This is a genomic window from Amycolatopsis sp. NPDC051128 (assembly GCF_040682715.1).
Lineage (GTDB): Bacteria > Actinomycetota > Actinomycetes > Mycobacteriales > Pseudonocardiaceae > Amycolatopsis.
The window spans coordinates 55,628-112,955 of the sequence record NZ_JBFBBN010000029.1; the positions used below are offsets into that span (position 1 = coordinate 55,628).

A 57,328-nucleotide genomic window follows, 5' to 3' on the forward strand; every position below is an offset into this window, starting at 1 on the left:
CAGGGCTGGAACGGCACCTGGACCGACACGGGTGACACCGTGCAGGTCACGGACGCGTCCTGGAACGGGAAGATCGGGACCGGCGGCTCGGTCACCATCGGCTACAACGCGAACTTCACCGGCGGCACCCCGCCGTTCAGCTCGCCCACCCTGAACGGGATTTCCTGCTCCTGAACGAAAACTCCCCGGATGATCGCCAGGGGCCCGGCAAAGGGTTCCTTGGTCGCGAATGACTCATTCGCGTGATCCGGCCCGGATCTCGCGTGATCAGAGCCGTAACTCGCGTGATTGAAGCCGTAACTCGCGAGTTACGTGCTCAATCACGCGAGTTACGTGCTCAATCACGCGAGATCCGGGTTACTGGCGGTAGGACTCGACTTCGGAGATCGGGCGGGCTTCGCGACACCAAGCCGAGCGGGGAAGCCGCCCGCGGCGGAAAGCGACTTTGCCGGAAACTCCGGATGATCGCGGGTCGCCGAACCACGCGACCCGCGATCATCCGGTCAGGCGGTTTCCCGCAGGACGAGCTGGGTGTCCAGCACCGCGCAGCGAGGTGCGGCCGAGCCACTGACCATCGCCAGCAACTCGGCGGTCATCCGGACACCCATCTCCTCGATCGGCTGGCGGACGGTGGTGAGAGGCGGATCCGTCCGGCGGCCGATCGGCAGGTCGTCGAACCCGATGACGGCCACGTCGCCGGGCACTCGCCTGCCCGCACGGTGCAGCGCGCGCATCGCACCGACCGCCATCATGTCGGAGGCGGCGAAGATGGCGTCGACCTGCGGTCGCCGGTCCAGCAGACGGGCGGTGGCGTGCTCGCCGGAGGCCTGGCCGAAGTCGCCGAACACCACCAGGCCGCGGTCGGCGCGGCCGGCACCCGCCACCGCCTGGCGGTAGCCGAGCAACCGGTCCAGGCCGGCGGTCATGTCCTGGGGTCCGGCGATGGTCGCCACGGTGCGCCGGCCCGCGTCGATCAGGCGCTGGGTGGCGCGCTGCGCGCCGCCGCGGTTGTCGACGTCGACGTACGAAACCCGGCCGGCTCCCCCTTCCTGGACCGGGCGCCCGCCGAACACCACCGGAATGCCCACCCAGTCCAGGTCGAGCGGGCGACGGCCGTGCATGCCGACGACCAGCGCGCCGTCGACGTGCCCGCCGTCGAGGTACCGCACCACCGGCGTCTGGTAGTTCTCCGTCGCGGGCACCGTGAGCAGGACGAGCTGCATGCCCGCCGCGGTCAGTTCCCGGCCGGCTACGGCGGCGATCCGCGCGAAGTAGGGATCGGCGAACAACCGCGGCACTTCTTCGCACACCACCAGCGCGATCGACCCGGTGCGCCCGCCGGACGTCGCCCTCGCCGCTCGTTGCCGGGCATAGCCCAGCGAGAGCATCGCGGACTCGACCTGCTTGCGCGTTTCCGGGCTCACTCCGGGGAAACCGTTGAGCACGCGCGACGCCGTGGCGATCGACACGCCGGCCGCCCGCGCCACGTCGGCCAGCGTGGGCCGGAGATCAGAGGACTCGACGGCGGACACGTTCGCTCTCCCAAGACGACTCTGTCCGGTGGGCTTGGTCCAGGATATCCCGGTGCCGCGCCGGGCGGGGGCGCCCGCCGGAAGATTTCCGACGGACACCCCCGATCCGCACGCGTCCGGCACCGGAACCACACGCGCGCCCGGACCAGGCTCCGGAAGACCGATCACGACGTCACGCACGCTGGACCCGGAACCGCTGGTTGGCGTTCCCGCTGACAGTCCACTGCGAGACGCGCGTGCCGTCAGCGGTGGACGCTCCCCAGACGTCCATCGCCAAGCTGCTCAGCCGGCTGATGAGGCTCACCACACCGTTGCCCTGGTCGACCACCCGCCACTGCTGGTTGGTGGCGTTGGTATCCGGCTGCTGGGTGATGTCCGCGCCGGTGCCGGAACCCGCCACCTGGAGCACCATCCCGCTGTGGCGGGCCCTGATCCGGTAGTAGCCGTCCCCGGAGTCGACGAAGTCGAACTGCTGGTTCTGCCCACCGGTCGCCGACCACTGCCGCAGGAGGGCGCCGGCCGCGGTGGAGGCGCCGCTGATTTCGATGAGCTTGCCGCTGTGGTCGGCCACCAGCGTGTAGTTCACGCCGGTCTGCACCGGGGGTTTCGGGGGCTCGGTGTTGGAGTCGAACTGGGTGAAGAACTTCCACACCTCACCCGACGTCCAGGTCTGCCAGCCGCCGCAGGTGCACCCATCCCGCGGACCGGGGTCGTGGCCCCCGTCGAACGCCGCCCAGACCACCGGATAGCCCGCCCGGCACCCGGAATACGCGGTCACGACGTGGCTCAGGCTGCCCTGCGCCGGCTCCGGCGGGTTCTGCGCCGTACAGCCGTTGTTCCGGACGAACCTGTCACGCAGCGACCGGCCCTGCGAAATGTTCAGGACGTTGTCCCGCAGGCCGTGCAAACCCATGTACGCGATCGGCTGCGTGCCACCGTTGCAGCCACTGAGCGTCGCCCCCGAATACACCGCCACCGCACGGAAGACCGACGCCCGCGCACAGGCGATCGCGTAACTCATCCCCCCGCCGTAGCTGAACCCCCCGGCGAACAGCTGCGAGGTGTCCACGCACAGACCCGCCTCCAGCTGCCGCACCATGTCGTCGACAAACGTCAGGTCCTGACCATTCGGGTTGGCCCAGCCGTTGCCGTTGCCCTGCGGCGCCACGAAGATCGTGCCGTTGTTCGCCTGGTCCGCCAACCGCCGCAACCCGTAGTAGGACCAGTTGTACCCATCGGTCCCACCCGAATCGACGTCGTTCGCGGTGCCGCCGTTCCAGTGGAACCCGAAGATCAACCGGTACTGCCGGTTGTTGTCGTAACCGGCCGGCACCCGCAGGATGTAGCTGCGGTTCTGCCCGCCACTGGAAATCGTGTGGTTACCACTCGCCAACGTCGGCGCCTTGCCACAACCGGCACTCGCCGCGGCGGCTCTCGCCGGCGCGGGGGCGCCGAGGTCAGCGGCTTGCGCCGGGCCCGCCGTGGCCGCGGCGAGCAGCGCCCCGACCGCGAACGACCCGAGCAGGGTTCTATACCTCACCATCACGCGACTCCCTCTGGTATTCGAACATCGTTGTTCTCCAGGGTTGTGGTCGGACCCGCGCTCAGCTCCGGGTCCATTGCTGGTTGGTGCCGTGGTTGCAGGTCCAGAGGATCACTCTGGTGCCGTTGGCCGTGCCGGCGCCGGAAGCGTCCAAACACAGTCCTGATTGGACGTTCGTGATCGTGCCGCCGTCGAGGTTCCACTGTTGCGCCGCTCCGCCGCCGCAGTCCCCGATGACCGCCTTCGCTCCCGCCGAGGTCCCGTCGGCGCCGAGGCACTTGGTGCCGTACACCTGCAGCTGCTTGCCCGACGTGGTCGTCCACTGCTGGTTGGCGCCACTGTTGCAGTCCCAGAGCGCCACCTGGGTGCCGTTGGCCTGGGACTGGCTCGGGACGTCCAGGCACCGGCCGGCGTTGGTGTTGACCAGCCGGGACGTGTCCGTGGGCGGCACCGGTCCGCCGGGCGGTCCGAGCGGGCAGCTCGCCTGGTACTTCGAAATCCCGCTCGTGTTCGACAGCGACGGGCACAGGAACGACGAATAGCGGGCGTCGGCGTCCATGAACACCTTCAGCCAGATCATCATCACCCGGGCGAAGGCCCCCGAGTTCCCGCCGCCGCCACCGGCGGGGAACCCGTGGCCCTCCCCCGCGATCTCGGGGTAGGCGCGCTGGGTGGTGGCCGGGATCGTGGCGTACGCGCTCGCCAGGTACGACGGGGTCACCGTGGTGTCGGCCTGGCCGCCGAACAGGACCGTCGGGATCTTGATGCCGGACAGGTTCCCGTTGGGCACGTACGGCGCCATGCCGACGGCGGTCATCAGGGACGGCCGCCGAGTGCCCGCGACCAGCGCGCCGCCGCCACCCATCGAGTGGCCGCCCACCGCGAGCCGGTTCCGGTCGACCCGGTCCCGCACCGGGCTGCTCGCGACCAGCCAGTCCAGCCCGGCGAGCAGCTGGTCCGCGCGGGCGTCGGCGTAGTCGCTGAGGCTGTTGGTATCGATGCCGAGCACCACGAACCCGAAGGAGGCCAGCCGCGGGCCCAGCCACCCGTACGGCCGCCACGCGGTGTTGTAGCCGGGAGCGATCGCGATGGCGCCGAAGGTCCCTTGGCTGGTGTCCGTCGGGTAGTAGACGATCCCGCCGCCGAATCCGTTGCCCTTGGGCACGGTCGCCTGCGCGGTCGCGAACGGGCCGGTGGCGGCCGCGATGCCGGCCGGGGTGGGATCCGGACCCCGCTGGTACGGGTTGTCGGCGGCCGACGCCCGCGGAACGGTCAGCAGCCCGAGCACGACCCCGAGCACGGCCAGGACCAGCGTGCCGCGGTGCCGGAAATGTCGCCACATCTTGCTGTTCTCCTCGTTCTCGCTGGATCGGCGCGGGAGGCCTGCTGTCGTGGTCGCCTAGGTCGGGGTGGGGCCGCTCCACTTCTGGTTCTGCCCGCCGGTGCAGGTTCCGAGACGGACCGCCGTGCCGTTGGCGGTCGAGCCCGCCGCGACCTCCAGGCAGAGCCCCGACTGCGTCCCGGTGATGGTGCCGTCGGCGTTGATGCGCCACTTCTGGTTGGTCCCGCCGTGGCACGCCCAGATGATCGTGGCCGTGCCCGCGCCGGTCCCGCCGCCCTCGGCGTCCAGGCAACGCAGCGTGTCACCGGAGTAGACGGTCAGCTCCCCCGCCGCGGTGGCGGTCCACGCCTGGTTGGTCCCGCCGTGGCAGTCCCAGATCTGGGTCCGCGTGCCCTGCGTCGTCGACTGGCCCGGTATGTCGAGGCACCGCCCCGCGGCCACCGAGCGCACCGGAGCGCTCGCGGGCGCCGGTCCGCCGCCGTTGTCGAGGCCGAGGAACGAAATCGCGTAGGCGAGCATCCCCGCCTGCGGCAGGGTGTGGCCGGTGCCCGCGATGGTGATGCCTTCCACCGTGGCCAGGGTTCCGATGATGCCGTAGCGGGTGCGCGTCCAGGACGACTGCGGGTGGTCGGTGAAGGACGGCGGCTGGGTCAGCTGGTGGAGGGCGGTCCACTGCTTGATCTCTTCGCCGTAGTTGGGGTAGGCCAGGGTGGTGTCCTGGTTCCCGTGCCACAGCTGCATCCTCGGATAGGCGCCCGCGTAACCGGGGTACATGGCGTGCGCCTGATCGGCCCACTGCTGCGCGGTCTTGATGACGTTCCCGCCGGCACACTGGCTGTTCCACAGCGAACCGTCGGTGGTCGCGAAGCACCCGGCGGGCACGCCGGAGAACGCGGAGCCGGCGGCGAACACGTCCGGGTACTCGGCGGCCAGGACGTTCGTCATCATGGCCCCCGAAGAGAACCCGCTGACCACGATGCGGCCCGGGTCCACGTTGTAGCGCTGGCGGGCCCAGGCGACCATCGACAGGACGCCGGTGGAGTCGCTGCCGCCGTTGCGGGTCAGGCCCGCCTTCGTGGACACGTCGAAGCAGTGCCCCTCCCGGGTGGCCTCCGGCACGACGATGACGTAGCCGTACCGGTCGGCCGCCGTCACGTAGTCGTGCCCGTTGCCGTTGAAGATCCCGCCCGCCGAGCCACCGCAGTAGTGCACGAGCACGAGCAGCGCCGGCTTCGGTGCGACCTTGTCCGGCACGTACAGGTACATGCCGAGGTTGGTCGGGTTGGGGCCGAAGTCGTTGACCTTGGTCAAGGTGGCGGCCGCTGCCGGGCCTGCGGTGAGGAACGCCGCGAGCGGCAGCAGCAGCACCATCGCCAGCAGACCGCGGAAGAGCCGGTTCATCGCAGCGTCCACTGCTGGTTGGCCTGGCCGCCGCAGGACCACAGGATGACCTTCGTCCCGTTGGCCGTGCCCTGTCCGTTCGCGTCGACGCACAGGCCCGACTGCACGCCGGAGATCGTGCCGTTGGCGTTGACGTTCCACTGCTGGTTGGTCTGGTTGTGGCAGTCCCAGATGATCACCTGCGTGCCGTTGGCCGTGCCGGAGCCGGACGCGTCGAGGCACTTGTTCCCGTAGACCATCAGCTGCTTGCCGCTGGTGTAGGTCCACCGCTGGTTGGCGGCCTGGCTGCCGCAGTCCTGCAGCTGCACCTGGGTCCCGTTCGTCGTCGACGAGTTCGGCACCTCGACGCAGCGGCCCGACTGCGTGCCCACGAGCTGCTTCCCCACCGGTGGCGGGGTGCCCGGCAGGCCGACCCCGGCGCCGGCGAAGTGCAGCCAGTTGACGTTGAACAGGTACGCGGCTCCGGTCTGGCCGGCGGGGTTGCGGGCCACGAAGTAGAGCTTGCCGGTCCCGGCGGGCGGGTTGGCCATGGTGGCCGTGAAGTTCTGCCAGTTCTGCCAGCCGCCCGTTCCGGCGATCGGAACCGAGGCGACCAGTGTGCCGTCGGGGGCGTTCCGGCGCACCTCGAGGGTTCCGCCGGAGCCGCCCGCCGAAGCCCGGACCTCGAGGCCGGTGATGTTGTTCAGCGCGACCGGGTCGAAGGACCACCAGTCACCGTCCTGGATGAACGCCGCGCTGCTGCCGCCGCCCATGGGATCGGTGGTGGCTTCCACCGCGACGCCCGCGGTGTCGGTGCCCTTCCCGTCCGCGGTGCGGCCGGTGGCGGCGAAGAACTCGGCCTGCTTGTGCTTGGGCTGCAGGATCACCTGGGAGCGGCCGGTGATCGGGTTGGCGCCGCCGGGCCCGCCCTTGTCCGTGTAAGACGCTTCGAGGACGTAGAAGATGTTGTCGCCCTCGCTGTGGCCCGAGGAAAGCGTGGTCTGCACCTGGACGGAGCAGCCGTGGTACTGGTCGAGCGGGTGACCGTGCTCGTCGTGGCCGAGGATGGCCTGGACGGTCACCTGCGAGCAGTCGATCGTCCCGTCCTCCGGATCGCTGACGGTGACGGCGAAGTTCACCTTGTCACCCCACTCGAACATCCCGCCCGCCGGTGGATTCGTGATGGTCAGCGTCGGTGCGTTGTTGCCGGCGGTGATGGTGATGCTCGCGGTCCCGGTGGCGCCGGCCGCGTTGGTCACGGTGAGCAGGGCGGTGTAGTTGCCCGCGGCGTAGGTGTGGCTGGGGTTCGCCTCGGTGGACGTGGTGCCGTCCCCGAAGTTCCACGAGTACCGCAACGCGGAGCCGCCCGGATCCGTCGAGCCGGCGCTGGAGAAGTTCACCGTGAGCGGGGCGGGCCCGCTGGTGCGGTCCGCGGCGGCCTTCGCGACCGGCGAGGCCGAACCGCCGCCGAGGTAGTCGACCCGGTCGATGGACGCGTCGGCGTTGCCGCCGCCGTAGCCGCTGCCCCACTCGATGACGTAGAGCGCGCCGTCCGGGCCGAAGTCGAAGTCCATCGGGCGGTTGAACTTGACCGACGGGAGCAGCCGGTCGATCGAGGTGACGTTCGTGCCACCGCTGTCCAGCTGGAAGGTGTACATCGAGCTGGTGTTCCACTCGGCGAACACCGCGCGGCCGTCGAAGTCGACCGGCCACTTGCGCGCCGAGTTGAGGTTCGGGTCGTACCGGTAGACCGGCCCGGCCATCGGCGCGCCGCCGGACAGCTGCGGGAAGTGCGCCGGGTCGGCGTTGTAGTGGTAGTACACCTGGGCCGGGATGGCCGGCGGCAGCTTGGTCAGGCCGGTGTTGTTCGGCGAGCTGTTGGTGGGGCCGCCGGCGCAGTCGAACTTCGGTCCCGAAGTGTTCGTGGCGAAGTTGTACTGGTTGTAGGCCTGGTTCGGGCCCATGCAGTAGGGCCAGCCGGCGTTGCCGGGCTTGCTGACCACGTCCCATTCCACGGTGTTCCGCGGGCCGCGGTTCGGGTTGTCGCTGCCCGCGTCCGGGCCGTAGTTGGCCACGAGCGGATACCCGGTCTTCGGGTCGAGGCCGATCCGGAACGGGTTGCGCTCGCCCATCATGTAGATCTCGGGACGGGTGTTGGCCGTCCCGGGCGCGAACAGGTTCCCCGCCGGGTTGGTGTAGGTGCCGTTGGCTTCCGGGTGGATCCGCAGGAGCTTCCCGGACAGGCTGTTGGTGTTGCCCGCGGTGCGCTGGGAGTCCCAGTACGCGCGGCCGGGCCGTTGGTCGAGCGGGCTGTAGCCGTCCGAAGCGAAGGGGTTGGTGTTGTCGCCGACGGCCAGCCAGAGGTTCCCGTTCGTCTTGTCGAAGGCCAGGCCGGCGCCGTGGTGGCAGCATTCGGCCCGCTGCACCGGGACGTTCAGCACCTGCTTCTCGGTCGACTGGTCGATCGTGTCGCCGTTGACGGTGAACCGGCTCAGCCGGTCGACGTCGGCGCCGTTGGGCGACCAGTAGACGTACACCCATTGGTTCGTCGCGAAACCGGGGTCCAGCGCGATGTTGAGCCCGCCGGACTCGTTGGCGGTGAACACGTTCAGGTGCGTCGACAGGACCGTGGTGCCGTTGGGTTTCACGACCTTCACGTCACCGAGCCGGTCGATGTAGAACACCCGGCCGTCCGGCGCCACGTCCAGCGCCATCGGGTTGGAGGTCTCGGTGTGCAGCGTCACCTTCTGGAACTTCGAGTCGGGCGGCAACGCCGCCTCGGCCGGGCTCGCGGGTGTCGTGAGCACCGGAACCACGGCGGCGACCAGGAACGCGGCCACCGCGAGCGCGCCGCGGCGCAGTGCGGATCTTCCGGACATGGCGAACTCTCCTCCAGGCGTAAAGGAACGGGCGTACGCGAAGACGGCTCAGCGCAGGGTCCACTGCTGGTTGGTCTGCCCACCGCAGGACCACAGGATGATCTTCGTGCCGTTGGCCGTGCCCTGGCCGTTCGCGTCGACGCACAGGTTCGACTGCGCACCGGTGATCGTGTTGTTCGCGTTAACATTCCACTGCTGATTGGGCTGTCCGGAGCAGTCCCAGATGATCACCGCCGTGCCGTTGGCCGTGCCACGGCCCGACGCGTCCAGGCACTTGTTCCCGTACACCATCAGCTGCTTGCCCGCGGTGTAGGTCCACGTCTGGTTCGGCTGAGCGGCGACGCAGTCGCGCAGCTGCACCTGCGTCCCGTTCGCCGTCGACGCGTTCGGCACCTCCACGCACCGGCCCGACTGCGTGCCGACGATCTGCTTCCCGACCGGCGGCGGTGTCGTGGTGACCGAGCAGTCGGCGGGGACCGCCCCGGCCGCGGTCTGGATCCCGCCCAGCAGCAGGCGCAGGAAGTTCGGCTCGCTGTAGCTGGCGATCGTGTGGCCCATCCCCGTGTACCAGGACCGGCCACCGTCGAAGTTCCGGCACCAGGTGGTCGGGTGATCGGCTCCCATCGTGGCGCCCGAATAACTGGATTCGTCCACAGTGGTCAGAACGTGGACGGACGGCCGCGGGCTGGCGCGGAAGTCGTACCACTCGTCGTAACGAGTGAACTGGGCGGGCAGGCCCTGCGTGGACGGGTGGTTCCGGTCCTCGACCTTGACCACCGCGTTCTGCTGCGCGGGGTGCTGCTTGAAGTAGGCACCGACCAATTGGCCGTACCAGGCCCAGTTGTACCCGCCATCGGACGCGGCGTGGACGCCGGCGAACCCGCCGCCGTGCTGGATGTAGCGCTGGAACGCGTCCTTCCCGGCCTGGGTGCCGACCGGATCACCGGTCGTGTTGAGGAACACCACGGCGGCGTACTGGGTGAGGTTGGCGTCGGTGAACTGCGAGTCGTCCTCGGTCGCGTCCACCGTGAAGTTGTTCTGCTGGCCCAGTTGCCGGATCGCGGCGATGCCGGCCGGGATGGAGTCGTGCCGGAAGCCGGTCGTCTTCGAAAAGACCAGGACCTTGAAGGCCGCCGCGGGCGAAGCGGACACGGGTGCCGGCGTGAAGAGCGCCAGCAGCGACGCGGCGAAGAGAGCGGTTGCACGGAGAGGACGAGACAACATTGTCACGAGTACTCCTCGGAGGAGTGCGGGGCGGCGGCGGGGTGCGCCGTGAAACTGTCGAAAGCTAGCAGCCATGAGGCCGGACTCAGATTAGGAGCGAACGGCGACCCGGGTCAATGAGCAGTTCCGTAACACTGAAACTTACGTGCTCACAACGGGTTCCGCCGCCACACACGCCGACACCGTTCGACGACGCCGTCGGCGGTGCCGCACCAGGAAACGGCGGAACCGGCCGCCCGGTAAACGCGCGCGCCACAATTCCCGGAGACCGGCTCCGGGTTTTCCTCGGCGATTACCCGCCGAAGACACGACGCTTGATCTCGCGACGGTAATCCTCCAGGGTGTTGTCGATGTGAATGGTGGCCGCCCGCGCCGCCGCCTCCGGGTCGCCATCGCGGATCGCCCGGTAGATCGCGGCGTGCTCGTCAATCGCGCCCGACGCGTGCCCGCCGATCCCGCCGCACATCCCGATGATGTTCGACTGGCGCTGCAGACGGCGGGCTCCACGCACCGCCGCGACCAGGAACTGGTTGTGCGACGCGGCGGCGATGCCGAGGTGGAAGTCGTCGTCGCCCCGGTCGAACAGCGCGGTCTGCCCGGTCAGGTGGCCCTGCCGGCAGGTTTCGGCGGCGGCTTCGATCGTGCGGAGCTCCGCCGGGGTGGCGATGGCCGCCGCCAGCCGGCTGGCGGCGGTCTCCTGGAGCCGGCGGTACTCGAAAAGCATGTAGACGTGATCGAGATCGGTCGGCAGGAAGAACTCTCCCCAGCGGGACGAGCCGAGCATGCCCTCGTCGTCGGCCACGTACAGCCCACGGCCCTTGTGCGCCCGGACCCGGCCGATCGCCGAAAGGATCTTGACGGCCTCCCGCACCAGGGTCCGGCTCGTCCCCATCCGGGCCGCCAGCTCGATCTCGGTCGGCATCCGGTCGCCGGGCCGCAACTCCCGCTCGGCGATGAGGTGCAGGATCTGCTCGGCCGCCACCTCGTAACCCGGCCGGTACGGGCCGGGCGGCGCGGCGTCGGTCGTGACCGCCGGCAGGGGCACACCATCCACCGGCAGACTCCTTCGTCGCGGGCCACACTCGGATGAGTGCGACTTACCGACACTCAAGTGTCGTACTCCCCCGCCCCAATCACGCAGGTTAAGCGGATGTAGTGATCAGGTCAACACTTTCGGCGACGGCATGAAACTTACATGCTTCCGCCGAACCGAAGTCGGCGATGAGCACGCTCTTTGCTTGACGTCGGCAGACCCTGCTGCTCTCATGGATTCCCGGCGTGCCCACGAACTTCGCGAACCCCAGCGGTCGACGGCTGAGACACGGCACGTCGTCCGATACCTCGCGCGGTTCACGGCCTCCGATGAGTCCGACACATCCTTCAGTCCACCTGTCCGCTTCGACGGGTGAGTACCACAACGAAGTGGAGTGCCTGATGAGGGACACCAGCCGCGCCGCCAGATCCGTGGTCGCCGCGGTCGCCGCGGTGGGCATCGCCGTCGCCGGGACCGCGGTCGCCGCCGCGCCCGCCGAAGCCGCGACCGTCACCATCGCCGTCGACCCGGCCGGGAACGACGCGAACCCCGGCACCCCCGAACAACCCGTCGCCACCCCGGCCAAGGCCCAGCAGCTGGCCCGGGCCCGGGCGGGAAGCGACGACGTCGTCGTGCAGCTCGCCGGCGGCACCTACCGGCTCACCGCCCCGCTGTCGTTCACCAGCGCCGACTCCGGGCAGAACGGCCACACCGTCACCTGGCAGGCGGCACCCGGGCAGACGCCGGTCCTGTCCGGCGGGACGCAGGTCGGCGGCTGGACGGTCCAGGACTCCGGCCAGAACATCTGGGTGGCGTCCGTGCCGCCGGGCGCCGACTCCCGGCAGCTGTTCGTGGACGGCGCACTGGCGCCGCGCGCGTCGATCCCGCTGTCCCGCAACGACGTGCGGATGACCACGACCGGCATGACCATCACCAACTCCGCGCTGAACTACCTGGCGACGCTGCCGCAGCAGAACCGGATCGAGGTGGAGAGCCAGAACTCGTTCACCGACCGGTACGCCCCGGTCGACCGCATCAGCGGCTCCACGATCACCATGCAGCAACCCGCCTGGAACAACAACAACTGGGGCTACGACACCCTCGCCAAGCCCTTCGGCGGCGGTCAGCTGTTCCTCGAGAACTCTTACTCGTTCCTCAAGAACACGGGCCAGTGGTACCTGGACCCGCAGGCCGGGAAGCTCTACTACAAGGCACCATCGGGCTGGGTGCCCGGCAGCCACGACGTCGAGCTGCCGCGGCTGACCTCGCTGCTGCAGATCAGCGGCAGCTACGACAACCCGGTGCGCAACATCGCCTTCAAGGACCTGCACTTCGAGCACACCACCTGGCTCACGCCGAGCACGTCGGTCGGGTACGCCAACCAGCAGACCGGCACGTTCCTCCCGGCCGCGGCGCCCATGCCGGCCGACTTCCTGACCTCCTGCCAGTCGGGCTGCCAGCAGTTCGAAGGCGCCCGCAACGGCTGGGCACAGGCACCCGCCGCCGTGCAGGTCTCGGCCGCCACCGCGATCACCTTCAGCGGCAACACCTTCACCCACCTCGGCCAGGTGGCGCTCGGCATCGGCAACGACGCGAACGCCCACGCCTCCGGCATCGGCCTCGGGGCGTCGTCGATCACCGTCGACCACAACACGTTCACGGAGGTTTCGGGCGGGGGCGTCATCGTCGGCGGGGTGCGGCCGGACGCCCACCACCCGTCGAACCCGGCGATGACCAACAAGGACGTCACCATCTCCAACAACACGGTGAGCCGGGTCGCCCTGGACTACCGGGAAATGGCCGGCATCCTGTCGACCTACGCCACGCACACCGTCATCACGCACAACGACGTTTCCAACCTGACCTACGACGGCATCGACGTCGGCTGGGGCTGGGGCGCCAACGACCAGGGCGGCAGCCAGGACTACCGCAACCGCGGCCTGTACAACTACCAGCCCGTCTACAGCACGCCGACGACACTGCGTGACACGGTCGTCAGCTACAACCGGGTGCACGGCACCAAGAAGCTCATGCACGACGGCGGAAGCATCTACAACCTCTCCGCCAACCCGGGAAGCTCCATCGACCACAACCACATCTACGACAACAACCGCACGGTCGGGCTGTACCTGGACGAAGGTTCCCGCTACGTGAACCTGTCGGCCAACGTGATCCAGGACTCCGGGGTCTGGGCCTTCACCAACGCCAACGGGGCCAACAACACCAACGACAGCACCTTCTCCGGGAACTGGTACAACGGCGGCGCGACCCAGGTGGCCACCGGGTCGCCGCACAACAACGTCCTGAGCGGGAACGTCCAGGTGAGCGGGACCAACTGGCCGTCCGGCGCGCAGCAGGTCATCGCGGCCGTCGGGCCGGGCGGCACCGGCCCCGGCCCGGTCGCGAGCCCGGTGCGCGCCGTCGGCGCGGGCAAGTGCCTGGACGTCAACGGCGGCAGCACCACCGCCGGCGCCCAGGTGCAGATCTGGGACTGCCACGGCGGCACGAACCAGTCCTGGACCCGGAGCACCGCGGGCGAGCTGACCGTCTACAGCGGCGACAGCACCCGGTGCCTGGACGCCTCCGGCCAGGGCACCAGCCCCGGCACCAAGATCGTCGTCTGGAACTGCAACGGCGGAGCCAACCAGCGGTGGCAGGTCACCGCGAACGGCACCATCACCGGTGTCCAGTCCGGGCTGTGCCTCGACGTGACCGACAGCGCCACGGCGAACGGCACCCTCGTCCGGCTGTGGACGTGCACCGGGCAGGCCAACCAGAAGTGGACGCTGGGCTAGTCCCGGCGCATCGAGGAGAGACAGTGCGAACACGACTCAGGTGGCTCGTGACCGCCGCGGTGGCCGTGGTCACCACGGCGTTGCTGCCGGGAACCCCGGCCGTCGCCGATTCCAACGGCGGTGTCCGCGTCATGCCGCTCGGCGACTCCATCACCGAAGGCACCCAGGTCCCCGGCGGGTACCGGATCGGGCTCTGGCAGCGGCTCTCGGCGGGCGGCTACCAGGTGGACTTCGTCGGCTCGCAGGTCAACGGCCCGGCCACGCTCGGCGACCGTGACCACGAGGGACACCCGGGGTGGCGCATCGACCAGCTCGACGCGAACATCGTCAACTGGCTGCGCACCACCACTCCGCACACGGTGCTGCTGCACATCGGCACCAACGACGTCCTGCAGAACTTCGACGTCGCCCGCGCGCCCGCCCGCCTGTCGGGGCTGATCGACCACATCACCGCGACGGCGCCGGACGCCGAGGTCTTCGTCGCGACGATCATCCCGCTCGCCAACGCCGGGCAGGAGTCCGCCGCCCGCACCTACAACGCCGCCGTCCCCGGCATCGTGCGGAACAACCAGAACGCCGGCAAGCACGTGCACCTGGTGGACATGCACGCCGCGCTGACCGCCGCCGACCTGATCGACGGCGTCCACCCCACGGCCACCGGCTACGACAAGATGGCCGCGACGTGGTTCGCCGCGCTGCAGTCCGTGCCGGGAAGCATCGGCACCCCGAGCACGTCCTCCGGCCGGCAGATCGTCGGCGCGCAGTCCGGCCGCTGCCTGGACGTCCCGTCGTCCGCCAACGGCACCCAGGTGCAGTTGTGGGACTGCGGCGGACAGGCCGGCCAGCAGTGGACCGCCACCGGCAAGCAGCTGGCCGTCAACGGAACCAAATGCCTGGACGCCTCCGGCCAAGGCACCGTCGACGGCACGCCGGTGATCGTCTGGGACTGCGGCGGGCAGGCCAACCAGCAGTGGACCGTCAACGCCGACGGCACGATCACCGGAGTGCAGTCCGGCCGGTGCCTGGACGCGAACGGCCAGGGCACGGCCAACGGCACGAAGCTCATCTTGTGGACGTGCAACGGGCAGGCCAACCAGCGATGGGTGCTGCGCGCCGCGTCCTGACCGGAAGGAGCGAAGATGGCACGAGTACTGGTGCTGACCGGCGACGCCGCCGAAGAGCTCGACACGATGTACCCGGTGTTCCGCCTGCGCGAGGGCGGTCACGAGGCGATCATGGCCGCGCCGACGACGCGGGCGGTGAAGCTCGTCATCCACGACTTCGAAGCCGGTTGGGACGCCTACACCGAGAAGCCCGGCCACCAGCTGCCCGTCGACGTCGCGTTCGGCGACGTGCGCCCCGACGGCTACGACGCGCTGGTGATCCCCGGCGGACGGGCACCGGAGTACCTCCGGACCGACCCGGAGGTCGCCCGCATCGTCACGCACTTCTTCGACCGGAGCCTCCCGGTCGGCACGATCTGCCACGGCGCGCAGGTGCCGGCCGCGCTCGGGCTCCTCCGCGGCCGCACCACGGCCGCTTACCCGCCCCTGAAGGCCGACATGGAACAGGCGGGCGCCACGTTCGCCGACGAGCCCGACGTCGTGGACGGCGCGATGGTGTCCTGCCGCGGCTGGCCCGACCTGCCCCGGTGGTCCCGCGCGTTCCTGCAGGTGCTCGAGAAGGCGAGCGGTCCGGCCTGAGGGTCGTCCGCTGCCTGGGGAAAGTGCTGAGGCGGGGCTCCAGCCGCCCCGCCTCAGCACCCCGGTTCACGACCGCCGGCCGAACCACTTCCCGAGGCGACGACGCCGGCTGACGAGGATCAGCGCACCGCCGCCTCCGAGGAGGAGCAGGGCCGGCGTGATCAGCCCACCGACGGCCACACCCGTGTACGACAGCCCGCCGGGTTCGGCCAGGGCAGCCGCCTCGTGGTCGACGTAGCCCGCATCGAGGGTGAAGTCTTCCCGATGACCCGGGCCCTGCTCCGCCGGGCGGGTACAGCCGCCGGGGCAATTCACCGGCGGGACGATCCCGAGGTCCTCGTTCAGGTCCGACCGGTGGCCGACGCCGACCGTGACGGGCTTCGCGCAGCTCGTCGCCGGATCGACCGCGGAATCCTCTCCGTCGTAGCCGCCGGCACCCGGCTTCGTCGGCACGTACTCGGTGTACGGGGCCGCCAACCCGGACAGAGCGAAGCACACCTTGTAGGTGCCGTCCGGGACGTTCTCGAACAGGTACTTGCCCGACTTGCCGGTCGTGGCCGAGGCGACGATCTCGCCGTCCTCGCCGACCAGGGTGACCGGAACCTCCGGCACACCGGGCTCGCCGCCGTCCTGCCGTCCGGACTTGTCCTTGTCGTACCAGACGAAGTCGCCGATCCGGCCGGGCGGCGCGACGATCCCCGCGTCGAGGGTCAGGTCCTCCCGGTGACCGGCCTCGAGCACCGTCGGCTCCGTGCAGCCGGTGGCCGGGTCGGCCGCCGAGTCGGTGCCGTTGTGTCCGGCGGCGTTCCGCTTGGTCAGCGCATGGTCCGCATAGCCGGCAGGCAGGTTCTTGACGTTGAAACACACCTTGTAGGTGTCGTCGGGCAGGTCGGTGAAGAGGTACTTCCCGTCCGGACCGGTCTTGACCGTGTTCCTGGCCGACCGACTGGTGCTGTCCTGGAGCACCACCGTCACGCCCGCCACGCCCGGCTCGCCGGCGTCCTGAATCTCGTTCCCGTCGCGGTCGACCCAGACGAAGTCGCCGACGCGGTTCACCGGTGCCGCGATGCCCATGTCGAGGGTGAGATCCTGGCGCTTCTCCGGACCGAGCACCGTCACGCCGGTACAGCCCGTCGCCAGGTCAGCCGCCGAATCGGTGCCGTCGTGCCCTGCCGCGTTCCGCTTCGTCACCTGGTAGTCCGCATAGGCGCCCGGCAGCTTCTTGACGTCGAAGCACACCCGGTACGCCCCGTCCGGCAAGCTGGTGAACAGGTACCTCCCGTCCGGCCCCGTCGTCACCGCCGGACCGGACGGCTTGCCCGCGCCGTCCTGCAACGTCGCCTTGACGCCCGGCACAGGCGTTTCACCCTGGTCCTGGATGCCGTTCTTGTTCGCGTCCATCCACACGTAGTCACCGAGCTTGTTCAACGACGCGGTGGAAATACCCGCGTCCTGGGTGTGGTCGACGGTGCCGGCCTCGCCGGTCGTCACCTTCGCGAGACCCGCGCTGTCCACTTTGGAAGTTGTCTGGGGGTTGGCGCCGGCGTTCGGCACGGTCCACTTCAGACTGGCGACCGGTGGTGCGCCCGGAAGCTTCGTCGAGTCGATCCCGCTGTAGTCGAATTTCAGCGTGTAGCAGGTCTTCGGGAGAAGTCCCTGTGCCGCGCCGAAGTAGTAGAGACCGTTCGCGTCCGTCGTCGCCGTGGCCAGCGGCGCGCCGGTGCCGGCACACGACAGCAACTGCACGACGACACCCGCCACACCGGGTTCGGCCGGATCCTGGACGCCGCTCTGGTCGGTGTCGAACCACGCCCGGTCGCCGATCTGGAGCAGCCGCGCGGGGTTCTCCACCAGCCCGCCGGCCGGGGTCCCGTCCGCCCGCTGCGCCGGACCTTGCGCCCGCGCCTGCGTGCCGGCCGAACTCATCAGCGCGCCCACGAGCAAGCTCACGACGGCGACACCCAAGGTCCTCTTCAACACCGCTCCACTCCCATGACAGGCCCTTGCACCGGATGACCCTGGCCGCAGCGTAGGGAGAACGGCCGGTGGTCCGCGACACGAACGAAGCAAGCCGTCACCCGCACGCACACGTTCCCCCACCACGAGCCGCGAAATTCACCAATTCGAGTGACACTCCCACGTGGACAGTCGACGCCGGCCCACGGAGTTCCGCCCGCCTGGAGCGCGGCAACGGCTGGTTACCGCGACGCAGCCAGCGGTGTTGTGGTAGATCATCGTCGTGGTGGTCGATGTGGTGCTGGATCAGCTGGACCGGGTGCAAGACCGGATCGGGGGCCGGTTCGCGCGGTCGGAACCGCGCGCCCGGGCGCGTGAGTACGTGTCCGGGCTGGTCGCGGGCCTGGAGCGGAAGAACGGCTGGACGCTGGCCGAGCAGGCAGGCGAGGTGTCCCCGGACGGGATGCAGCGGCTGCTGCGCTGGGCCGGCTGGGACATCGACGGTGTCCGCGACGACGTGCGGGACTACGTGGTCGAGCACCTCGGCGAGCCCGGTGGCGTGCTGATCGCGGACGACACGGGGTTCCTGAAGAAGGGCACGCGCTCGGCCGGGGTGCAGCGGCAGTATCCCGGGACGGCGGGCCGGATCGAGAACTGCCAGATCGGGACCTTTCTCGCCTATGCCGGAGGACGCGGGCATGCGCTGATCGATCGTGAGCTGTATCTGCCCGAGCCGTGGATCGCCGACCGGGAGCGTTGCCGGCGGGCGGGGATTCCCGACGAGGCCGGGTTCGAGACGAAGCCGCGGCAGGCCATGGCGATGCTGGCCCGGGCATTCGCCGCGGGCGTGCCGTTCGCGTGGATCACCGCCGACGAGGCTTACGGGCAGGTCGGATACCTGCGGTCGTGGCTGGAAGCCCACGACGCCGCGCATGTGCTGGCGACCAAGGTCGACGACGTCCTGACCACCACGAACGGCGCCGAAGCCTGCGCCGACGAGCTGATCGCCGACCTGCCTGCCCGGGCGTGGCGGCGGTTGCCGGTCGGCGCCGGGGCGCACGGGCCCCGCGAGTACGATTGGGCGCGCGTGCCGATCCGGATCAGCCGGCAGGCCGGCCGCGGGCACTGGCTGCTCGCCCGACGCGAGGTCACCGATCCGACCGAGATCGCTTACTACGTCTGCTACGGACCCGGGCGCTCGACCCTGCCGGATCTGGCTTGGATCGCCGGGGCGCGGTGGCGGATCGAGGAGTGTTTCCAGCAGGCCAAGGACGAAGCCGGGCTCGATCACTACCAGGTGCGATCCTGGCGGGCCTGGTATGCCCACATCACCCTCGCGATGCTCGCCCACGCCTGGCTCGTCGTCTCCCGCTCCCTGGCCGCGAAAGGGGAACCGGTGCCGGCGAGCCAGGCAGCCCGCCTCAACCACTGCGAACGACGCGGCCAGCCTCCCACCTAACTGCCGTTGCAGTACTAATACCGCAACGATGTTGTTCAGCGTCGTCGTCGCGCTGACGAGGTCGCAAATCTCCGTGATCGCAGATTTCCGCACCTGCCCACGACAGAAAATTTGACCCGAAGTGGGGACCACGACTCAGTTCACCCGGTCGAGCGGGAATGTCCTCTGATCGTGTGGCAGGAACGTCGGTGCCGGCCGATCCTCATCGCGCTCGCGGTGACCGCCGACGGACGCCGCATCGCCCTCGGACCAGAGGTCTTCTCCCAGGAACTCCATGCCCCCGCCCACCAGGCCCCGCCATCAGCCAGACCGGCCTCGCCGTGCCAACCCTGGATTTTTGGCAAAACTTCACCGACCGAAGTCATAATCCATTTGGGGGTATCTGGTCAGTCCACTTGGCGTTTTCCTGCCGGGTGTTTACCATTTGAGCCGGTGACTATGGGCCTATGTGCAGGGACTTGACCCATACGCGTGATGATTGTGATTCTCTGCAGACCCGGTCCAGAATCTCGCCGGCGTGAATGCTCTAGCGGCGAGGGGTAGCACGATGGACGGTGTCGGCAGTGCCGTTGTGGGCTTGCGTGGCGGAAAACCTGATGCGGCGGCCCACGAGGGCACCGAAATGACACCAGGCGGGCACCCGGTCACCAGCGTCGTCTCCGTGCGGTGGTCACCCGGGTTCCTGCCGGGAGAAGCGGTTGGCACCACGACCGCCGTGCACGTTTCGGCCGCGGAGGCACCGGCGGATCGTGTGACCGCACGCGACGACACCGCCCCTCCGGCGGCGAACGCGAACATCGGCGAAGAGCCGGGCGAATCGCCCCGCCCGCCGGGGACCACGAGTCCCGCGGCTCGCTGCGACCGGGCGGCCGATCCCGCCGCCGGGCAGCCACGGGAAGCCGGATACCGCAGGGATCGTCCCGAGCGCTTCCACCCCGCCGAACACGGCAGCATCCCTGAACAAGGATCAGTCGTGTCACGCGCACCGATAGGTAAGCAGCTTGCCCGCGCTGGGCATCTCGCCCGAGACGCGAACATGATTCGCGCGACTCTCACGACCGGCCTCACCGGGACAACGATCGGATCCTCCTCGCGTCCGGAATCGGTCCCCCGGTGCAAGGCGGAGGTAACACATTCCATGTCCACCGAACTCACCGATCTCGTTCGCTCCGGCGAAATCGTTCACTACGGACAGCTGTTCGAGTCACATCTGGCCAGGGCGAGCCAGCTCGCCCGCAGGTATGCCGGTGACCTGTCGAACGCGGACGACCTGGTGTCCTGTGCCTTCGAGAAGATTCTCATGGCACTCGTCAGGGGAGCCGGCCCCAGTGATGACAGCTTCGCCGCATACCTGTACACCGTCATCCGCAACGAAGTGGCCTCCAGGGCCCATGAGGAACAACGCGAAAGATTACTGATCGAACATCTTCAGTCAGCTCCACCTGTCGAGGACTACTGGGATCACCTCGTATCCCGCTCTCGCGATTCCTTGTTTGTGGCAATGGCCCTCAAAGTATTCAGCCAGTTGCACCCCCGCCATCGCACAGTGCTGCACATGACGACCGTCAACCATGAACCCAAGTCCGCGGTGTGCGATGCGTTGAAAACCACGCCCAACGGGGCTGACGCCCTGGCTTACCGAGCGAGAAAGGAGCTACGACGACGATTTTGCGAAGAACGTCACAATGTCACGTACCGCGCTACCCGCGAGAACCACGGACTCCGGCAGCCGTTTCAGCTAGCGACAGCGGACGGTGACTAGAATTCGGAAGTTCGTCAATAATGCAGGAGTAATGGTGGGGCAAGCATACAACGGACCGGCCGAGAAGAACGAAAGACGCCTTTTCGAAACGTTCGTCGAACTGGCGGACACCCTGATCGACGGCTTCGACGTGGTCGAGTTCCTGCATCTGCTGACCGACCGGTGTGTGGAACTGCTCAACGTCGACGCGGCCGGGCTGTTGCTGGCCGACCAGCACGGCAAGCTGCGGCTGGCCGCGACCTCGAACGAGCAGGCCTGCGTGCTCGAGCTCACCCAGTTGCAGAACAACGAAGGGCCTGGCCTCGACGCCTTCGACACGGGAAGCAGGGTCAGCCACGGTGCGCTGGCCGAAGGGGACACACCGTGGCCGCGATTCGCCACCGCCGCGACCGAAGCGGGTTTCGGTGCGGTGGACGCCCTGCCGATGCGGCGGCGCGGCAAGGTGGTAGGCGCCCTGAACCTGTTCCATGCCCGGCCCGGGGGGCTGAGTTCGGACGCGATAGAGGCGGCGCAAACGCTGGCGGACATGGCGACTATCGGCCTGCTGCAGGAACGCTCCATCAGGCGCCACGAGATCCTGGCCCGGCAACTGCAGACCGCGCTGAGCAGCCGGGTGACCATCGAACAAGCCAAGGGAGTACTCGCCGAACGACTCGGAATCACCATGGACAGTGCCTTCGCGATGTTGCGGCGCGACGCGCGCAACCGCAATCTGAAACTCGCCGTGGTCGCCCACGCTGTCGTTACCGGCCGCACCAGCGTTTCCGGGCTCACGAGCGGTCCCCCACTGGCCCGCTCGGCCCGGCGCTAGCGCCGCACGGGTCCACATGGTGGATCACGTGGTATCAGCGTGCGGGACAAGCCGGCCCCGCGTCGACCAAGGTGTAAACCGACAGGAGGAGAGCAGTTTTGCAGCCCGACGACACCGAGAACCGGTGGTTCACGCCGATAGCTCCGAAATTCCCCGGTGAACCGACGCCGATCTTCGGCTCGGTCGCCGAGGCGGTGATGCAGAGGTTCGAGATGCCTGGACCGCGACACGCGGCAGCACAGACGACGCCGGACGAAACAGGTCAGCTGTGCGAGCGTCGGCCGTAACCCGATCGCACCGTGCCCGTCGCGTCCAAGCGTTGTGAACTCAGGTCGCCACCCTGAGGGTGTTGACCGTCGAGCGCCCGGGGCAGGCGTGGAGCCACCCATTCGCACCGGAAGCGGCCCTGGCCGAAGCTGGGGGCTCGCATTTCCGCGGATCGCTCGCAGGTCACGTCCGGATTTCCACACCAAGCACGAGGAGGTCGTTATGGTCAGGACTGTTCATCGCAGCAAGAAACGCGTGATTCTCGCATTGCTGGCGGTGTTCACGTTCGCCGGTGGCGGCATCGCGTTCGCGTACTGGACCTCGACCGGTACCGGAGCCGGTGCGGCGAAGACCGGGACGAGCACTTTGTTCACCATCATCGGCCAGACTCCTGTCGGCACGATCGCACCAGGTAACGCCGGGCAGACCGTCGGTTTCACCGTCACCAACCCCAGCGGCAGCCCCCAGTACCTGACTGCCGTGACTGTCGCGTTGGCCGGCCCCACCGGAACTCCGTGGGTGCCGCCCACGGGCTGTTTGATCGCGGACTACACGGCCACGATCACGACCGCGCCGCCGGCCGGTGACATCCTGGCCGGCGATTCCGTGACCGGAACGGCCACCGTGACGTTGGCGAACACCGAGGCCAACCAGAACCCGTGCAAGGGAGCTGACGTTCCGCTGTACTTCACCGCGACCTGACCCCACAGGCAGGCGCGCCCCTGGATGTGCCGCGGTTCCGCGGCACATCCGGGGGTGCCTGGCCGGATCGTCGACCCTCGAGCGGTGCCGCCACTCTCGCCGCTGCCGTGCACTGTGGACGGATTGCTGTTTCGACTATGACTGAACCCTCTGCTGGGGAGCGCACCCCCGGCCGGCGCCGTGCCACTCGCAGGCCGGCTCCGGCCGCCGTCCTGGCCGCCGTGCTCGCGGTCGTCCTGGTCGGAACAGGACCGGCGGCGGCGTACTGGACCGCGACCGGTTCCGGGTCCGGGGCAGCGGTCACCGGCACCCTTGCTCCGCCGGTCGACGTCACGGTCCCGGCGAACGCGACGCGGGATGTCCTCGTCAGCTGGACGCCCGCGACGAGTGGCGTGCCGCCGACGGGCTACTACGTCACCCGGAGCAGCGAAGGCACGCCCACGGCGGCTTGCGCGAGCAGTGCCACCGCGCTGATCGCGACCACCAGCTGCACCGACACCTCGGTGCCCGACGGGTCGTACACCTACGAGGTGACCGCCGTCCATACGTCATGGACCGCGCTCAGTGCCCCGAGCCAGGTCGTGACCGTGGTCAACGCCACCACGCTCGCTTTCACCGTCCAACCCACCGACACCGTCGTGAACGAGCCGATCACCCCGGCCGTCACCGTCGCGCTGAAAACCGCGGGCGGCGCCGCGGTCGCGTCGGCCGGGATTCCGGTGACGCTGACGGTCGCGACCAATCCCGCCGGCGGCACCCTCAGCGGAACCACGGTGGTCGAGACCGACGAAACCGGTGCGGCCACCTTCGACGGCCTTTCCCTCGACGAAGCCGGGACCGGCTACACGCTGAGGGCCACCAGTCCCGGTTTGACCACCGCGACGAGCGCGACATTCGCGGTGACCGCGCCTCCTCTTCTCGGTGCTGCCCAGGGGTATTCGGTCCTCGCCGGAACCGCCGTGGTGAGCACCGGGACGACGACTGTCAGCGGCGACCTCGGGGTGAGCCCGGGAACCTCGGTCACCGGATTCCCGCCCGGCACCGTCGGCGGGGACATCCACGCCGGGGACCCCGACGCGGCCGCGGCCCAGAGTGCTCTCGTGGATGCCTACACCGAACTGGCGGCCCGACCGCCGGATCGGGAGGTCATCGGCGATCTGGGTGGTCTGACCTTCCGCAAGGGCGTCTACCACAGCACAGCGGCACTCGCCTTGACCGGAACACTGACACTGGACGCCGAAGGCGACCCCAACGCGGTATTCATCTTCCAAACCGACGCCGCGTTCAACACCGCGGCCGCCAGCACAGTCACCCTGACGAACGGGGCACAGCCCGCCAACGTCTTCTGGGTGGTGACCGGAGCCGCGGGCACCGGCGCGAACTCATTCCTGTCCGGCAGCATCCTCGCCCAAGGAGCGATCACCCTCGGCGCGAGCACCACACTGATCGGCCAAGCCCTCTCCCGCGCCACCGTCACCCTCGCCGGCAACATGATCCGGTTCACCGACGCCATGCCGCCCACCGTGACCATCGACGGCGGCGCCGGCGCCGTCACCAAGGACACCACACCCACGATCACCGGGACCAGCAGCGCAGCCGCATCGAGCCCGGTCACCGTGACCGTCGCCGGGCAGACTCTGCTCACGACCATCGGCTCCGCCGGCACCTGGACCGTGACCGCCGCGGCACTCACCGCCGGTGTGCACGACATCGTGGCCAAGGTTCGTGACGCCGCCGGCAACGGCGGCACCGCCACCCAGACCCTCACCGTGGAGGTCAATCCGCCCACGGTGGTCCTCGGCGCGGCGCGCACGTACTCGGTGCTGGCAGGCACCAACGTGGTGAGCACCGGGACGACGACTGTCAGCGGCGACCTCGGGGTGAGCCCGGGAACCTCGGTCACCGGATTCCCGCCCGGCGTCGTGGGCGGGAACATCCACGCCGGGGACACCGAAGCGGCCGACGCACAAACCGATCTGCTCACCGCCTTGAACGATGCTTCGTCGCGCCCGCCCCACCGCGAGCTCATCGGTGATCTGGGTGGTCTGACCTTCCACGAGGGCGTTTACCACAGCACAGCGGCGCTCGCCTTGACCGGAACGCTGACACTGGACGCCGAAGGCGACCCCAACGCGGTATTCATCTTCCAAACCGACGCCGCGTTCAACACCGCGGCCGCCAGCACAGTCACCCTGACGAACGGGGCACAGCCCGCCAACGTCTTCTGGGTGGTGACCGGAGCCGCGGGCACCGGCGCGAACTCATTCCTGTCCGGCAGCATCCTCGCCCAAGGAGCGATCACCCTCGGCGCGAGCACCACACTGATCGGCCAAGCCCTCTCCCGCGCCACCGTCACCCTCGCCGGCAACACCTTGACCGGCATCACCCCCGCCCCGGCAACGGCCAGGACAGCACCCGTTCTCGTCCCCCGGGCAACGAACCTGACGGGACGGTGACACCGTGAACTGTGCCCCACTGCCGAGTACCGGCCTCGGCATGAACGTCGGCTTGGTCCTGTCGCTCGTCATCGGATGCCTCGCCGCCGGTACGGCGCTGACACTGGTGAGCCGGCGGCGCAACGGAACGCTCGCCGTCCTGCTGATCGTGTCGCTCGTCGGCGCCACCACCGCGCTCTTTCCGGCGACACCGGCGCACGCCACGACCTCGGATTGCGGCGCCGACGGGAACCACCCCGCCGGGAACTCCCTGACTGTCACGCAGACCTCGACCATGGACCATCTCGCACCCGGGGTCGCACCGGTGCCGATCACCGGCCTGGTCGTGAACAACGGCGACGACAGCACTTACCTCGCCGCGGTCGAGGTCCAGATCACCTCCGTCACGCCCGCACCGGGGTCACCCGCCGGCAGCTGCGATGCCGGCGACTACCTCCTGGTGAACGCGAGGATGCCCGTGGCACGGGCCCTCGGTCCCGGCGGCTCGGCACCCTTCACCGGAGCAGCCATCGGCTTCAGGAACAAGACCGTCAACCAGGACTCCTGCCAGAACGCGACCATCCACCTGCTCTACACCGCCAATCCCGATTAGGGGCCGGCCAGTGCTCACGTAACTGCCGTCGCGGTACTAGGCGTCGCGACCGCGCAGCAGCAAGCCGCCGGCCACGAGCGCCGTGGCGGCCCAGCCGGCGGTCACGCCAAGACCGGCCCAGGGGCTGATGGGCAGGCCGGCGAGATCGGTGGTGGCCTGGATGGCGAGGCCGGCGCTCATCGGCGCCATCTTCTCGAGCAGCCGCTGCCACTCCGGATCGCCGAGGGTCCGGGAGACGATGGGGACGATGTAGAGCAGGCCGAGGACGACCCCGATGCTGGTGGCCGAATCCCGCACGACGGTCGCGACGCCGAAGCTCAGCAGGCCGATCAGAACCAGGTAGAGGACCGTTCCGAAGACCGCGCGCAGCGTCGGCCCGTCGGCCAAGGACAGGGCCCGGTCGCCGGGGCCGGGCAGGATGAGCCGCCCGGCGAGCACCGCCCCGAGGACGGCGACCGTTCCACCGGCGGCCACGACGCCGGTGAGGGTGATGGCCTTGGCCGCGAAGGCGGTGGTTCGCCGCGGCATCGCGGTCAGGGTGGTGCGGATCATGCCGGTGCCGTACTCCCCGCCGATGCTCAGCACGGCCAGAATGGCGACCAGCGTCTGGCCGAGGTGGACGCCGGCGAGGGTGAGCTTGGTCGTGTCGCCGCCGCAGCCACGGGCCGTGCAGTTCACCACCGAGGTCGCCACGGCGCTCAGTGCCACCGTCGCCGCGACGGTGCCGAGCAGGAGCCGTCGGGGGACGGCGACGGTCCGCGTCTTCGTCCATTCCGCGTGCAGCGCCTGTCTCATGCGTCCCTCCGGTTGAGGAGGACGGCCGCGACGGCCAGGCTTGCCACCGCATAACCGGCCAGGACGGCGAAACCGGCCCAAGGAGCCAGCGGGTAGTAGCCGTAGTACGGCGTGTAGTTGCTGGCGACCTGGTCGTAGGGCACAAGCGTTTGCTGGACGGCGAAAGCCGCGCCCGGGGTCACCGTCGCCACTCCCGTCGACACTCCGGCGGGGACGAACGGGATGGCGATCAGGAGGTAGGGCAGCACGATGGCCACGACGACCGTGGTGACCGCGCCCGCACTGTGCCGGAAGACGGCGCCGAGGGACAGCGCCATGACCGAGGCGGTCGCGAGCAGCGCCGCGGTCCCGAGCGCCACCCGCAGGTCGGTCGAGGACGACGTCGGGAAGATGTGGACACCGTTACCCCGGGCGAGCCGTTCACCGAGCGGAACCGCGAGGATGGTCCCCGCCGAACCGGCCGCGAAGGTGACGAACCACAACACGATCGCCTTGGCCACCAGCACCCGGCTCCGCCTCGGGCTCGCGGCCAGGGTCAGGTGGATCGTCTTGGTCCGGTACTCCTCGGTGACGAACAGCGCCCCCACGACGATCACCGCGATCAGCGCGGCGAACGTGCCGGCGAGGATGTCCCGGAGGTGGCCGCCGGTCGGCAGGCTGTCGCGGACAGCGGGCGCTATGTCGCCGGCACCGGTCACGGTGAACCGGGCGCCGGACTCCGTGAACGAACCCGAGGTGTTCCCCGGGTAACCGGCGAAGCTGGGGGATTCGGCTCCCACCTGATCGCCTGTCCAGGTGCCATCGGCCCAGCCCCCCTGGGTGCGAAGATCTTCGAAGGTGGCCGTGGACACGCTGCCGGCCGTGCCCCCGCCGCCCACGGAAGGCGGGGAGGCGACGAACAGCCCGACCTGCGCGGTCGATCCGAGCCCGCGCACCCGCGCGGTGCCCACCTCGGTCCATTTCGTGCCGTCGAGGGAGACGTGGCCGGTGATCGTCTCGCCTGAGCGGTCCAGCCGCAGCCGGCGGGGGGACTCGGCGGAGACCGCGCCGGGGAGGCCGGCGGTGTCGTCGACGTAGTCGTGCTGCATCCGCACGCCGTGGTCGCCGGTGACCATGATCGCCGCGTAGGGCGAGCCCTGACGGGTGCCGTCCTTGATGATGAGGCCGGCCTTCGCCCACGGCACGGAGCCCGGCCGCAGGTTCCCGGGGCCCGCGGGGACGCTGCTCTCGAGCGCGGACACCGAGACCGTGACGCTGCCGTTTCCGGCCAACGGCTGGTGGACGAAGTAGAAGCTGTCGGTGACCGGCTCACCGCCGGGTCCGGTCGGCACCGGTGGCGCCCCCTTCTGATCGCTGCTGAGCCCGGCGAGCAGCGCGACCAGCACCACCATCAGCGCCGCGGCCGCCATGCCGGTCACCCAGCCCCGGACGGTGCGGAACTTGGTCCATTCCGCGTGCAGCACCTGAAGGAAGCCGTCCCGCCCGGCTCGGCCAGGTCGGTGCGGCTTGCCGGCCGGGGCGGTCACCGTGGCCCCTCGGCGGGCGTCGCGGCGCGGAATTCGGCCGCGTCGCGGGTGAGTTCGAGATAGGCCTCCTCCAGCGTGGCGCGGTGCGCGGAGACCTCCGAGAAGGGGACCGCGGCGTGGTTGAGCGACGCCACGACGCGATCCGCCGGCAGGCCGGAGACGGTGACGGTGTCCCGGGCGGTGGCCGCCACGGCAGCACCGGCCTCGGCGAGCACCGTCATCGCGGCCCGGGTGGCCGTGGTGCGCACGGCCACCCGGTTCCCGGACGCGGCCGCGATCAGGTCGGCCACACCGGCGTCGGCGATGACCTTGCCGCGCCCGGCCACGACGAGATGGTCGGCCGTGCCCTGGACCTCGCCCATCAGGTGACTGGACACCAGGACGGCGCGGCCCTGCGCGGCCAGCGACCGCAGGAAGCCCCGCAGCCAGATGATGCCTTCCGGGTCCATGCCGTTGAACGGCTCGTCGAGCATGACGATCGGCGGATCGCCCAGCAGGGCGGCGGCGATCCCGAGCCGCTGCCGCATGCCGAGCGAGTAGCCGCCGGCCTTGCGCCGGGCCGCTGACGTCAGGCCGACCTGCTCGATCACCTGGTCCACCCGCCGCGTGCCGAGGCCCTGCGAATGGGCCAGCCAGAGCAGGTGGTGGCGAGCGCTCCGGCCGGGGTGCGCGGCCGACGCGTCCAGCAGTGAACCCACGTGGCTCAGCGGGCGCCGAAGGGCGCGGTACGGCTTTCCCGCCACCAGCGCGGTGCCCGCGTCAACCGCGTCCAGGCCGACGATCACCCGCATCGTGGTGGACTTCCCGGCCCCGTTCGGCCCCACGAAACCGGTCACCAGTCCAGTGTGGACGGTGAAGGACATGCCGTCGAGGGCTTGGATCCGCCCGTACCGCTTGCGCAGCCCGGCGACGACGATCCCGGGAGCGTTCATCGGGGTTCGCTGTGGTCTCATGCGGAAAGTTGTAGACGGCGGCCGGTTCCGGCCCGGTCTCGGCGACTGCGACCTGGTTGGAACCGGCCACCTGGCATCGTGGAGCGCATGACACGGCAAACCGGTTGTGGCCCGCGGTGAGGGTTCTGGTGGTCGAGGACTTCGAGGTGCTGGCTCGCTCCATCGGCACCGGGCTGCGCCGCGAGGGTATGGCCGTCGACGTCGTGCTGGACGGGACCGACGCCCTCGACCGCTTGGTCGCCACCCGCTACGACGTGGTGATCCTCGACCGGGACCTGCCCGGCGTCCACGGGGACGACATCTGCCGGCGACTGGCCCGCGACCGCCGCGACACCCGCGTGTTGATGCTGACCGCGGCCGGCACGATCGAAGACCGCGTCGAAGGGCTCGGCCTCGGCGCCGACGACTACCTCCCCAAGCCGTTCGCCTTCGCCGAACTGGTCGCCCGGGTCCGGGCGCTGGCCCGCCGGGCCACCCCGCCGCTGCCCCCGGCCCTCTCGTGCGGGGACATCACCCTCGACCCGGCTCGGCGGACGGCGTTTCGCGCCGGACGGCGCCTCGAGCTCAGCCCCAAGGAGTTCGCGCTCCTGGAATGCCTGCTCGCCGCACCGGGTCTGGTCCTGTCCGCCGAGGAACTCCTCGAACGAGCCTGGGACGAAGCGGCCGACCCGTTCAGTTCCGCGGTCAAGCACACCATGCACCGGTTGCGCGCCAAACTCGGCGACCCGCCCGTGATCGTGACCATCCGAGAAGGCGGCTACCGGATCGGACCACCACACCATGGCTGATCCCCAGCCGCTCCCCCGGCGGTCGTTGCAGGCCCGGCTCACGCTCTTCTACGCCACCGGAATCTTCCTCGCCGGGCTCGTGGTCCTCGCCATCGTCACGGTCCCGCTCGCCGGCATCCAGTCGACCACCACACCCGCCAACAGCCCGGCCCCGGCCGTGCTCACCGGAACCGGGGACGGAATCGGCCCATCTCAGCTCCTGGTCGGCTCCGCCGTCGCCGTCGCCTTCCTCGTCCCCATCGCCTGGGTGGTCGGCTGGTTCGTCGCCGGCCGCTTTCTGCGGCCCCTGCGGGCCATCACCGCCACCGCCAAAGCCATCTCCGCCGGAAACCTCCACCAGCGCCTCGACCTCGGCGAGCCCGCCGACGAGCTGACCGAGCTGGGCGCCATCCTCGACGACCTCTTCGCTCGCCTGGAAGGCTCCTTCGACGCTCAGCGGCATTTCGTCGCCAACGCTTCTCACGAACTGCGCACCCCGCTCGCCGGTCTGCGGACCCTCCTGGAAGTCGCGCTCGCCGATCCCGACGCCGATGCCGACGCCCTCCGCACGACCTGCCAGGAGGCTCTCGCCGTCGGCGGGTACCAGGAGCGGCTCGTCCAAGCACTGCTCGCCCTGGCCACCAGCGAGCGCGGCATCACCCGCCGGGACACCCTCGACCTCGCCCACGTCGTTCACCGGGTGCTCACCCCCCGCCGAGACCAGGCGCCGCAGAGAAGCATCGACCTCGCCGAACACCTCGCACCCGCGGTGACGGCCGGAGACCCGGGGCTGATCGAAAGCCTCGCCGCCAATCTCATCGACAACGCCATCCGCCACAACCACCCGGGGGGCCACGTGGAGATCACCACGCTGACCGCCGGCACACAGGCCACCCTGACCGTCACCAACAGCGGGCCGGTCATCCCGGGCGACCAGGTCCAACGCCTCTTCCAGCCCTTCCAAAGACTGGTGCCCGACCGGAACAGCCGCCGCGACGGCTACGGACTCGGTCTCGCCATCGTCAACGCCGTCACCCAAGCCCACCACGCCACTCTCACCACCACCGCACGCCCCGAAGGCGGCCTGACCATCACGGTGCGATTCCCGCACACTGCTCATCAGGGGGACGACCACGCGAGGCTCACGACGTGAAGGGCGCGCCCGCTTCCGGGGATCCGGAATTGTTCACGGGAATCATTCGTCCACGATGAACTCGAGGAGCTCGGCGGCCTGCTGCTGCGCCGGGCGCGCCAGCTGCCACCGCAGGGACCGGAACAGCTGTTCCGCGGCCACCCCTGGCCAGTCCTCCGGCAACAATGCCAGTGGCAGCCGGGGATCGCGGCGGATGAGCAGCAGCCACTCCGCTTCGACGCGGACCTGGCGCGCCAGCTCGCCGAGGCCGCCCCGCGCCGGCTCCGACCATCGTTCGCAGAACCGGCCGTACCCCTCGGCGAGCACGGCGAGATCCCACGCCTCCCGCGCGATCCGGACCGGATCGGTCCACATGAAGGCTTCCGCACGGAACACCTCGGCGTGCGGGAGCAGGTCGAGTTCGGCCAACGCGGGAGACACGTCCTGGCACGAGGCCGAAACCCACAGGCCGCTGCGCAGCGGACCGAAACCCAGCCATTCGAGCCGGGTGCGCAGCGCGTGCCGGTCCGCGCGCCGGGCCTCCGGAACGGAGAAGGTCAGCAGCGTCCAGCGGCCGTCCCAGTCGCGGTCGACGACCGGGCCTTCCAGCCGGCGCAAACCCTCCCGCAGCACGGATTCGCCGTGCGGCGTCAGGCCGAGGAAGGCTTGCCGGCCGCGGCGGGCGGTCCGCAGGAGCTCACGCCGGATCATCCGGCTCAGGGTGGCGCGGGTGGCGTGCTCGCCGACGCCGAGTTCGGCCATCACCGTGAGCACGCTCCGGGTGGACAGCGCGATGCCGTGGTCGAGCACGTGGATGCCGAACAAGGTGAGCAGCAGGGTCTCGGGCCGCACGACCACACCCGCGTCGGCGCTCTCGGCGGAGTGCGCGACGGCCGGCACACCGTCACGGTCGTCCGGATGGACGCGTTCCACCATGCCACCAGACTACTGTTCGGCTGAACACCACTTCCGGTGGTTGACAGCGGAAATGTGAGCGCTAACACTCTTCGGCAGCACGGTTTCAGGTGACACAGCGTCGTCGACCCCTGTCGTGGAGGTTCCCATGTCCGTCCGGATGCGCCGGCCAAATCGTCGCCAACGGATCCGCGTCGTCGTCGCGGCGGCTGTGCTGGCGTTGGCCGGGACGGCACTGCCCGCGACCCCGGCGTCGGCGGCCGAAGCAACGGCCGCCGTCTCCGCGGCGGTGACCGCTCCCCCGATGGGGTGGGCTTCGTGGAACAGCTTCGCGGCCCAGATCAACTTCAACGTGATCAAGCAGCAGGCCGACGCCCTGGTTTCGAGCGGGCTGGCCGCGGCGGGCTACAACTACGTCAACATCGACGAAGGCTGGTGGCAGGGCACCCGGGACGCGGCGGGGAACATCACGGTCGACCAGAACGAATGGCCGGGCGGGATGAAGGCCATCGCCGACTACCTCCACGGCAAGGGCCTGAAGGCCGGCATCTACACCGACGCCGGCCGCGACGGTTGCGGCTACTACTACCCGACCGGCCGTCCGGCGGCACCGGGATCGGGCAGCGAAGGGCACTACGACCAGGACTTCCTGCAGTTCTCCCAGTGGGGCTTCGACTTCGTCAAGGTCGACTGGTGCGGCGGGAACGCCGAGGGCCTCGACGCGCGAACCGCGTACCAGGCGATCAGTGACTCGATCGGCCGGGCGACCGCGCGGACGGGCAGGCCGCTGGTGCTGTCGGTCTGCAACTGGGGCAACCAGGACCCGTGGAACTGGGCGCCGGGAATGTCGACGATGTGGCGGACCAGCCAGGACATCATCTTCTGGGGCGAGAGCCCGTCGATGGACCGCGTCCTGCGCAACTTCGACTCCGCGCAGCACCCGGCCGCGCAAAGCCCCGGGCACTACAACGATCCCGACATGCTCGTGGTCGGCATGCCGGGCTTCACCGCCGCCCAGAACCGCACGCACCTGAGCCTGTGGGCCGTTTCCGGAGCGCCGCTGCTCGCGGGGAACCGGCTGGACACCATGACGACCGAGACGAAGAACATCCTCGCCAACCCGGAAGTCGTGGCCATCGACCAGGACGCGGCGGGCAAGCAGGGCGTCAAGGTGGCCGAGGACGCCACGGGGCGGCAGGTGTACAGCAAGACCCTGAGTGGCAGCGGCCGCCGCGCGGTGGTCGCACTCAACCGCACCGGCTCGGCCGCCCCGGTGACCGTGCGGTTCGCGGACCTCGGCCTGGGAGCCACGGCGTCGGTCCGCGACGTCTGGGCCGGCACCGACCTCGGCAGCCGGACCACGAGCTACACCGTGACGGTGCCCGCCAACGAGGCCGTCCTGCTGACGGTCTCCGGTACCGAAGCCCCCACCAGCAGCCAAACGGGGGCCGTCACCGGCAAGCAGTCGGGGCGGTGCCTCGACATCGACAACTCCGCCACGGCCAACGGCACCCAGGCCCAGCTGTGGGACTGCAACGGGCAGAACAACCAGCGGTGGACCTACACCGCGGCCAAGCAGCTGACCATCTACGGCACCAAGTGCCTCGACGCCTACAACCAGGGCACGGCCAACGGCACGCGGGCGGTGATCTGGGACTGCAACGGGCAACCCAACCAGCAGTGGACCTTGGGAACCGACGGCACCATTCGCGGCACGCAGTCCGGCCTCTGCCTCGACGCCTACAACGCGAGCACCGCCAACGCCACGAAGATCGTTCTCTGGGCGTGCGGCACCGCGGACAACCAGAAGTGGACCATGCGCTGACTGAGCGCCTCGCCGCGCGCCCCAATGTGGCGTTCGGTGCGTCCAGCGCACCCAATGTGGCGTTCGGTGCGTCCAACGCACCCAACGCCACATTGGGGCGCAACCCCGGACCACTGTCAACGAACCTCGGACGCGCGACACTAATGCGCTGATGGGGGCCTTCAGAGCATCCCCGTGAACCACTCCGGATCCCCTGGAAGCCGCGGCCGGGCCCTCAGCGCGGTTCGACCGTGATGGCGTCGAGGGCGCGGTGGATGAGGTCCGGCAGGGCGCCGCCGTGGTCGATCCAGTCGTCCAGGGAGATGCGGACCGCCGCCATGGCGACGGCCGCCAGGAGGCGGGGCCGCGGGTCGTGTTCGGTGCGGCCGCCGAAGCGCGGCGTGAGCAGCTCGGCGATCGCGTGCTCGTAGCGCTGGTAGGCCTGCGCGGTCCAGGCGTTGAGGGTCGGCGACGAGCGGGTGAGCCGGGCCAGTTCCCGGATCTGGCCGGCGTGCGCCGGGAACTCGGCCGCGAGTTCGCCGAAGGCCGCCACGAGGGCGTCCTTCGGCGACAGGTCGCCGGGCTGACGGGCGATCGCCTCGGTGACCAGCGTGAGCCACGGCCCGGTGATGCCTTCGGCGACCGCGCTTTCCTTCGTGTCGTAGTAGCGGAAGAACGTCGCGCGGCCGACTTCGGCGTCCGCGGCGATCTGGTCCACCGTCGTGGTGGCCACCCCCTGCCGGCCGGCCAGCCGAGCCGCCGACGCGGCGATCCGCGCGTTCGTCGCCCGCCTCTTGCGGACGGCCAGGCTTTCCGGTTCACTCTGAGACATAGTCTCATTCTGGACTATGTCTCATCGAGGAGCAAAGGGGCTCTCATGGGCGTGAACCAGCGCGAGCAGATCGTGATGTCCGCGGCGGAGATCACCGAATTCCTGAACGAGCAGCGGGTCGCGACCCTCGCCACGGTGGGTCCGTCCGGACAGCCCCACCTCGTCGCGATGTGGTACGCCGTGCTCGACGGCGTGCTGTGGTTCGAAACCAAGGCCAAGTCCCAGAAAGCCACGAACCTGCGCCGCGACAGCCGGGTCACCGTGATGGTCGAGACCGGCGACACCTACGACGCGCTGCGCGGCGTCGCACTGGAAGGCCGCGCCACGATCGTCGACGACCCCGACGCGCTGTGGGCGGTCGGCGTGAACGTGTGGGAGCGGTACAACGGCCCGTACAGCGAGGAAGTCCGGCCGATGGTCGAGTTCATGCTCACCAAGCGGGTCGCCGTCCGCGTCGACGCGGAACGAACCCGGTCGTGGGACCACCGCAAGCTCGGCCTGCCCGCCCTGCCGCTCGGCGGCACCACCGCCGCCCACCTGCGGGGTGCGTGATGGCGTTCAACCTGGCCGACCTGTTCGAGCACATCGCCGACGCGGTCCCCGGCCGGGAAGCCCTGTACGCCGAGGGCCGGACGCTCACCTACCGGGAGCTCGACCGGCGCGCCAACCGGCTGGCCCACCACTTCGCGGCGGCCGGCATCGGCGCCGGCGACCACGTCGGGTGCCACCTGATGAACGGCCCGGAATACCTCGAAACCATGCTCGCGCTGCTGAAGATCCGCGCGGTGCCCATCAACGTGAACTTCCGGTACGTCCGCGACGAACTCCGCTACCTGTACGACAACGCGGATCTCGTCGGCTTGGTGTACGACACCGAGTTCGCCGGGCGGGTGGCGGCGGTCCTGCCGGACGTGCCGCGGCTGCGGCACCTGCTGGCCGTCGGCCCCGGCGGGGACCTGCCCGCGGGCAGCCTGCGGTACGAAGAGGCGCTGGCTGTCCGGCCCGACGACCGCGCGGGGTTCCCGGCGCGGTCCGCCGACGACCTCGTGATCATCTACACCGGCGGCACGACCGGCCTGCCCAAGGGTGTCGTGTGGCGGCACGAAGACCTGCTCTTCGGCGGCATGAGCGCCGGCGCCGAAGGCCTCACCGCGCCCGAGGACGCCGGCCCGCGCGCGGCCGCGGCCGACCCGCTGGTGATGTTCGCCGCGCCGCCGCTGATGCACGGCACCAGCGTCCTCGCCTCGTTCATCACCTTCCTCGGCGGCGGCAAGGTCTGCCTGGTCCGCCGGTACTCGGGCGACGCGGCGGTCCGCGTCATCCGCGAACAGGGCTGCCAGACGATGATGATCGTCGGCGACGCGATGGCCGTGCCGCTCCTCGAAGCCCTCGACGCCCTCGACGCGGACACCCGGGCCCTGCCGTCACTGCGCATCATCGCCAGTGCCGGCGCGCTGCTCAGCCCGGCGGTCCGCGCCCGGCTCGGCGCCCACCTGCCCGAGCTGTACATAGTGGACAGTTTCGGCTCCACCGAGACCGGTCACAGCGGGGCGGGCATGGACGGGAACCGGCACTTCACCGTCAACGACACCACCACCGTCCTCGACGCGGACCTCGCGCCCGTCACCCCGGCAGCGGCGTGGTGGGCCAGGTGGCCCGCCGCGGCCACATCGCCCTCGGCTACTACGGGGACCCGGCCAAGACCGCCCGCACCTTCGTCGAAGCCGGCGGCGTCCGCTGGGCCCTGTCCGGCGACCAGGCCACGGTGGACGCCGACGGCACCGTCCGCTTCCTCGGCCGCGGCGCGATCTGCATCAACTCCGGCGGCGAGAAGATCCACCCCGAAGAGGTCGAAGCCGCCCTCAAGACCCACCCGGCGATCACCGACGCGGTCGTCGCGGGCATCCCCGACCCCCGCTGGGGGCAGCGGGTCGCCGCGGTGCTCCAGCTGCACCCCACCGCGGACGGCGTGACCCGGCAAGACCTCGAAACGCACCTCGCGCCGTTGATCGCCCGCTACAAACTCCCCCGCCTCACCCACGTCGTCCCGCGCATCCAACGCTCACCGTCGGGCAAACCGGACTACCGGTGGGCCACCGAGACCCTCCTGAAGGCCGCGCGGGACGCCTGAGCCGCAGCGACGGCGTGGGTGGTCGCGCGCGCCGGTCCGGAATTTTTCCCGAGCATGTTTCGCCCGTCCGAGAACTGGGTAACAGGCGGGCTGACGAGGAGGGACGAGGCGACGATGACCGCTGACGGCAGCCGGCTCCGGCCGCAGGACCTTCTGCGCGTGACCGCGCACCACCCCGGCGACGCCGTGCTGCTCGCGGTGTCCGGCGAGGTCGACCTGCTCAGCGCCCCGGTGCTGGAAGCAGAGGTCGCCGCCGCTCTCGCCGCCACGCCGAAGCTGCTGGTGATCGACCTGACCGAGGTCTCCTTCCTCGCCTCCATCGGCATCACGGCCCTGCTCAACGCCCGCCGCGCGGCCGGTGCCGGCACCGGGGTCCGGGTCGTCGCGCCGGAAGACGGCGTCGTCGCACGCACCCTGCGCCTGACCGGCCTGCACGAGACGCTGGCCGTCGTCGCCACCCGCGCCGACGCGCTCGCGTAACGACACCGGCGCGCTCACGCGCGGCCGAACCTGGCCGCGTAGCTCGCCAGGTCGCCTTCGGCCTCGAAGACGTCCATCAGCCCCTCCCCGAGCCGTTCACAGCAGATGGCGGCAACCCGAAAGAACTCCCGCTCAGCCCACGCGCCGGGCGGCCGGGGTGGGACGATGAGGCGGTGGACGTGCGCAGCAGGAACAACGTCGTCGTCACCGGCCGTGACGACGGCCCGACCGTCCTGCTCGCGCACGGGTTCGGCTGTGACCAGAACCTGTGGCGCCTCGTCGTCCCGGAGCTGGCCGAGCGGTACCGGGTGGTGCTGTTCGACCACACCGGCGCCGGACGCTCGGACCTGTCGGCCTGGACCGCCGAGCGCTACAGCACCCTCGACGGCTACGCCGACGACGTCCTGGTCCTGTGCCGCGAACTGGACCTGCGGGACGTCGTGCTGGTCGGGCACTCGGTCAGCGCGATGATCGCGGTACTGGCCGCCAACCGCGAACCGGACCGCTTCGCGAAGCTGGTGCTGCTCACGCCGTCGCCCCGCTACCTCGACGACGAGGACTACCGCGGCGGGTTCAGCCGCGCCGACATCGACGAACTGCTCGCCGCGCTGGAGTCGAACTACCTGGGCTGGTCGGCGACGATGGCGCCGGTGATCATGGGCAACCCGGAGCGCCCGGAACTGGGTGAGGAGCTGACGAACAGCTTCTGCCGGACCGACCCGGCGATCGCGCGGGTGTTCGCCAGGGCCACGTTCCTGTCCGACAACCGGGCCGACCTGGCCGAGGTGACCGTGCCGACGCTGGTCGTCCAGTGCGCCCGCGACGCCATCGCGCCGCCCGAGGTCGGGCAGTTCACCCATGAGCGGATCCCCGGCAGCGTGCTGGTGACGCTCGACGCGACCGGGCACTGCCCGCAGCTCAGCGCGCCGGAAGCCACCGTCGGCGCGATCACGGCGTTCGTGGACGGGCCATGATGTGCGAAGCCGGCGACCACCCCGGCCCGGCGTTTTCGGCGTTGCTGGAAGACAGCGCGGAAGACCTCTACGAGCACGCGCCCTGCGGGTACCTTTCGACGCTGCTGGACGGCACGATCGCGAAGATCAACACGACGCTGCTGAACTGGCTCGGCTACGAACGCGACGAGGTGGTCGGCCGCCGCCGGTTCCCCGATCTGCTGACCGTCGGCGGCCGGCTGTACCACGAGACGCACTTCGCGCCGCTCCTGCGCATGCAGGGTGAACTCGGCGGGGTCGCCTTCGAGCTGGAGGCCGCGGACGGGACGCGGCTGCCGGTGCTGGTCACCTCGACGATCAAGACCGGCACCGACGGGAAGGCGCAGCTGGTCCGCACCACGGTCTTCGACGCGCGGGACCGGCGCGCCTACGAGCAGGAGCTGCTGCGGGCGCGCGACGAAGCCGAGCGCGAACGCGACCGGGTGCAGCGGCTGGCGAGGACGTTGCAGCAGACCCTGCTGCCGCCCGCGCTGTCCGAGGTGCCCGGCATGCGGGTCGCGGCGTACTACCACCCCGCGTCGGCCGACGAGGTCGGCGGCGACTTCTACGACCTGTTCCCGCTGACCGGCGACACGTGGGGGTTCTTCCTCGGCGACGTGTCCGGGAAGGGCGCGGCCGCGGCCGTGGTGACGTCGCTGGCGCGCTACACGCTGCGTGCGGCCGCGGTGTACGCCCCGGACCCGGCCGCCGTGCTCGACCACCTCAACACCGTGCTGCACCAGCAGTTCCACGGCGCCGACCCGCGCTACTGCACCGTCATCCACGGCCGCGTCCGGCCCGGCGGCGACAGCGCCGCGGTCACCCTCGCCACCGGCGGGCACCCGCCGGCGCTGCTCATCCGCGCCGACGGCACGTCCTCGTTCCTGGACCTGCCAGGCGGCCAGCTGGTCGGCGCGCTGCCGAACCCGCGGTTCGCGACGATGGACGTGCGTCTGGCGCCGGGAGACACGATGCTGCTGTACACCGACGGGCTGACCGAAGCCCGCACGCAAGGCCGGGCCCGCTACAGCGAAGAGCAGCTGCGGGAGGACCTGACCGGCCTGGCCCCGACGACCGCGCCGGCGGTGATCACGGCGGTGACCGGCCTGCTCGCCGGATTCGGCGACGGCGTCGAAGACGACACCGCCCTGCTGGCGTTGAGCATCCCGCTGCCCGGGAGCGATCGGCCGTGACGGATCACCCGTTCTCCGCCGAGACCCGCACCACCGGGACCGGGCCCGTGGTCACCGTCCGCGGCGAACTCGACATGGCGACCGCACCCCGGCTCCGCGCCCGGATCGGCGATCTCGCGCTGGCCCGCGAGCAGCTGCTCGTGGTGGACCTGACCGGCGTGACGTTCTGCGACTCCAGCGGCATCTCGGCGCTCATCGCCGCCGTCAACGTCGCGGCGGCCGCCGAAGCCGGCGTCGCGCTGGTCGCCGTCCCCGCCCGCCTCGCCCGCACGTTCGGCCTGATCGGCCTCGCGGACTTCTTCCCGACTTACGACAGCGCCGAAGAGGCCGTGGCCGCGCTTACCTGAAGCGCCACATTGGGGATTTTTCATCCTGTTGGTGCTGGTCGGGGTGGGTTGACAGCGCTGGTTGTGGTTGTGGGGTAACGGGGTTTGGTGGTTGCCGGCTTCTGGTCGGGAACGCGGCGGAGCCCCCGGATGTTGATCAAGTCGTGACTCAAGAAAAAACGTCCGGGGGCTCCGCGCCCACTGTCTCACACCCCACCACCGCGACGATCTCCTACCGCAGTGCCCTGCCGGTATCAGCGGCCACGATCGCCTGGCTGACCAGCCTGATCACCGCACACCGGGCGAAGATCGGGTCCGTGAATGGCACATTGAGGGACTCTATGTCCCTCAATGGGCCATTCACGGCCTTTCGCGAGCACCTGAAACCGGGCCAATCGGGCTAATAGGGCCAATCGGGCAGCCTTGACAGTTCGCTGCCGCAGCTAACTGCCCGGCCTTGACCGAACGCCACATTGGGTGCGCTGGACGCAACCAACGCCACATTGGGGCGCATGAGCCAGGTCGTCACCGCAGCAGCCGCAGGTGCCTACGTCGGCGACTGGACCAACTCCACGAGCAGCGCGCGGATCGCCGGGCTCGCGTCGGCGCTGCGCCGCCACGTGGCTGCCCCTGTCGATCCTTCCGGGCGAGTGACGGAGAGCACCCACCCCTATATTTGCCCGTTTTCGGGCAAGAATTTGGCCTTCACTCTCCGCGCAGGGCATGATGGCCTGTGTGGAGGACACCGACATCGTCGATCGCGTGGCCGCTTCCACCGGTTTGCCGCCGGGGGTCGCCGCCCGCGTCGTCGACGACGTCCTCGCCTTCTACCGGACGCCCACCGAGCAGTACGTCCGTCGCCGGCACACCGAGCTGCAGGCCGAGGGCCGGAAGAACCCCGAGATCTTTCCCCTCATCGCCGCCGAGCTCCGCGGCCGCCTCGTGGCCGCGCCGGTCCTGTCCGAGCGCCAGCTGCGACGCATCGTCTACGGCTGACCGGCGCCCCCTTTCCCTGCCACGTAAGAGGTTCACCATGTGCGGAATCGTCGGATACATCGGCGGCCAGAACGCGGCCCCCATCCTCCTCGAAGGACTGACCCGGCTGGAGTACCGCGGCTACGACTCCGCCGGGGTCGCCGTCCTCGGCGCCAAGGGCGGCGCGCAGGTCCACCGCGTCGTCGGCCGGGTCCGGAACCTGACCGCGGCCCTGCCCAAGAGACTCGCCGGGAAGGTCGGCATCGGGCACACGAGGTGGGCCACGCACGGGCCCGCGTCGGAGGCCAACGCCCACCCGCACACCTCCGAGGACGGCCGGATCTGCGTCGTCCACAACGGCATCATCGACAACGCCGACGCGCTGCGCGCCCAGCTCGCCGACGCCGGGGTGACCCTCACGTCCGAGACCGACACCGAGGTCCTCGCCCACCTGATCGCCCGCTCCGCCGCCGAAACCCTCGAAGACGCCGTCGTCGAGGCGGTCTCCCGGATCACCGGCACGTACGCGATCGCCGTCACCGACAGCGAGCACCCGGACCGCCTGGTGATCGCGCGCAACGGCTCGCCGCTGATCATCGGCGTCGGCGAGCGGGAGATGTTCGTCGCCAGCGACCTCGCCGCGCTCGTCCGGCACACCTCGCAGGTCGCGCACCTCGACGACGGCGAGTTCGCGACGGTCTTCGCGACCGGCTACCGCACCTTCACCGTCGACGAAAGCGACACCACCAAGCCGGCCACCGAGATCGACATCAACGCCGAGGACCTCGACCTGGGCGGCTACGCGCACTACATGGCCAAGGAGATCCAGGAGCAGCCCGAGTCCGTGGAGCGGGTGATCCGGGGCCGGCTGGACGACCGGTTCGGCGTCGCCCGCCTGGACGGGCTCAACCTGACGCCGCGGGACCTGCGCGGGTTCAGCCGCGTGAAGATCCTCGGGTGCGGCTCCGCCTACTACGTCGGCCAGATCGGCGCGACGATGATCGAGGAGCTGGCGAGGATCCCGGCCGACGCCGAAGCCGCGTCGGAGTTCCGCTACCGCAACCCGATCATCGAAGCGGACACCCTCTACATCGCGGTCAGCCAGTCCGGCGAAACGATCGACACCGCCTTCGCCGTCGAGGAGATCAAGCGCAAGGGCGGCCGCGTCGTCGGGCTGGTCAACGTCGTCGGCTCGACCATCGCCCGCGCCTGCGACGGCGGGGTCTACCTGCACGCCGGCCCGGAGATCGCGGTCGCCTCGACCAAGGCGCTCACCAACATGGCCGTCGGCTTCGCCCTGATCGCGCTGGCGCTCGGCCGGGTGCGGGACCTCTCCACCGCCGACGGCCGACGCGTCATCGCGGCCCTGCGCGCCCTGCCCGGCCAGATCCGGGCGGTGCTGGACGCGGAGCCGGCGATCGCCGAGCACGCGAAGGCCGTGGCGGCCGCGAGCAGCCTGTTCTTCGTGGGCCGCGTCCGCGGTTACCCGGTGGCGCGGGAAGGGGCCCAGAAGTTCAAGGAGATCTCCTACCGCCACGCCGAGGCGTACCAGACCTCCGAGCTCAAGCACGGCCCGCTCGCCCTGATCGACGAAGCGCTCCCGACGGTCGCCGTCGTGCCCGCCGACGAGCTGACCGACCGCAACCTGGCCGCGGTGCAGCAGATCAAGGCCCGCGGCGGCGCCGTGCTGGCGGTGACCCACGAAACCGTCGACTTCGGCGAACTCGACGTCCCGCGGATCGTCGTGCCCCGGACCGAGCCGGAGCTCGACCCGATCCTGCTGACCATCCCGTTGCAGCTGCTCGCCTACCACGCCGCGCTCACCCTGGGCTACGACATCGACAAGCCGCGCAACCTGGCCAAGTCGGTCACGGTCGAGTGAGAGCTCAGCCCAGGCGGAAGTCGGCCACCCGGATCGGCGACGGCGTGGTTCCGCTCGAAACCTGCTGATACATCACGGAGATCACGCCTTCGGCGGCCAGGCGCGAGTCGTCGACGTCGACCTCGCCGAAGGCGCGCAGGTCCGGGCTGTACACCGTCTTCCAGTCGGTCCAGCCGCTCGCCTTGGTCGCCGCGACGATCCGCCCGTACGGCATGACGAGGTAGGCGTTGTCGCCCCGGTCGAACACCAGCTTCGAGCGCTGGGTCGACTCGGGCGCCACCGGCACTTCGCGCTTGGTCCAGCTGCCGTCGGCCGCCCGGCTGAGGAAGAACGTCCGCCCGTACTGCTTGCGCTGTGCGGAATAGTTCGTGACGCACTGGGTGAACCGGCCCGGCACGTAGCTGATCACCACGTGCGGCTGCCCCGCGGAGTCGACGGCCTGGCTCTCCTGGTTCATCAGCCCGTGGTCGACGGTGAGCGGATCGACGACCGTGCCCGGCGAACCCACCGCCACCGGCGTGCCGCCCGTCGTCGCCACCGCCGTGCCGGCGTTGTTCCGCCAGGTCCGGCCGCGGTCGTCGCTGTAGACGTAGCCGGTGTCGTGGTTGGCCAGCCCGCCGGCGTCGCACAGCACGCCGGAGTTGCCTTCGCGCCAGGTGAACGCGGCGTGCAGCCGCCCACCCGGACCGTAGGTGATGCCGTGCAGGTACATGTTGCGCGTCGTGCTGGTCACGCCGTTGCCGGACTTCCACGAGCCGGTCGCCGACGTCCACTTGCCGAGCTTGCGCCAGCTGCCCGCGCTGTACTCCGCGAGCTCGTTGACGCCGTTGCCGGAGCCGCCGGTGCGGTAGCTCAGCTGCAGCCGCCGCTCCGGCGTGACCACGAACTGCGGGTAGGTGATCGCGCCGAGGTCGACGCCGTTCAGCGTGCGCTGGACCGCGCCGAACGCCGCCGGCGTCCACGCGTGCGAGGCGGGCGCGGACAGCAGCCCCGCCACCGACTCCACGTAGTAGACCTGGTTGCCGTGGGTGTCCATGGCCACGTGCAGCCGGCCGTCCTCCGGCGAGACCCCCATGGAGATCACGTTGTGCGAGTCGTTCACGGTCAGCTTGTGCGGCAGCTTGACCGTCTGCCACGCGCCGGCGGCGTCGGCGCGCCGGGCGATCACGGCGCCGCGGTCCGCGGTGTACCAGGCCGCGTACTGGTAGCCCGCGTAGCTAAAAATGCCGCTCTGCTGGAAGGAGTCGTTGTTCACCAGGCCGTCGTAGGACACGAAGTACAGCGCCGCCGGATCGAGCTGCGTGTCCTGGACCTTCACCACGGACACCGCCGCTTCGGCGGGCGCGGCGGGCAGCAGCGGGAGCGCCGCGGCCACCAGGACGCCGAGGATCCGAGAAAGCGCTCTCTTCGTCGAGGCCATGGTCCACCCTTCCCGCGTGTTAACGTGAACAGGGTCACCCTCGGGCGGGCCGCCGTCAACCGACGGATGGTGGATTTCGGTCAGGTCCTCCCCACGAGGACCGCGCCCCCGATTTCCCGCCGGTGCTGCCGGGCCTGCTTGGGCATGTTCCAGCCGAGCACGCCGACGACCTCGCCGCCCTGGTGGTACCGCGCCACGAACCGCCCCTCGCGCGGATCTCCCTCCACAATGGACACATCGGCGGTCGCGGACAGCGTGCCGTGCACGTGGATCCGGGCGTCGAACTGGTTGGTCCAGAAGTACGGCACCGGCGTGTACGGGCGGTCCTCGCCGAGGACGTTCCCCGCGACGGCGACCGCCTGTTCGGTGGCGTTGGTCCGGTTCTCCAGGCGCAGCAGCGCGTCGAGCCCTTCGTGGTGCCAGCGGGCGACGTCGCCCGCCGCGTAGATCCCGTCCGCCGCACGGCACCGGGAGTCGCACACCACGCCGTTGTCGCACAGCACTCCGCTGCCCGCCAGCCATTCCGTCGCCGGCGCGGCGCCGAACGCCACCACGACGACGTCGGCGGGCAGCACCGCACCGGACTCCAGCCGCACCCCGGTGACCCGCCCGTCCCGCTCGGCCAGGCCGGTGACCCCGGCGCCGAGCCGGAGCCGGACGCCCCGGCCGGCGTGGAGGTCCGCGAGCAAGCCGGCGGCGAGCGGGCCGAACTGGTAGGCCAGCGGCGCGGACTGCGGCCCGGCGAGGGTGACGGGCACGCCGGTCCCGCACAGGGTGGCCGCGATCTCCGCGCCGAGCACACCGTCCCCGACGACCACGACGCGCTTGCCCGGCGCAAGGTCCGCGCGCAGGCCCAGGGCGTCGTCGAGGGTGCGGAGCACGTGGACGCCCGCGAGGCCGTCCTGCCCGGGCAGGGTGCGCGGCCGCAGCCCGGTGGCCAGCACCACCGCGTCCGCGGTCAGGGCCCGCCCGCTCACCGTGTGGACGGTCCGCGCCCGGGCGTCCAGCCGCACCGCCGGGTCGCCGAGCACGAACTCGGCGCCCAGCGCGGCGAGTGCGTCCGGTGCGCGCAGCCGCGCCTGCTCGGGCGTCCAGCTGCCGCCGAGGATCTGCTTGGACAGCGGCGGCCGGTCGTACGGCAGGTGCGCCTCGGCGCCCAGCACGGTCACGCGACCCTCGTACCCCTTACGGCGCAAGGCTTCCACGGTCGCGAGCCCGGCGGCCGAGGCCCCGACGACCAGGACGTCGCCAGGAGTGGTCACGCGTTCTCGCTCACCGTGATCGCGGCACCGGGGCACACACTGGCCGCTTCCCGGACGATCTTGTGGAGCCCCTCGCCGGGGCGCTCGTCGAGCAGGATCACGATCCCGTCCTCGTCGCGCTGGTCGAACACGTCCGGCGCGAGCAGCACGCACGTGCCGGCCCCGCAGCACTTCTCCTCGTCGACGACGACCTTCATGGCTGTTCCTTTCGTGCGTTCGGTTGCGACGTCACCAGCGGACGGGCAGTTCCCGCAGTCCGCCGACGGCGAGCCCCTCGACCGGGCGCAGCTCCGCGGCCGGGACGGCGAGCTCCAGCGACGGCAGCTCGCGCAGCAGCACCTCCAGGACCACCTGCAGCTCGGTGCGGGCCAGCGGCTGCCCGAGGCACGCGTGCGCGCCGGCCCCGAAGGCCAGATGCGGGTTCGGGCTGCGGCCCAGGTCCATGTCGGCGGCGTGCTCGAACGCGCGCTCGTCGCGGTTGGCGGCGGCCATGCTGCACATCGCGGTGGTCCCGGGCGGCAGCACGGTGCCCGAAAGCTCGAACTCCTCGGTGATGAACCGCTGCATCCCCACGCCCGCGTTCGCGTCCAGCCGCAGCGACTCCTCGACCGCCGTGCGCACCAGCGACGGATCGGCCAGCAGCTCCTCCCACCGGCTCCGGTCCGCCAGCAGCATCGCCACCATCTTGGCGATCATGTTCGCGGTGGTCTCGTGCCCGGCGATCAGTAGGCCGATCCCGGTGGCGGCCAGCTTCGCGTCGGACCAGCCGGCGCCGTCGGCGATCAGCGCGCTGAGGATGTCGTCACCCGGTTCGGCCCGCTTGGCGGCGATGTGCCCGCCCATGTACCGGCCGAACTCCGTCTGCGCCGCGTCGAACTCTTCCTGGGTGTAGCGGGTCATGCTGAGCATGACGTCGGACCAGTGCGCGAACCGCTCCCGGTCGGTGTCCGGCACGCCGAGCATGTCGCAGATGACCCAGACCGGCAGTGGGAAGGCGACGCCCGCCTTGAGGTCGCCGGGCGCGCCCTTGGCGACCATTTCGTCAATGAGCCGCCCGGCCATCGCCGCCATGCCGGGCCGCAGGGCGTTCATCCGCTTGGCGGTGAACCACTTGCCGATCATGCGGCGCCACGTCAGGTGGTCCTCGCCGTGCTGCGGGAGCACGGACGCCATCTCGCTGTTGAACACCCCGCCCGACTCGGTGTCCGCGACCCGGGCCGCGTTGTCCGCCGCGGTCGGCCGGGTGAACCGCGGATCGGACAGGACGCTCTTGACGTCGTCGTACCGGGTAATCAGAGCGGCCTCGTCCCCGCTGGCCAGCGCGACCCGCGCGACCGGGCACTTGTCCCGGAACTCGGCCCACTCGGCCGGCGGCTCCAGTGCGGCCTCGGCGCCGAACGGGAAGCGCGGCAGCGGGTCGGTGTGGCTTTGCGGCATCACGGGCTCCTCGTCGGTGAACGTCCTCTGCCACGAGGATGACCGCGAACTCGGATTAAGTCAAACAGTTGATTTAATCCGACAGGGGAGGCGACGATGAGTGGTCCGCTACCTCACCCCTCCGGGCGAGGCGGGGTCATTCGCGCTCGACCCGGCGCAGCCCGTGCTCGGCGGTCCACCACTCGACGACCAGCAACGTCGCCGCTTCGTCGAGGTGCGTGTGCACGACCTCGGCGACGTCGGCCACGAACCGCTCGCCGTCTTCGGTGCGCGCCCGGCCCGAGATCTTCGCCTCGCCCGGCCACCGCGCCTCCGCGCCCTCGACCGGGTCGACCGTCGCGCTGTGCAGCGCGAACCGCGGGTCCCGGCGGAGGTCCGCGCCCTTGCGCGCGTTCGGCATCGAGCCGAAGACCAGTTCGCCGTCTTCGAAGACCGTCTCGATCCCGGAGATCCGCGGCGAACCGTCGGCCCGGAGGGTGGCGATCGTCTTGTGCTTGTGGGCGTCGAACGACGCCCGCACCCGCCGCGCGAACTCCGGCTCCGCCCGCTCGAACTCCCGCCACGCCGTCATCGGCCCATCATGCCGCAGCGGTCAGCTCCGCAGCCCCTCGACGAGGAGCCCGACCAGCCGGCGCGCGTCGTAGCGGGGGTCGCTGTCCGCGCCGATGCAGAGGTTGCCGACGCCCCGCATGAGTTCGTACGCCTGCAGGTCCCCCCGGATCTCACCGGCCGCGGCGGCGGCGTCGAGCAGTTCGGTGCACACCGGCAGGAGCCGGTCCAGGAAGTACGCGTGCAGCGTGTCAGCACCGGCGTTGTCGGACCGCAGCACGCCGGCGAGCCCGTGCTTGGTCACCACGAAGTCGACGTAGCGGTCGACCCACCCCACCAGCGCCGCGTACGGCGATTCGCTCGAGGCCAGCAGGGCCGGTCCCGCCTCCGCGCAAGCTTCCACCTGGTGCCGGAAGACGGCGATGATCAGGTCCGCCCGGGTCGGGAAGTGGCGGTAGATGGTGCCCATCCCGACACCGGCCTTGGCCGCGATGTCGCGCACCGGCGCGTCCACCCCGGACGCGACGAAGACCGCGGCCGCCGCGTCCAGCAGCACCTTCTCGTTGCGCCGGGCGTCCGCGCGCTTGGGCCTGTTTTCGCTCACCACTTCCTCCACGGTTGCTAACCGGAACAGTGCTCCGTATAGTTACCGGAGCAACGTTCCGTTTGCTCATCATGCCACGGAGGCAACCTCTCATGCAGTACCGCACCTTGGGCCGCACCGGCGTCCAGGTCAGCTCCCTCGCGCTCGGCGCGATGAACTTCACGACGATGGGGCGCACCACCCAGGACGAGGCCACGGCCATCGTCGACGCCGCGCTCGAAGGCGGGGTCAACGTCATCGACACCGCCGACATGTACGGCCAGGGCGAGTCGGAGGTGATGGTCGGCAAGGCCATCGCGGGCCGCCGCGACGACATCGTGCTGGCCACGAAGGCGTACATGCCCATGGGCGACGAGCGCAACCACCAGGGCAGCTCGCGCCGCTGGCTGGTCACCGCGCTCGACGACAGCCTGCGCCGCCTCGGCGTCGACCACGTCGACCTCTACCAGGTGCACCGCTGGGACCCGCGCACCAGCGACGAGGAAACGCTTTCCGCGCTGACCGATCTCCAGCGTGCGGGCAAGATCCGCTACTTCGGCTCTTCGACGTTCCCCGCGTACCGCATCGTCCAGGCGCAGTGGGCCGCCAGCGAACTCCACCTCGGCCGGTACGTCACCGAGCAGCCCAGCTACTCGATCCTGCAGCGCGGGATCGAAGCCCACGTGCTGCCCGTGACCGAGGAGTACGGGCTCGGCGTGCTGGCGTGGAGCCCGCTGGCCTCGGGCTGGCTGTCTGGCGCGGTCCGCGCCGGCCAGGAGATCACCACCAACCGCTCGACGCTCGTCCCGCAGCGCTTCGACCTCGACGTCCCCGCCAACCAGGCCCGGCTCGACGCCGTCGAAAAGCTCGCCAAGATCGCCGAGCAGGCCGGCCTCACGCTGATCCAGCTCGCGCTCGGCTTCGTGACCGCGCACCCCGCCGTGACCACCGCGCTCATCGGGCCGCGGACACTCGACCACCTGCGCTCGCAGCTCGCGGCCGCGGACACCGTGCTCCCCGCGGACGTGCTCGACGAGATCGACGCCGTCGTCGCACCCGGGACCGACCTGGCCCCGCAGGAGAAGTTCGACACCCCGCCCGCACTGCTCGACCCGTCGCTTCGGAGGCGTTGATGAAACCGAGTTTCGGCATCCTGACCGCACCCATGCAGGTCGGCTACGAAGACATCCTGCGCGTCTGGGAGGAGGCCGACGCCGTCCCGGAAATCGAGCACGCGTGGCTGTTCGACCACCTCATGCCGATCGGCGGCGACCCGGACGGCCCGATCTTCGAAGGCTGGACGCTGCTCTCGGCGCTGGCCGCGCGCACCGAGCGGATCCGGCTCGGCGTCCTGGTGAGCAGCAACCGGTTCCGCCCGCCTGCCGTGCTGGCGAAGATCGCGACGACCGTCGACATCGTTTCCGGCGGACGGCTCGACTTCGGCATCGGCGCCGGCTCGCGCCCGAGCCACCCGCTGGCCCGCCGGGAGTACGACGCGCACGGCCTGCCGTACCACGACCAGGCGGACGCGGTGGCCGCGCTCGCCGAAGCCTGCACGGTGATCCGTCGCTTGTGGACGGAGGACAAGCCGTTCGGCTTCGACGGCGCGCACGTCCGGCTCACCGGCGCGTTCGGCAACCCGAAGCCCGTGCAGGACCCGCACCCGCCGATCATGATCGGCGGCCGCTCGAGCGCGACGCTGCGCGTGGCCGCCGAACACGCCGACCTGTGGAACATCCCCGGCGGCGGCGACATCGAGGACGTCGCGGGCCGCAGCGCGCTGCTGGACCGCTACTGCGCGGAGATCGGCCGCGACCCGGCGTCGATCACCCGCTCGATCTTCCTGCCGGTCGACTACGACAAGCCCGCTGTCACCCGGGAGAAGATCGGCGAGGCGGTCGGCGCCGGGTTCGGGCACATCGTCCTCGGCCTGGCGAACCCCTACCCCGACGGCGTCGCGAAGTGGGTGGCCGACGAACTGATCCGCTGAGCCCCGTCACGCTTCGACGCGCTCCCGCACCGCCCGCAGTTCCTCGCCGACGACGGCCATCTGCGTGTCGACCGCCGTCGCGTCGGTTCCCTCGGGGAAGAAGAGGCTGAAGATCAGCTCGGCGCCCGTCAGGTTGGGCACCACGCGCGTGAACAGGCCCAGGTTCGGGGCGTCGGCGCTGACGACGTCGACGACGCCGTGCGCCGCCGCGACCCGCACGGCGACCCGCTGCGGCCCGGCGCCGGTGTGGACGCGCCAGATGTCGTCGTGCTCGTGGTCGACGGCGGTGGCGAACCCCGGCGCCCATTCGGGCAGGTGGCGGGGATCGGACAGGTATTCGACGACGCGCTCCGGCGGCGCGGCGACGGAGATGGTGCGCGTCTCGGCGCGGCCGGGCTGGAATGAGGTCATGCCAAAACGATACGCAAGTGCTTATCATTTGTCACGCGTAAGATCCCGCCGGTGAACGAGGACGACGATCTCGGGGCGCTCTGCGCCGGGGCGGGGCGCAGCCTGGCCGAGGCCGAGCGGCCGGTGCTGGAGCGGCACGGGCTTTCGATGTGGCAGTACGTCGTGCTGTCGGCGCTGGCCCACGAGGCGGCGCCGAGTCAGCTGGTGCTGGCCCAGCAGATCCACTACGACAAGACCCGCCTGATCGCCCTGCTGGACGGCCTGGAAGCGGCAGGCCTGGTCGGCCGCGAGCCGGACCCGGGCGACCGTCGCGCACGGACAGTGCGGCTGACGCCCGAAGGGATCCGGCGGCACGCGGAGGTCCAGGCCGCCATCCGGGTCGTGGAGGACCGGAAGCTCGCCGGCCTCACCCCGGAAGCGCGGCGAGTGCTGCGGTCGGCCCTCGCCCACCTCGCGAACTCGGGCTGATCACCCACAGCTGTGAATGGCCCATCGAGGGACATAGAGTCCCTCAATGGGCCATTCACGGCCTTCCGCGTCAGGCCACCGCGCAGAGCGTTCCGTTCAGGCTGAACGCCGTGGGCAGGATGTTCGGCCCGCCGTAGTCGGCGACGAAGCCGACGTCCGCGCCTGAGCTCAGCGGTGCCGACGACGTGACCTTCACCGTGCTCCCCGTCTGGGTCCACGTGCCGTTCCACCCGCTGGTGACGCGCTGCCGTCCGGTCGGCCACGTGAACGTCAGCGTCCAGTCACCCACGACGCCGCCGGCGACAACGTGGATGCCGCCGACGAAGCCGCTCGCCCAGTCGGTGACGTCGGTCATCCGGACCGTGCAGCTGCTCGCCGCCGGCGCGCCGGTGGTGAGCGTCAACGGCGGCGACGCCCATGACACCTTCCCGGCCGTGTCCCTGGCCAGCACGTTGACGGTGTAGCGGCTGCCAGGGACGAGGTTGCCGACGTCGATCGACGTGCCGGTGGTCTCGCCCCACTGCTCGCTGGTGGTGCCGAATTGCCGGTATACCTCGTACTTCGCGATCGGGTGGCCGCCGGGTGCGGCCGCGGGCCAGCTGATCGTCGCGGTCCGGTCGGTCGCCGTGCCGGTCGGCTGCCCGGGCGCGCCGGGCGGGGCGGACACCGCGGCCGCCGGGTGCAGGACCAGGGTCGTCAGCGAATACGGCGGCAGCGCCTGGCTGGTCCCCGTCCCGGTCGCGCCGCTCGCGATCGACGTCGCGCCGTTGGTGAAGGTGAACACCTGCGGCGCCGACGACGCCGGCGTGTACCCCTGGTAGTCCAGGGTCACCGTCCTGGCCTGGTCGGGATCCTTGTTGACCAGCAGCACGGCCAGATCCCCGTTCGGCCGGCGCGCGGCGTGCGCCCCGATGAGCGGATCGTCCGCGCCGGCACGGACGTACTGGTCACCGGGACGCGCGAAGGTGCTCAGCATCTTCAGCCCGTAGTACGGCGCGAACGGCGTGTTGAGCGCGGGCTCGCAGGCGCCGCCCTCCAGGCAGGTCGCGCTGGACAGCAGGCCGGAGTCGCCGTAGTCGGGGTATCCGGCCACAGTGGACAGTGCCGTCGGGCCGTTGTGCGTGTCCCACCAGTCCACGGTGAACACGCCGTTCTCCAGCAGGGACGTGAAAGCCTCGGCGGCGAACAGCGCGCCGGGCTGGGTGTCCACGCCGACCGGACTGTTCGTTTCGGTCAGCGCGATACCGATCCGCCCGGAGTTCGCGCCCGCGTACCGCGTGATCTGGTCGCGCGCCAGGTAGATCATGTCGGTCACCTGCTCGGGCTTGGCGAGCGCCTCCGCGGCCGTCGAACCACCGGGGTACCAGTGCAGGATGACGAAATCGACGTGCGGGCCCGCGATCGACAGCACGGTCTGGTTCCAGGTGGCGGTGTCGCCGGTGCCGACGATGCCGTCCGGCCAGTTCGCCGGGGTCGTGAGGACCGCGCCGATCTTGACCGACGGGTCGACGGCCTTCATCGCGTCGGCGTAGGCGACGACGCCGTTGGCGTAGGCGACCGGGCTCTTGTCCGCGTGGTTGTCGGCTTCCCAGTTCGCCCCGTAGTGGCCGTTGCCGTAGAGCTCGTTGCCGATCTCCCAGTACCGGACGCCGTAGCCCTTGGTGACGTTCGCGTAGCGCACCCAGTCCGCCGCCTCCTGCGGCGTCCCGGTGCCGTAGTTGGCGATGATGACCGGCTGGGCACCGGTCCGCCGGACGCCGCCCATGAAGGTGTCGAAATCGGTGTTGGGCGCCACGTAGCCGCCCGGCGCGGTGTTGTCCTTCCAGTGGTAGATGTCGCCGTAGGAGCCACCGGGATACCGCAGCATGCGGACCCCGGCGTCCCCGAACAGGTCGGCCACGGTGTCGGTCCCCAGCTGGCTGTCCCACACCGCGTGGTTGGCGCCGATCCCGGTCTCGGGCACGGTGGCCAGCCCCGCGCGCGCGTTGACCGTGACCGTCGCCTCGGGGGCGGCCGCCGCCCCGGCGGTGCCGGCTGCCGGCACCGCGGCGGCGAGCACCGCGATCACCGGCCACGCTGCCCAGCGCAGACGTCGAGCTGTCATGAAGGTCCATCCTCTCGTCCAGCACGAACGGATGGCTGAGAGCGCTCTCAGAGAGAGAACCATCGCGCGACCCGGAAGTCAACGGAAGGGGCGGGACGGCCGGTTTCATCGGGATTTCATCGCCTCTGCCTAGCCTCGGTCCACCACATCGAACGGGAGTTGACATGAAGAAGATCGCGGCCGCCACGGCTGGTCTCCTGCTTTCCGCGGGATTGACGTTGACCGCCCCACCATCCGCGTCCGCCGCATCGTGCGACGGCACCTACACGATCGTGGTCGGCGGGTACACCGACCGCGATTCGATGATCTTCACCGGCGGCATCAGCCAGCGCGTCGGCTACTCGGCCGAGGTCAACAGCCAGAGTGCCCGGCAGGGCGTCGACGAGCTGAACCGGCTGATCCGCAACCAGCGCGCGGCCTGCCCGGACCAGCACGCCAAGGCGATCGGGTTCTCCGAAGGCGCCGCGGTTGTGCACATCTGGGTCACCGAGAACTGGCCGAGCTTCGACAACGTCAACGCCGTCCTCATCGCCGACCCCAAACGGGATCCCCACGGCCTCGGCGGCCCCGGGCTCGCGGGGCAGGCCCCTTCGGTGATTTTCGGCCCGATCGTCGGCTACCCGCTCGCCGGGGTCGACAGCTTCTTCGGCAACGTCCCCACGGTGTCCCTGTGCGCCGACGACATCATCTGCGACGAAGGCGCGGCGTCGGGCTGGCTCGGGTACCTCCAGCACAAGCACGTCGACAACTACAACTTCAACGTCGACGTCTACTCCGACGACGGCGTGGGACAGTGGTTCAACGGCCAGTACTTCCCTGACCGGTAACCGGCACACCTGCCTCGAGCACCGCGAGGTCGCGCACCGCGTAACGGTGGTGCTCGGCTTCTTCCTTCAGCACCACCTTGAGGCAGCGGCGCACGACGTACTCCTGCTCGGGATACGGGTCCGCCGGCTTGCGACCGCACACCCGGTCGAGTTCGGCCGCGGTGAGCCCGTCGACGACACGCCGCATCGCGGCCATGCGGGCGAGCCGCGGCGCGAGCACTTCGTCGAGTGCCGGGGTGGCTTCGAGGGTGAGGCCGAGCTTCGCCGCCTCCTCGGGCGGCGTCCCCCCGGTGGTGAAGCCCAGCGGGTGGTAGGGCGTTTCCTCCTCGAGCACGGCGCTGCCGAGCCAGGCATCGCAGGCGAACAGGAGATGCCGTTGTGTCTCGACGAACGACCACTCGCCGTCGACCCGCTCGTGCAGTTTGGCCTCAGGCAACAACCTCGCCCGGTCGAGGGTCGCGCTCCACAGAGTCTCGATTTCGTCCCAAGCAGCCCGGTAGTCCTCGGGGGACACCGCGTCCCGCGCCAGCGCCCGCGCGGGGTGGCGGCGGTCGAGCTCGGCCTCGACGTAGGCGGTCACGTCGACGTCGTTGACGACGACGCGCTCGAAGTCACCACCGAGGTAGACGTCGCTGCCGTAGCAGTCGACGATCTTCAGACCGTCCACCTCGCAATCGCGGATCTCGAGGCCCGCGAGGTCGCACAGGTGGATACGAGCACCGCGGAATCGGTCGCTCTGGGCGTATTCGGAAACCATCGAAGCAGTCTCTCACCCGTCCCGCCCGCGCCACGTTCCGCGCCGGCCTGACCGCCGGCTCGATGCGCGGCGCCCGGAATCTCCGACATCGTCACGAAGCTGACCATCAAGACCGGCAAGAACGTCGGCCAACACCTGTTTGACCTTCGGGCCAAGCGCCCCAATGTGGCGTTCGGTGCGTCCAACGCACCCAACGCCACATTGGGGCGCAACCCCGGGCCCCTGCCGCGCGGGCCCGCCCGAGCGTGATCAGCTGGAAGGTCTCGTTTCCGTTGTGGCGCGGGTGATGAGCCGGCATGGTGATGACCGCGGCGCCGTGCCCGATTCCGGCCAGTCCAGGTGGGCATGCAGCTGTCAGGCGGGCTGTGCGGCGAGCACTGAGGCGGGGGCCTTGTGGACCTTGCTGGTCTCCCGGAGGGTCAGCAGGCCGGTGATCGCGATCAGCGCCGAGGTCAGGCCGTGGATGCCGAACGCGGCGGCGAGGGGGCCGTCGTGGGCCAAGACGTTGATCATGTCGCCGAACGGGGCGACGGCCTCCATCAGCAGGACCCAGCCCAGGGCGCGGCGGTGGCCCGTCAGCAGGAGGATGCCGATGACCAGGCCCATCGCGAACTCGCGGGTGCCCTTCATGATGAGGAAGCCGTCGCCGTCGCCGGCGGGCCAGGTCGGCAGGCCGACGCCTTGAGTGGACGCCTCCGGGGCCAGGATGAAGGACAACCCGAGGTAGACGACGAACAGGGCGCAGACGGTGGCCAGGACGGTGTTGACGTTCTTCAGCGACATGGTTCTTCTCCTTTGACGTTCAACTTGGGGGTGGGGCAGGGATTCAGTGGCGGATGACGCGGGCCGGCGCGGATGGGGGGCAAGATCGCCTTACTCGGCCTCTGACCGCACCGGCCGCGATTCCGCCGCCACCAGTGAAGCCGTGATCGCTGGGCCGCCATCGGCCTCACGCCCCGGCGCCGCCCGGGGTGGAGATTTCCTCGAAGATGTGCGGGTACGACACGATGTCGTCGGGGAACTCGGCTGCCATGCGCTGGAACTCCGGGCTGCCGAGCGCCGTGGCGAGCGCCTCGGTCGACTCCCAGACCGCGACGTTCATCAGAAGCTGACTGTCCGCGGTTCCCTTGTGCATCCGCAGGGAGACGAATCCCGGCTGAGCCTTCATGAACTCCGCCTGCCTCCGAAAGAGGGCCAGGAACGCTTCGACCCTCGCCTTCGGAACGAAGAAGGTGTTGGCCAGGACGATGGGCCCGGTCCTTTCCTTGAACTGCGCGAACATCGGCGTGTGCGGGTCGAGACTCTGCAGCTTGGCCATCTTCGGCACTTCCTCTCGCTATCGGTTGTCCCACGGCGCCGCGGCCGGTTTGCCAACACGTGTTGGTCAACGCTTGTTGGCAACCGTAGGGCTGTCACGCTGGACTGTCAACACGCGTTGGCCTACGCTTGTTGATGTGAACGGCACCACGGAGAACCAGCAGGCCGCCCGGCGTTCCGACCCCACCCGCGCCGCCATCCTCGCCGCGGCCCGCGAGCGGTTCGCGGCGGACGGCTACGAGAAGGCGACCATCCGCGCCATCGCGCGCGACGCGAAGATCGACCCGTCGATGGTGATGCGCTACTACGTCAACAAGGCGGGCCTGTTCGCGGCGGCCGTCGCGATCGACCCCGGACTGCCCGGCCTGCCCGTCGAACCGCGCGAGGAGATCGGCCGCACGCTGGTGCGCCACTTCCTCACCCTGTGGGAGGAGAACGAGGAACTCACCGCGCTGATGCGGGTCGGCGCCACCGACCCGGCCGCCGCCGATCGCATCGGGGCAGTGCTGCGCGAGCAGTTGATCCCGCTGGCCCGCCGGGTGGGCCCCGAGCCGGAGCAGGCGCAGGCGCGGGCGGCCCTGTGCGCCTCGACCGTGCTGGGGCTCGCGCTGACGCGCTACGTGCTGCGGTTCCCGGCGAGCGTGGCGCTCGACCGCGAGGAAATCGTGGACTGGCTCGGACCCACGATCCAGCGGTATCTCACCGCACCCACGCCCTGAAGAACGCGTCGAGGGCACCCCTCGCGACCTCGGTCACGGCGGGTACGCAACCGTCGTGATGCTCTGTGAACGTGCACAGTGGCACATACTGCGTAGCGGCGGTGGCAGAACCGGGCTCAAAGCCGGTCCCATGATCGTGGCAGCTGACATGCCAGAGCAGTCTTGTTCTGTGGGTCCGCTTCGGCGACACTCCGCATCATGGGCAGAGCGGGGATCCTGGACGAACAGTCGCGAGCGGCCAAGGTGCTGATCAAGATCATCAAGACTGGGATTCCCGCAATGAGGTGGTTTATTGCCACGGACGTGCCCCGCTGCGTTCATGGTTCCCCGGGCGGCCGCTTCGGCGACAGCGAGGGCTACATCGAGTTGACACATTGCGCCGAGCGTTTGGGGATGCAGCTGAAGGTCATCCCCCCACGTTGGCGCTGGGTCAGTGGAGGTCCCGAATTAGCCGACCCTCCTGCGACCCGCTTTAGATCCCCCCTTGAAGATTACCGCATCGAAGGGGTCTACCACGGCGTGCAGGTGTCATGTAAAGGCTCAGCGACTGAAGGCACCGCCAAGAACACGACTGTGCCGAAGTCCCGTCGGGCCCATTCGCGGGATCCGGTCGTCAAAGCCCAGCTCCAAGCGCTGACCGTGATGATCGGCCTGCTGTCGGCAGACCTGCCGCCCCTCTGCTGGCAGATTGACCCTCCTGAAAACCGCGAGCCGCAACTCAAGGTGGATATCGACACCTACCGGCGTCGCAGTCAGGCGCGGGTCGAGCTCATCCAATGGGCCGAATTCCTGGGAACCCCGATCCACTACGAGCCCAGCAGCGTGTATCGCAACCTCTACACCTCGGCCTACAACTCGGCTGAGGTGAACACGCGCGTGGACGGCGTCTCCATCACGATCACCGCAAACCTCCGGCGTCCTCTGTCGGACACGCGACCCTGGCAGGCGCTCCGCCGCCAACTCACCCGAACCAACAACAGCAAACCCACCACTACGCCGTAAGTCATTTCTCCAGCTCGCCGGAACTGGTCTACCTCGATGTGTCGGCAGGCAACAACGATCCAGACAGCCCAGTTTCAGTGAGAAAATGAAGTCAGTTTTGAGACCCTACACCGCCGTAAGCCTGTAGGGTCTCACCGTCGGCGACATGTTGATCTTGTTCGACCTGCGTGTTCTCGACTGTCTCACGGCGATGTCACCAAGATCAGTCTCGGTCGCGTGGCATCGGCATGGTTCTCACCGACACTGCGAACGGCGTTCACGGGGTCGTGATCCCAACTATGCAGGTCGGTCGTGGGGTCTCAGCTCACGCTGGGGACGGCTTTGCCGTGGAAGATGATCACAG

At 70.0% G+C, this 57,328-nt stretch carries 52 protein-coding genes (1 of these 52 only partly in view); 28 read left to right on the forward strand and 24 right to left on the reverse strand.

Features of this window, described 5'->3' with window-relative positions; translation table 11 throughout:
• On the forward strand, positions 1-174 hold the 3' end of the coding sequence (locus AB0M82_RS26910; protein WP_364727219.1) for a glycoside hydrolase family 6 protein. It extends 1,230 nt beyond the left edge of the window; 174 of the gene's 1,404 nt are visible here — the last part of the coding sequence; its start codon lies beyond the left edge, outside the window; its stop codon occupies positions 172-174.
• Between the two features lie 329 nt (positions 175-503).
• Here the strand turns inward: AB0M82_RS26910 and AB0M82_RS26915 are convergent, their stop codons facing one another.
• From AB0M82_RS26915 to AB0M82_RS26945, 7 genes are all read right to left on the reverse strand, one after another.
• Positions 504-1,532 (reverse strand): LacI family DNA-binding transcriptional regulator, encoded by a 1,029-nt coding sequence (locus AB0M82_RS26915; protein ID WP_364727221.1) that lies wholly within the window; start codon positions 1,530-1,532, stop codon positions 504-506.
• A 172-nt stretch (positions 1,533-1,704) separates the two neighbouring features.
• A complete protein-coding gene (locus AB0M82_RS26920) occupies positions 1,705-3,075 on the reverse strand; it encodes an RICIN domain-containing protein (protein ID WP_364727224.1) in 1,371 nt (456 codons plus the stop codon).
• A gap of 61 nt (positions 3,076-3,136) precedes the next feature.
• A complete protein-coding gene (locus AB0M82_RS26925; protein ID WP_364727227.1) occupies positions 3,137-4,417 on the reverse strand; it encodes an RICIN domain-containing protein in 1,281 nt (426 codons plus the stop codon).
• 57 nt (positions 4,418-4,474) lie between these two features.
• On the reverse strand, positions 4,475-5,818 hold the full coding sequence (locus tag AB0M82_RS26930) for a PHB depolymerase family esterase (RefSeq protein ID WP_364727229.1): 1,344 nt from the start codon (positions 5,816-5,818) through the stop codon (positions 4,475-4,477).
• Positions 5,815-8,676 carry a PQQ-dependent sugar dehydrogenase gene (locus AB0M82_RS26935; RefSeq protein ID WP_364727231.1) on the reverse strand — a complete coding sequence of 954 codons (2,862 nt, stop codon included), beginning with the start codon at positions 8,674-8,676 and terminating at the stop codon, positions 5,815-5,817. Before AB0M82_RS26935 ends, AB0M82_RS26930 begins: the two co-directional genes overlap by 4 nt.
• Positions 8,677-8,724: 48 nt before the next feature.
• A complete protein-coding gene (locus AB0M82_RS26940; RefSeq protein ID WP_364727234.1) occupies positions 8,725-9,828 on the reverse strand; it encodes a ThuA domain-containing protein in 1,104 nt (367 codons plus the stop codon).
• Between the two features lie 364 nt (positions 9,829-10,192).
• The gene (locus AB0M82_RS26945; RefSeq protein WP_364727237.1) at positions 10,193-10,954 is read right to left on the reverse strand and encodes an FCD domain-containing protein; all 762 of its coding nucleotides are present in this window, start codon (positions 10,952-10,954) and stop codon (positions 10,193-10,195) included.
• Between the two features lie 380 nt (positions 10,955-11,334).
• On the opposite strand from AB0M82_RS26945, the gene AB0M82_RS26950 reads away from it, so the two are divergent.
• The 3 genes from AB0M82_RS26950 to AB0M82_RS26960 are packed head-to-tail and all read left to right on the forward strand — an operon-like array spanning position 11,335 to position 15,431.
• Positions 11,335-13,728 (forward strand): RICIN domain-containing protein, encoded by a 2,394-nt coding sequence (locus AB0M82_RS26950; protein WP_364727239.1) that lies wholly within the window; start codon positions 11,335-11,337, stop codon positions 13,726-13,728.
• A gap of 23 nt (positions 13,729-13,751) precedes the next feature.
• The gene (locus AB0M82_RS26955) at positions 13,752-14,852 is read left to right on the forward strand and encodes a ricin-type beta-trefoil lectin domain protein (protein ID WP_364727241.1); all 1,101 of its coding nucleotides are present in this window, start codon (positions 13,752-13,754) and stop codon (positions 14,850-14,852) included.
• Positions 14,853-14,867: 15 nt separating this feature from the next.
• Entirely contained in the window at positions 14,868-15,431 is a 564-nt protein-coding gene (locus tag AB0M82_RS26960; RefSeq protein WP_364727243.1) for a DJ-1/PfpI family protein, read from the forward strand.
• 66 nt (positions 15,432-15,497) lie between these two features.
• On the opposite strand, the gene AB0M82_RS26965 is transcribed toward AB0M82_RS26960, so the two are convergent.
• Positions 15,498-17,381: an SdrD B-like domain-containing protein gene (locus AB0M82_RS26965; RefSeq protein WP_364727245.1), complete on the reverse strand. Its 1,884-nt coding sequence runs from the start codon at positions 17,379-17,381 to the stop codon at positions 15,498-15,500.
• A gap of 289 nt (positions 17,382-17,670) precedes the next feature.
• On the opposite strand from AB0M82_RS26965, the gene AB0M82_RS26970 reads away from it, so the two are divergent.
• From AB0M82_RS26970 to AB0M82_RS26995, 6 genes are all read left to right on the forward strand, one after another.
• Positions 17,671-18,846 (forward strand): IS701 family transposase, encoded by a 1,176-nt coding sequence (locus AB0M82_RS26970; protein WP_364727247.1) that lies wholly within the window; start codon positions 17,671-17,673, stop codon positions 18,844-18,846.
• Positions 18,847-19,393: 547 nt separating this feature from the next.
• The gene (locus AB0M82_RS26975) at positions 19,394-20,608 is read left to right on the forward strand and encodes a sigma-70 family RNA polymerase sigma factor (RefSeq protein ID WP_364727250.1); all 1,215 of its coding nucleotides are present in this window, start codon (positions 19,394-19,396) and stop codon (positions 20,606-20,608) included.
• Between the two features lie 34 nt (positions 20,609-20,642).
• A complete protein-coding gene (locus AB0M82_RS26980) occupies positions 20,643-21,419 on the forward strand; it encodes a GAF and ANTAR domain-containing protein (RefSeq protein WP_364727253.1) in 777 nt (258 codons plus the stop codon).
• 375 nt (positions 21,420-21,794) lie between these two features.
• Positions 21,795-22,388: a hypothetical protein gene (locus tag AB0M82_RS26985; protein ID WP_364727255.1), complete on the forward strand. Its 594-nt coding sequence runs from the start codon at positions 21,795-21,797 to the stop codon at positions 22,386-22,388.
• 137 nt (positions 22,389-22,525) lie between these two features.
• Positions 22,526-24,844 (forward strand): ice-binding family protein, encoded by a 2,319-nt coding sequence (locus AB0M82_RS26990; RefSeq protein WP_364727258.1) that lies wholly within the window; start codon positions 22,526-22,528, stop codon positions 24,842-24,844.
• 40 nt (positions 24,845-24,884) lie between these two features.
• Positions 24,885-25,436: a hypothetical protein gene (locus tag AB0M82_RS26995; RefSeq protein ID WP_364727260.1), complete on the forward strand. Its 552-nt coding sequence runs from the start codon at positions 24,885-24,887 to the stop codon at positions 25,434-25,436.
• A 36-nt stretch (positions 25,437-25,472) separates the two neighbouring features.
• Here the strand turns inward: AB0M82_RS26995 and AB0M82_RS27000 are convergent, their stop codons facing one another.
• Genes AB0M82_RS27000 through AB0M82_RS27010 form a run of 3 tightly spaced genes read right to left on the reverse strand, consistent with a single transcriptional unit; the run spans position 25,473 to position 28,710 of the window.
• Positions 25,473-26,231: an ABC transporter permease gene (locus AB0M82_RS27000; protein ID WP_364727263.1), complete on the reverse strand. Its 759-nt coding sequence runs from the start codon at positions 26,229-26,231 to the stop codon at positions 25,473-25,475.
• Positions 26,228-27,757: an ABC transporter permease subunit gene (locus tag AB0M82_RS27005; protein ID WP_364727266.1), complete on the reverse strand. Its 1,530-nt coding sequence runs from the start codon at positions 27,755-27,757 to the stop codon at positions 26,228-26,230. The genes AB0M82_RS27000 and AB0M82_RS27005 overlap by 4 nt, the downstream gene beginning before the upstream one ends.
• Positions 27,754-28,710: an ATP-binding cassette domain-containing protein gene (locus tag AB0M82_RS27010; RefSeq protein ID WP_364727268.1), complete on the reverse strand. Its 957-nt coding sequence runs from the start codon at positions 28,708-28,710 to the stop codon at positions 27,754-27,756. Before AB0M82_RS27010 ends, AB0M82_RS27005 begins: the two co-directional genes overlap by 4 nt.
• 116 nt (positions 28,711-28,826) lie before the next feature.
• On the opposite strand from AB0M82_RS27010, the gene AB0M82_RS27015 reads away from it, so the two are divergent.
• Together AB0M82_RS27015 and AB0M82_RS27020 are read left to right on the forward strand one after the other, a co-directional pair.
• Complete coding sequence (locus tag AB0M82_RS27015; protein WP_364727271.1) at positions 28,827-29,498, forward strand: response regulator transcription factor; 672 nt, start codon at positions 28,827-28,829, stop codon at positions 29,496-29,498.
• Positions 29,491-30,630 carry a HAMP domain-containing sensor histidine kinase gene (locus tag AB0M82_RS27020; RefSeq protein ID WP_364727273.1) on the forward strand — a complete coding sequence of 380 codons (1,140 nt, stop codon included), beginning with the start codon at positions 29,491-29,493 and terminating at the stop codon, positions 30,628-30,630. The genes AB0M82_RS27015 and AB0M82_RS27020 overlap by 8 nt, the downstream gene beginning before the upstream one ends.
• A 42-nt stretch (positions 30,631-30,672) precedes the next feature.
• Here AB0M82_RS27020 and AB0M82_RS27025 read toward each other — a convergent pair whose 3' ends face one another.
• Positions 30,673-31,545 (reverse strand): PaaX family transcriptional regulator C-terminal domain-containing protein, encoded by an 873-nt coding sequence (locus tag AB0M82_RS27025; RefSeq protein ID WP_364727276.1) that lies wholly within the window; start codon positions 31,543-31,545, stop codon positions 30,673-30,675.
• A gap of 127 nt (positions 31,546-31,672) precedes the next feature.
• On the opposite strand from AB0M82_RS27025, the gene AB0M82_RS27030 reads away from it, so the two are divergent.
• On the forward strand, positions 31,673-33,349 hold the full coding sequence (locus tag AB0M82_RS27030; RefSeq protein WP_364727279.1) for a ricin-type beta-trefoil lectin domain protein: 1,677 nt from the start codon (positions 31,673-31,675) through the stop codon (positions 33,347-33,349).
• A gap of 214 nt (positions 33,350-33,563) precedes the next feature.
• On the opposite strand, the gene AB0M82_RS27035 is transcribed toward AB0M82_RS27030, so the two are convergent.
• Entirely contained in the window at positions 33,564-34,160 is a 597-nt protein-coding gene (locus AB0M82_RS27035) for a TetR family transcriptional regulator (protein WP_364727281.1), read from the reverse strand.
• 45 nt (positions 34,161-34,205) lie between these two features.
• Here AB0M82_RS27035 and AB0M82_RS27040 point away from each other — a divergent pair, with 45 nt between their 5' ends.
• From AB0M82_RS27040 to glmS, 9 genes are all read left to right on the forward strand, one after another.
• Complete coding sequence (locus AB0M82_RS27040; protein WP_364727284.1) at positions 34,206-34,712, forward strand: PPOX class F420-dependent oxidoreductase; 507 nt, start codon at positions 34,206-34,208, stop codon at positions 34,710-34,712.
• Positions 34,712-36,133, forward strand: a complete 1,422-nt coding sequence (locus AB0M82_RS27045; protein ID WP_364727287.1) for an AMP-binding protein — start codon at positions 34,712-34,714, stop codon at positions 36,131-36,133. The genes AB0M82_RS27040 and AB0M82_RS27045 overlap by 1 nt, the downstream gene beginning before the upstream one ends.
• A complete protein-coding gene (locus AB0M82_RS27050; protein WP_364727361.1) occupies positions 36,064-36,291 on the forward strand; it encodes a hypothetical protein in 228 nt (75 codons plus the stop codon). Before AB0M82_RS27045 ends, AB0M82_RS27050 begins: the two co-directional genes overlap by 70 nt.
• 114 nt (positions 36,292-36,405) lie before the next feature.
• Positions 36,406-36,771 carry an STAS domain-containing protein gene (locus tag AB0M82_RS27055; RefSeq protein ID WP_364727291.1) on the forward strand — a complete coding sequence of 122 codons (366 nt, stop codon included), beginning with the start codon at positions 36,406-36,408 and terminating at the stop codon, positions 36,769-36,771.
• Between the two features lie 173 nt (positions 36,772-36,944).
• Positions 36,945-37,745 (forward strand): alpha/beta hydrolase, encoded by an 801-nt coding sequence (locus AB0M82_RS27060; RefSeq protein WP_364727293.1) that lies wholly within the window; start codon positions 36,945-36,947, stop codon positions 37,743-37,745.
• Entirely contained in the window at positions 37,742-38,956 is a 1,215-nt protein-coding gene (locus tag AB0M82_RS27065) for a SpoIIE family protein phosphatase (RefSeq protein ID WP_364727295.1), read from the forward strand. The genes AB0M82_RS27060 and AB0M82_RS27065 overlap by 4 nt, the downstream gene beginning before the upstream one ends.
• The gene (locus AB0M82_RS27070) at positions 38,953-39,303 is read left to right on the forward strand and encodes an STAS domain-containing protein (RefSeq protein WP_364727298.1); all 351 of its coding nucleotides are present in this window, start codon (positions 38,953-38,955) and stop codon (positions 39,301-39,303) included. The genes AB0M82_RS27065 and AB0M82_RS27070 overlap by 4 nt, the downstream gene beginning before the upstream one ends.
• A gap of 702 nt (positions 39,304-40,005) precedes the next feature.
• Positions 40,006-40,278 (forward strand): hypothetical protein, encoded by a 273-nt coding sequence (locus AB0M82_RS27075; RefSeq protein ID WP_364727301.1) that lies wholly within the window; start codon positions 40,006-40,008, stop codon positions 40,276-40,278.
• Positions 40,279-40,315: 37 nt separating this feature from the next.
• Positions 40,316-42,139, forward strand: a complete 1,824-nt coding sequence (glmS, locus tag AB0M82_RS27080) for a glutamine--fructose-6-phosphate transaminase (isomerizing) (RefSeq protein ID WP_364727304.1) — start codon at positions 40,316-40,318, stop codon at positions 42,137-42,139.
• 4 nt (positions 42,140-42,143) lie between these two features.
• Here glmS and AB0M82_RS27085 read toward each other — a convergent pair whose 3' ends face one another.
• The 6 genes from AB0M82_RS27085 to AB0M82_RS27110 form a co-directional block, all read right to left on the reverse strand.
• Positions 42,144-43,559: a BNR repeat-containing protein gene (locus AB0M82_RS27085; protein WP_364727306.1), complete on the reverse strand. Its 1,416-nt coding sequence runs from the start codon at positions 43,557-43,559 to the stop codon at positions 42,144-42,146.
• A gap of 80 nt (positions 43,560-43,639) precedes the next feature.
• Entirely contained in the window at positions 43,640-44,821 is a 1,182-nt protein-coding gene (locus AB0M82_RS27090; RefSeq protein WP_364727309.1) for an FAD-dependent oxidoreductase, read from the reverse strand.
• Complete coding sequence (locus AB0M82_RS27095; protein ID WP_364727312.1) at positions 44,818-45,018, reverse strand: ferredoxin; 201 nt, start codon at positions 45,016-45,018, stop codon at positions 44,818-44,820. The genes AB0M82_RS27090 and AB0M82_RS27095 overlap by 4 nt, the downstream gene beginning before the upstream one ends.
• 31 nt (positions 45,019-45,049) lie before the next feature.
• Positions 45,050-46,258, reverse strand: a complete 1,209-nt coding sequence (locus AB0M82_RS27100) for a cytochrome P450 (protein ID WP_364727315.1) — start codon at positions 46,256-46,258, stop codon at positions 45,050-45,052.
• A 136-nt stretch (positions 46,259-46,394) separates the two neighbouring features.
• The gene (locus tag AB0M82_RS27105; RefSeq protein ID WP_364727317.1) at positions 46,395-46,829 is read right to left on the reverse strand and encodes a pyridoxamine 5'-phosphate oxidase family protein; all 435 of its coding nucleotides are present in this window, start codon (positions 46,827-46,829) and stop codon (positions 46,395-46,397) included.
• 21 nt (positions 46,830-46,850) lie between these two features.
• A complete protein-coding gene (locus AB0M82_RS27110) occupies positions 46,851-47,411 on the reverse strand; it encodes a TetR/AcrR family transcriptional regulator (protein ID WP_364727319.1) in 561 nt (186 codons plus the stop codon).
• Between the two features lie 92 nt (positions 47,412-47,503).
• On the opposite strand from AB0M82_RS27110, the gene AB0M82_RS27115 reads away from it, so the two are divergent.
• Positions 47,504-48,523, forward strand: coding sequence for an aldo/keto reductase (locus AB0M82_RS27115; protein ID WP_364727322.1), 1,020 nt, complete (start codon positions 47,504-47,506; stop codon positions 48,521-48,523).
• Positions 48,523-49,380 (forward strand): LLM class flavin-dependent oxidoreductase, encoded by an 858-nt coding sequence (locus AB0M82_RS27120; protein WP_364727324.1) that lies wholly within the window; start codon positions 48,523-48,525, stop codon positions 49,378-49,380. Before AB0M82_RS27115 ends, AB0M82_RS27120 begins: the two co-directional genes overlap by 1 nt.
• A 6-nt stretch (positions 49,381-49,386) precedes the next feature.
• Here AB0M82_RS27120 and AB0M82_RS27125 read toward each other — a convergent pair whose 3' ends face one another.
• Positions 49,387-49,791 (reverse strand): SRPBCC family protein, encoded by a 405-nt coding sequence (locus tag AB0M82_RS27125; protein WP_364727326.1) that lies wholly within the window; start codon positions 49,789-49,791, stop codon positions 49,387-49,389.
• Between the two features lie 51 nt (positions 49,792-49,842).
• Between AB0M82_RS27125 and AB0M82_RS27130 the strand changes: the two genes are divergently transcribed.
• Positions 49,843-50,259 carry a MarR family transcriptional regulator gene (locus tag AB0M82_RS27130; RefSeq protein WP_364727329.1) on the forward strand — a complete coding sequence of 139 codons (417 nt, stop codon included), beginning with the start codon at positions 49,843-49,845 and terminating at the stop codon, positions 50,257-50,259.
• 70 nt (positions 50,260-50,329) lie between these two features.
• Here the strand turns inward: AB0M82_RS27130 and AB0M82_RS27135 are convergent, their stop codons facing one another.
• Positions 50,330-52,363, reverse strand: a complete 2,034-nt coding sequence (locus tag AB0M82_RS27135) for a cellulose binding domain-containing protein (RefSeq protein WP_364727332.1) — start codon at positions 52,361-52,363, stop codon at positions 50,330-50,332.
• A gap of 164 nt (positions 52,364-52,527) precedes the next feature.
• Here AB0M82_RS27135 and AB0M82_RS27140 point away from each other — a divergent pair, with 164 nt between their 5' ends.
• Complete coding sequence (locus AB0M82_RS27140) at positions 52,528-53,190, forward strand: cutinase family protein (RefSeq protein WP_364727334.1); 663 nt, start codon at positions 52,528-52,530, stop codon at positions 53,188-53,190.
• Here AB0M82_RS27140 and AB0M82_RS27145 read toward each other — a convergent pair.
• The 3 genes from AB0M82_RS27145 to AB0M82_RS27155 form a co-directional block, all read right to left on the reverse strand.
• Positions 53,162-53,947 carry a DinB family protein gene (locus tag AB0M82_RS27145; RefSeq protein WP_364727337.1) on the reverse strand — a complete coding sequence of 262 codons (786 nt, stop codon included), beginning with the start codon at positions 53,945-53,947 and terminating at the stop codon, positions 53,162-53,164. The genes AB0M82_RS27140 and AB0M82_RS27145 overlap by 29 nt on opposite strands.
• 354 nt (positions 53,948-54,301) lie before the next feature.
• Complete coding sequence (locus AB0M82_RS27150; RefSeq protein ID WP_364727340.1) at positions 54,302-54,730, reverse strand: DUF4267 domain-containing protein; 429 nt, start codon at positions 54,728-54,730, stop codon at positions 54,302-54,304.
• A gap of 166 nt (positions 54,731-54,896) precedes the next feature.
• The gene (locus tag AB0M82_RS27155; protein WP_364727342.1) at positions 54,897-55,265 is read right to left on the reverse strand and encodes an antibiotic biosynthesis monooxygenase family protein; all 369 of its coding nucleotides are present in this window, start codon (positions 55,263-55,265) and stop codon (positions 54,897-54,899) included.
• Positions 55,266-55,401: 136 nt separating this feature from the next.
• Here AB0M82_RS27155 and AB0M82_RS27160 point away from each other — a divergent pair, with 136 nt between their 5' ends.
• The gene (locus AB0M82_RS27160) at positions 55,402-55,983 is read left to right on the forward strand and encodes a TetR family transcriptional regulator (protein WP_364727345.1); all 582 of its coding nucleotides are present in this window, start codon (positions 55,402-55,404) and stop codon (positions 55,981-55,983) included.
• Between the two features lie 198 nt (positions 55,984-56,181).
• On the forward strand, positions 56,182-56,985 hold the full coding sequence (locus AB0M82_RS27165) for a hypothetical protein (protein ID WP_364727348.1): 804 nt from the start codon (positions 56,182-56,184) through the stop codon (positions 56,983-56,985).
• Positions 56,986-57,328 lie beyond the last annotated feature (343 nt).

Bases quoted from the DNA above. Each gene is read 5' to 3' on its own strand.
- AB0M82_RS26935 (WP_364727231.1), bottom strand. From the start codon at position 8,676: ATGTCCGGAAGATCCGCACTGCGCCGCGGCGCGCTCGCGGTGGCCGCG.
- AB0M82_RS27135 (WP_364727332.1), bottom strand. From the start codon at position 52,363: ATGACAGCTCGACGTCTGCGCTGGGCAGCGTGGCCGGTGATCGCGGTG.
- AB0M82_RS27035 (WP_364727281.1), bottom strand. From the start codon at position 34,160: ATGTCTCAGAGTGAACCGGAAAGCCTGGCCGTCCGCAAGAGGCGGGCG.
- AB0M82_RS27150 (WP_364727340.1), bottom strand. From the start codon at position 54,730: ATGTCGCTGAAGAACGTCAACACCGTCCTGGCCACCGTCTGCGCCCTG.
- AB0M82_RS27055 (WP_364727291.1), top strand. From the start codon at position 36,406: ATGACCGCTGACGGCAGCCGGCTCCGGCCGCAGGACCTTCTGCGCGTG.
- AB0M82_RS27140 (WP_364727334.1), top strand. From the start codon at position 52,528: ATGAAGAAGATCGCGGCCGCCACGGCTGGTCTCCTGCTTTCCGCGGGA.
- AB0M82_RS26925 (WP_364727227.1), bottom strand. From the start codon at position 4,417: ATGTGGCGACATTTCCGGCACCGCGGCACGCTGGTCCTGGCCGTGCTC.
- AB0M82_RS27165 (WP_364727348.1), top strand. From the start codon at position 56,182: ATGGGCAGAGCGGGGATCCTGGACGAACAGTCGCGAGCGGCCAAGGTG.
- AB0M82_RS26990 (WP_364727258.1), top strand. From the start codon at position 22,526: ATGACTGAACCCTCTGCTGGGGAGCGCACCCCCGGCCGGCGCCGTGCC.
- AB0M82_RS27040 (WP_364727284.1), top strand. From the start codon at position 34,206: ATGGGCGTGAACCAGCGCGAGCAGATCGTGATGTCCGCGGCGGAGATC.
- AB0M82_RS26920 (WP_364727224.1), bottom strand. From the start codon at position 3,075: ATGGTGAGGTATAGAACCCTGCTCGGGTCGTTCGCGGTCGGGGCGCTG.
- AB0M82_RS27065 (WP_364727295.1), top strand. From the start codon at position 37,742: ATGATGTGCGAAGCCGGCGACCACCCCGGCCCGGCGTTTTCGGCGTTG.
- AB0M82_RS27075 (WP_364727301.1), top strand. From the start codon at position 40,006: ATGATGGCCTGTGTGGAGGACACCGACATCGTCGATCGCGTGGCCGCT.
- AB0M82_RS26995 (WP_364727260.1), top strand. From the start codon at position 24,885: ATGAACGTCGGCTTGGTCCTGTCGCTCGTCATCGGATGCCTCGCCGCC.
- AB0M82_RS27020 (WP_364727273.1), top strand. From the start codon at position 29,491: ATGGCTGATCCCCAGCCGCTCCCCCGGCGGTCGTTGCAGGCCCGGCTC.
- AB0M82_RS27095 (WP_364727312.1), bottom strand. From the start codon at position 45,018: ATGAAGGTCGTCGTCGACGAGGAGAAGTGCTGCGGGGCCGGCACGTGC.
- AB0M82_RS27000 (WP_364727263.1), bottom strand. From the start codon at position 26,231: ATGAGACAGGCGCTGCACGCGGAATGGACGAAGACGCGGACCGTCGCC.
- AB0M82_RS26960 (WP_364727243.1), top strand. From the start codon at position 14,868: ATGGCACGAGTACTGGTGCTGACCGGCGACGCCGCCGAAGAGCTCGAC.
- AB0M82_RS27010 (WP_364727268.1), bottom strand. From the start codon at position 28,710: ATGAGACCACAGCGAACCCCGATGAACGCTCCCGGGATCGTCGTCGCC.
- AB0M82_RS27155 (WP_364727342.1), bottom strand. From the start codon at position 55,265: ATGGCCAAGCTGCAGAGTCTCGACCCGCACACGCCGATGTTCGCGCAG.
- AB0M82_RS27105 (WP_364727317.1), bottom strand. From the start codon at position 46,829: ATGACGGCGTGGCGGGAGTTCGAGCGGGCGGAGCCGGAGTTCGCGCGG.
- AB0M82_RS27115 (WP_364727322.1), top strand. From the start codon at position 47,504: ATGCAGTACCGCACCTTGGGCCGCACCGGCGTCCAGGTCAGCTCCCTC.
- AB0M82_RS27030 (WP_364727279.1), top strand. From the start codon at position 31,673: ATGTCCGTCCGGATGCGCCGGCCAAATCGTCGCCAACGGATCCGCGTC.
- AB0M82_RS27145 (WP_364727337.1), bottom strand. From the start codon at position 53,947: ATGGTTTCCGAATACGCCCAGAGCGACCGATTCCGCGGTGCTCGTATC.
- AB0M82_RS26975 (WP_364727250.1), top strand. From the start codon at position 19,394: ATGGACGGTGTCGGCAGTGCCGTTGTGGGCTTGCGTGGCGGAAAACCT.
- AB0M82_RS26950 (WP_364727239.1), top strand. From the start codon at position 11,335: ATGAGGGACACCAGCCGCGCCGCCAGATCCGTGGTCGCCGCGGTCGCC.
- AB0M82_RS27120 (WP_364727324.1), top strand. From the start codon at position 48,523: ATGAAACCGAGTTTCGGCATCCTGACCGCACCCATGCAGGTCGGCTAC.
- AB0M82_RS27045 (WP_364727287.1), top strand. From the start codon at position 34,712: ATGGCGTTCAACCTGGCCGACCTGTTCGAGCACATCGCCGACGCGGTC.
- glmS (WP_364727304.1), top strand. From the start codon at position 40,316: ATGTGCGGAATCGTCGGATACATCGGCGGCCAGAACGCGGCCCCCATC.
- AB0M82_RS27025 (WP_364727276.1), bottom strand. From the start codon at position 31,545: ATGGTGGAACGCGTCCATCCGGACGACCGTGACGGTGTGCCGGCCGTC.
- AB0M82_RS27125 (WP_364727326.1), bottom strand. From the start codon at position 49,791: ATGACCTCATTCCAGCCCGGCCGCGCCGAGACGCGCACCATCTCCGTC.
- AB0M82_RS26930 (WP_364727229.1), bottom strand. From the start codon at position 5,818: ATGAACCGGCTCTTCCGCGGTCTGCTGGCGATGGTGCTGCTGCTGCCG.
- AB0M82_RS27100 (WP_364727315.1), bottom strand. From the start codon at position 46,258: ATGCCGCAAAGCCACACCGACCCGCTGCCGCGCTTCCCGTTCGGCGCC.
- AB0M82_RS27085 (WP_364727306.1), bottom strand. From the start codon at position 43,559: ATGGCCTCGACGAAGAGAGCGCTTTCTCGGATCCTCGGCGTCCTGGTG.